At 35.9% G+C, this 57,671-nt stretch carries 53 protein-coding genes, 1 riboswitch and 2 other annotated features (2 of these 56 only partly in view); of the genes, 5 read left to right on the top strand and 48 right to left on the bottom strand.

Features of this window, described 5'->3' with window-relative positions; genetic code table 11:
- Together sdhA and WCV66_RS10940 are read right to left on the bottom strand one after the other, a co-directional pair.
- Positions 1-773: the 5' portion of a succinate dehydrogenase flavoprotein subunit gene (gene sdhA / locus WCV66_RS10945; RefSeq protein WP_066334174.1), read on the bottom strand. It extends 994 nt beyond the left edge of the window; 773 of the gene's 1,767 nt are visible here — the first part of the coding sequence; it begins with the start codon at positions 771-773; the stop codon falls past the left edge of the window.
- Between the two features lie 32 nt (positions 774-805).
- Positions 806-1,414, bottom strand: coding sequence for a succinate dehydrogenase cytochrome b558 subunit (locus WCV66_RS10940; protein WP_066334172.1), 609 nt, complete (start codon positions 1,412-1,414; stop codon positions 806-808).
- Positions 1,415-1,885: 471 nt separating this feature from the next.
- On the opposite strand from WCV66_RS10940, the gene WCV66_RS10935 reads away from it, so the two are divergent.
- Entirely contained in the window at positions 1,886-2,377 is a 492-nt protein-coding gene (locus WCV66_RS10935) for a YslB family protein (RefSeq protein WP_338788969.1), read from the top strand.
- Between the two features lie 61 nt (positions 2,378-2,438).
- Here the strand turns inward: WCV66_RS10935 and WCV66_RS10930 are convergent, their stop codons facing one another.
- The 13 genes from WCV66_RS10930 to zapA form a co-directional block, all read right to left on the bottom strand.
- Positions 2,439-3,668, bottom strand: a complete 1,230-nt coding sequence (locus tag WCV66_RS10930) for an aspartate kinase (RefSeq protein WP_066334166.1) — start codon at positions 3,666-3,668, stop codon at positions 2,439-2,441.
- Between the two features lie 194 nt (positions 3,669-3,862).
- A riboswitch (Lysine riboswitch) is annotated at positions 3,863-4,042 on the bottom strand.
- A 175-nt stretch (positions 4,043-4,217) separates the two neighbouring features.
- Positions 4,218-5,990, bottom strand: a complete 1,773-nt coding sequence (gene uvrC / locus WCV66_RS10925; RefSeq protein WP_066334163.1) for an excinuclease ABC subunit UvrC — start codon at positions 5,988-5,990, stop codon at positions 4,218-4,220.
- A gap of 313 nt (positions 5,991-6,303) precedes the next feature.
- A complete protein-coding gene (trxA, locus tag WCV66_RS10920; protein ID WP_066334160.1) occupies positions 6,304-6,618 on the bottom strand; it encodes a thioredoxin in 315 nt (104 codons plus the stop codon).
- Positions 6,619-6,811: 193 nt separating this feature from the next.
- On the bottom strand, positions 6,812-7,789 hold the full coding sequence (locus WCV66_RS10915) for an electron transfer flavoprotein subunit alpha/FixB family protein (RefSeq protein ID WP_338788967.1): 978 nt from the start codon (positions 7,787-7,789) through the stop codon (positions 6,812-6,814).
- 43 nt (positions 7,790-7,832) lie between these two features.
- Positions 7,833-8,606 carry an electron transfer flavoprotein subunit beta/FixA family protein gene (locus WCV66_RS10910; RefSeq protein ID WP_338788966.1) on the bottom strand — a complete coding sequence of 258 codons (774 nt, stop codon included), beginning with the start codon at positions 8,604-8,606 and terminating at the stop codon, positions 7,833-7,835.
- 367 nt (positions 8,607-8,973) lie between these two features.
- Positions 8,974-9,747, bottom strand: coding sequence for an enoyl-CoA hydratase (locus tag WCV66_RS10905; protein ID WP_338788964.1), 774 nt, complete (start codon positions 9,745-9,747; stop codon positions 8,974-8,976).
- A 235-nt stretch (positions 9,748-9,982) separates the two neighbouring features.
- Entirely contained in the window at positions 9,983-10,567 is a 585-nt protein-coding gene (locus WCV66_RS10900; RefSeq protein WP_338788963.1) for a TetR/AcrR family transcriptional regulator, read from the bottom strand.
- 182 nt (positions 10,568-10,749) lie between these two features.
- Positions 10,750-12,432, bottom strand: coding sequence for an AMP-binding protein (locus tag WCV66_RS10895; protein ID WP_413789664.1), 1,683 nt, complete (start codon positions 12,430-12,432; stop codon positions 10,750-10,752).
- Between the two features lie 421 nt (positions 12,433-12,853).
- Complete coding sequence (locus WCV66_RS10890; protein ID WP_066326916.1) at positions 12,854-13,258, bottom strand: DUF350 domain-containing protein; 405 nt, start codon at positions 13,256-13,258, stop codon at positions 12,854-12,856.
- A 15-nt stretch (positions 13,259-13,273) separates the two neighbouring features.
- Positions 13,274-15,634, bottom strand: coding sequence for an endonuclease MutS2 (locus tag WCV66_RS10885; RefSeq protein ID WP_066326914.1), 2,361 nt, complete (start codon positions 15,632-15,634; stop codon positions 13,274-13,276).
- A 65-nt stretch (positions 15,635-15,699) separates the two neighbouring features.
- Entirely contained in the window at positions 15,700-17,424 is a 1,725-nt protein-coding gene (gene polX, locus WCV66_RS10880) for a DNA polymerase/3'-5' exonuclease PolX (RefSeq protein ID WP_338788960.1), read from the bottom strand.
- Positions 17,425-17,547: 123 nt separating this feature from the next.
- On the bottom strand, positions 17,548-18,087 hold the full coding sequence (locus WCV66_RS10875; protein WP_066326911.1) for a CvpA family protein: 540 nt from the start codon (positions 18,085-18,087) through the stop codon (positions 17,548-17,550).
- A 9-nt stretch (positions 18,088-18,096) separates the two neighbouring features.
- A complete protein-coding gene (gene zapA, locus WCV66_RS10870; protein ID WP_396652579.1) occupies positions 18,097-18,369 on the bottom strand; it encodes a cell division protein ZapA in 273 nt (90 codons plus the stop codon).
- A 109-nt stretch (positions 18,370-18,478) separates the two neighbouring features.
- Here zapA and rnhC point away from each other — a divergent pair, with 109 nt between their 5' ends.
- Positions 18,479-19,417 (top strand): ribonuclease HIII, encoded by a 939-nt coding sequence (gene rnhC / locus WCV66_RS10865; RefSeq protein WP_066326907.1) that lies wholly within the window; start codon positions 18,479-18,481, stop codon positions 19,415-19,417.
- Between the two features lie 50 nt (positions 19,418-19,467).
- Here the strand turns inward: rnhC and pheT are convergent, their stop codons facing one another.
- The 3 genes from pheT to WCV66_RS10850 form a co-directional block, all read right to left on the bottom strand.
- Complete coding sequence (pheT, locus tag WCV66_RS10860) at positions 19,468-21,882, bottom strand: phenylalanine--tRNA ligase subunit beta (protein WP_338788959.1); 2,415 nt, start codon at positions 21,880-21,882, stop codon at positions 19,468-19,470.
- A gap of 119 nt (positions 21,883-22,001) precedes the next feature.
- Complete coding sequence (gene pheS, locus WCV66_RS10855; RefSeq protein ID WP_066326904.1) at positions 22,002-23,036, bottom strand: phenylalanine--tRNA ligase subunit alpha; 1,035 nt, start codon at positions 23,034-23,036, stop codon at positions 22,002-22,004.
- Positions 23,037-23,100: 64 nt separating this feature from the next.
- Positions 23,101-23,392, bottom strand: a binding site (T-box leader).
- 49 nt (positions 23,393-23,441) lie between these two features.
- Positions 23,442-24,194, bottom strand: a complete 753-nt coding sequence (locus WCV66_RS10850) for a TrmH family RNA methyltransferase (protein ID WP_066326900.1) — start codon at positions 24,192-24,194, stop codon at positions 23,442-23,444.
- A 112-nt stretch (positions 24,195-24,306) separates the two neighbouring features.
- On the opposite strand from WCV66_RS10850, the gene sspI reads away from it, so the two are divergent.
- Positions 24,307-24,516, top strand: coding sequence for a small acid-soluble spore protein SspI (sspI, locus tag WCV66_RS10845; RefSeq protein WP_066326898.1), 210 nt, complete (start codon positions 24,307-24,309; stop codon positions 24,514-24,516).
- Positions 24,517-24,555: 39 nt separating this feature from the next.
- Here sspI and WCV66_RS10840 read toward each other — a convergent pair whose 3' ends face one another.
- Together WCV66_RS10840 and WCV66_RS10835 are read right to left on the bottom strand one after the other, a co-directional pair.
- Entirely contained in the window at positions 24,556-25,641 is a 1,086-nt protein-coding gene (locus WCV66_RS10840) for a M42 family metallopeptidase (RefSeq protein ID WP_338788958.1), read from the bottom strand.
- 83 nt (positions 25,642-25,724) lie between these two features.
- Positions 25,725-26,213: a dUTP diphosphatase gene (locus tag WCV66_RS10835; protein WP_066326894.1), complete on the bottom strand. Its 489-nt coding sequence runs from the start codon at positions 26,211-26,213 to the stop codon at positions 25,725-25,727.
- Positions 26,214-26,334: 121 nt separating this feature from the next.
- On the opposite strand from WCV66_RS10835, the gene WCV66_RS10830 reads away from it, so the two are divergent.
- Positions 26,335-26,730, top strand: a complete 396-nt coding sequence (locus WCV66_RS10830; RefSeq protein ID WP_066326892.1) for a sigma-w pathway protein ysdB — start codon at positions 26,335-26,337, stop codon at positions 26,728-26,730.
- A gap of 58 nt (positions 26,731-26,788) precedes the next feature.
- Here the strand turns inward: WCV66_RS10830 and WCV66_RS10825 are convergent, their stop codons facing one another.
- From WCV66_RS10825 to WCV66_RS10700, 26 genes are all read right to left on the bottom strand, one after another.
- Positions 26,789-27,370, bottom strand: a complete 582-nt coding sequence (locus tag WCV66_RS10825; RefSeq protein ID WP_066326942.1) for a TVP38/TMEM64 family protein — start codon at positions 27,368-27,370, stop codon at positions 26,789-26,791.
- A gap of 69 nt (positions 27,371-27,439) precedes the next feature.
- Positions 27,440-27,709 carry a DUF1294 domain-containing protein gene (locus WCV66_RS10820; RefSeq protein ID WP_338788957.1) on the bottom strand — a complete coding sequence of 90 codons (270 nt, stop codon included), beginning with the start codon at positions 27,707-27,709 and terminating at the stop codon, positions 27,440-27,442.
- A gap of 103 nt (positions 27,710-27,812) precedes the next feature.
- The gene (gene rplT / locus WCV66_RS10815; RefSeq protein ID WP_066326890.1) at positions 27,813-28,172 is read right to left on the bottom strand and encodes a 50S ribosomal protein L20; all 360 of its coding nucleotides are present in this window, start codon (positions 28,170-28,172) and stop codon (positions 27,813-27,815) included.
- 32 nt (positions 28,173-28,204) lie between these two features.
- Entirely contained in the window at positions 28,205-28,405 is a 201-nt protein-coding gene (gene rpmI, locus WCV66_RS10810) for a 50S ribosomal protein L35 (RefSeq protein WP_066326889.1), read from the bottom strand.
- A 20-nt stretch (positions 28,406-28,425) separates the two neighbouring features.
- Positions 28,426-28,947 carry a translation initiation factor IF-3 gene (infC, locus tag WCV66_RS10805; RefSeq protein ID WP_338789437.1) on the bottom strand — a complete coding sequence of 174 codons (522 nt, stop codon included), beginning with the start codon at positions 28,945-28,947 and terminating at the stop codon, positions 28,426-28,428.
- Positions 28,948-29,028: 81 nt separating this feature from the next.
- Positions 29,029-29,155 (bottom strand) — a sequence feature (ribosomal protein L20 leader region).
- Positions 29,156-29,570: 415 nt separating this feature from the next.
- Positions 29,571-31,508 (bottom strand): threonine--tRNA ligase, encoded by a 1,938-nt coding sequence (gene thrS / locus WCV66_RS10800; RefSeq protein WP_066326883.1) that lies wholly within the window; start codon positions 31,506-31,508, stop codon positions 29,571-29,573.
- 504 nt (positions 31,509-32,012) lie between these two features.
- Positions 32,013-32,849, bottom strand: coding sequence for a putative sporulation protein YtxC (gene ytxC / locus WCV66_RS10795; protein ID WP_338788956.1), 837 nt, complete (start codon positions 32,847-32,849; stop codon positions 32,013-32,015).
- Positions 32,850-33,079: 230 nt separating this feature from the next.
- Complete coding sequence (gene dnaI / locus WCV66_RS10790; protein WP_185653652.1) at positions 33,080-34,018, bottom strand: primosomal protein DnaI; 939 nt, start codon at positions 34,016-34,018, stop codon at positions 33,080-33,082.
- Between the two features lie 27 nt (positions 34,019-34,045).
- Entirely contained in the window at positions 34,046-35,494 is a 1,449-nt protein-coding gene (locus tag WCV66_RS10785) for a replication initiation and membrane attachment family protein (protein WP_338788955.1), read from the bottom strand.
- 327 nt (positions 35,495-35,821) lie between these two features.
- Positions 35,822-36,280: a transcriptional regulator NrdR gene (nrdR, locus tag WCV66_RS10780; RefSeq protein ID WP_066326877.1), complete on the bottom strand. Its 459-nt coding sequence runs from the start codon at positions 36,278-36,280 to the stop codon at positions 35,822-35,824.
- Positions 36,281-36,382: 102 nt separating this feature from the next.
- Positions 36,383-36,781, bottom strand: a complete 399-nt coding sequence (locus WCV66_RS10775; RefSeq protein WP_338788954.1) for a cytosolic protein — start codon at positions 36,779-36,781, stop codon at positions 36,383-36,385.
- Between the two features lie 134 nt (positions 36,782-36,915).
- Positions 36,916-37,296: an adenosylmethionine decarboxylase gene (speD, locus tag WCV66_RS10770; protein WP_066326873.1), complete on the bottom strand. Its 381-nt coding sequence runs from the start codon at positions 37,294-37,296 to the stop codon at positions 36,916-36,918.
- Positions 37,297-37,586: 290 nt separating this feature from the next.
- Positions 37,587-38,606, bottom strand: coding sequence for a glyceraldehyde-3-phosphate dehydrogenase (locus WCV66_RS10765; protein ID WP_066326871.1), 1,020 nt, complete (start codon positions 38,604-38,606; stop codon positions 37,587-37,589).
- Positions 38,607-38,821: 215 nt separating this feature from the next.
- Positions 38,822-39,433 (bottom strand): dephospho-CoA kinase, encoded by a 612-nt coding sequence (gene coaE / locus WCV66_RS10760; RefSeq protein ID WP_338788953.1) that lies wholly within the window; start codon positions 39,431-39,433, stop codon positions 38,822-38,824.
- Positions 39,434-39,487: 54 nt separating this feature from the next.
- Positions 39,488-40,129 (bottom strand): sporulation membrane protein YtaF, encoded by a 642-nt coding sequence (gene ytaF / locus WCV66_RS10755; RefSeq protein ID WP_066326856.1) that lies wholly within the window; start codon positions 40,127-40,129, stop codon positions 39,488-39,490.
- 253 nt (positions 40,130-40,382) lie between these two features.
- On the bottom strand, positions 40,383-41,207 hold the full coding sequence (gene mutM / locus WCV66_RS10750; protein ID WP_338788952.1) for a DNA-formamidopyrimidine glycosylase: 825 nt from the start codon (positions 41,205-41,207) through the stop codon (positions 40,383-40,385).
- Positions 41,208-41,279: 72 nt separating this feature from the next.
- On the bottom strand, positions 41,280-43,910 hold the full coding sequence (gene polA, locus WCV66_RS10745) for a DNA polymerase I (RefSeq protein ID WP_338788950.1): 2,631 nt from the start codon (positions 43,908-43,910) through the stop codon (positions 41,280-41,282).
- Between the two features lie 312 nt (positions 43,911-44,222).
- Positions 44,223-45,152, bottom strand: a complete 930-nt coding sequence (gene hflC, locus WCV66_RS10740) for a protease modulator HflC (RefSeq protein WP_185653655.1) — start codon at positions 45,150-45,152, stop codon at positions 44,223-44,225.
- Positions 45,142-46,131, bottom strand: coding sequence for an FtsH protease activity modulator HflK (gene hflK / locus WCV66_RS10735; RefSeq protein WP_066326838.1), 990 nt, complete (start codon positions 46,129-46,131; stop codon positions 45,142-45,144). The genes hflC and hflK overlap by 11 nt, the downstream gene beginning before the upstream one ends.
- Positions 46,132-46,426: 295 nt before the next feature.
- Positions 46,427-48,202 carry a two-component system histidine kinase PnpS gene (gene pnpS, locus WCV66_RS10730; protein ID WP_338788948.1) on the bottom strand — a complete coding sequence of 592 codons (1,776 nt, stop codon included), beginning with the start codon at positions 48,200-48,202 and terminating at the stop codon, positions 46,427-46,429.
- Positions 48,195-48,914 (bottom strand): response regulator transcription factor, encoded by a 720-nt coding sequence (locus tag WCV66_RS10725; protein WP_066326835.1) that lies wholly within the window; start codon positions 48,912-48,914, stop codon positions 48,195-48,197. Before WCV66_RS10725 ends, pnpS begins: the two co-directional genes overlap by 8 nt.
- 271 nt (positions 48,915-49,185) lie before the next feature.
- Entirely contained in the window at positions 49,186-49,662 is a 477-nt protein-coding gene (locus WCV66_RS10720; RefSeq protein WP_066326833.1) for a MaoC/PaaZ C-terminal domain-containing protein, read from the bottom strand.
- 272 nt (positions 49,663-49,934) lie between these two features.
- Positions 49,935-50,873, bottom strand: a complete 939-nt coding sequence (mdh, locus tag WCV66_RS10715) for a malate dehydrogenase (protein ID WP_338788946.1) — start codon at positions 50,871-50,873, stop codon at positions 49,935-49,937.
- Between the two features lie 110 nt (positions 50,874-50,983).
- Positions 50,984-52,255 (bottom strand): NADP-dependent isocitrate dehydrogenase, encoded by a 1,272-nt coding sequence (gene icd / locus WCV66_RS10710; protein ID WP_066326822.1) that lies wholly within the window; start codon positions 52,253-52,255, stop codon positions 50,984-50,986.
- A gap of 221 nt (positions 52,256-52,476) precedes the next feature.
- Positions 52,477-53,595: a citrate synthase gene (citZ, locus tag WCV66_RS10705; protein ID WP_066326815.1), complete on the bottom strand. Its 1,119-nt coding sequence runs from the start codon at positions 53,593-53,595 to the stop codon at positions 52,477-52,479.
- A gap of 634 nt (positions 53,596-54,229) precedes the next feature.
- Positions 54,230-54,694, bottom strand: coding sequence for a DUF441 domain-containing protein (locus tag WCV66_RS10700; RefSeq protein WP_066326813.1), 465 nt, complete (start codon positions 54,692-54,694; stop codon positions 54,230-54,232).
- A 126-nt stretch (positions 54,695-54,820) separates the two neighbouring features.
- Here WCV66_RS10700 and ytvI point away from each other — a divergent pair, with 126 nt between their 5' ends.
- On the top strand, positions 54,821-55,936 hold the full coding sequence (gene ytvI / locus WCV66_RS10695) for a sporulation integral membrane protein YtvI (RefSeq protein WP_066326812.1): 1,116 nt from the start codon (positions 54,821-54,823) through the stop codon (positions 55,934-55,936).
- Positions 55,937-56,047: 111 nt separating this feature from the next.
- Here the strand turns inward: ytvI and WCV66_RS10690 are convergent, their stop codons facing one another.
- Both WCV66_RS10690 and pyk read right to left on the bottom strand, forming a co-directional pair.
- Positions 56,048-56,434, bottom strand: coding sequence for an FxsA family protein (locus tag WCV66_RS10690; RefSeq protein WP_066326810.1), 387 nt, complete (start codon positions 56,432-56,434; stop codon positions 56,048-56,050).
- Positions 56,435-56,673: 239 nt separating this feature from the next.
- Positions 56,674-57,671: the 3' portion of a pyruvate kinase gene (gene pyk / locus WCV66_RS10685; RefSeq protein ID WP_066326807.1), read on the bottom strand. 763 nt of this gene lie beyond the right edge of the window; only the last 998 of its 1,761 coding nucleotides appear in the window; the start codon falls outside the window, past its right edge; its stop codon occupies positions 56,674-56,676.

Raw genomic sequence — 57,671 nt, 5'->3', positions numbered from 1 at the left:
CCACCTTCTCCACGCGCTGATTCACTCATAAGACGGAGCTTATCATCACCGGGGATTGCTGTTGGATGAATTTGAATAAATTCACCATTTGCATAGGTAACTCCTTGTTGATAGACAATGGAAGCAGCAGAACCAGTGTTAATGATTGAATTTGTTGATTTACCAAAAATAATACCAGGTCCACCTGTTGCCATAATAACAGCATCAGCACGGAATGATTCAATTTGCATAGAAGTAAGGTTTTGACCTGTGATTCCACGGCAAACACCGTCGTCATCAATTACTGCACCCAAAAACTCCCAGCCTTCATATTTTGTAACAAGACCAGCAACTTCATAGCGTCTAACTTGTTCGTCTAGTGCATAAAGTAATTGCTGCCCTGTTGTTGCACCAGCAAATGCTGTCCGATGATACTGAGTGCCACCAAAACGTCTGAAATCTAGTAATCCTTCTGGAGTACGATTAAACATAACACCCAATCGGTCAAATAGGTGAATGATTGATGGAGCTGCATCTGCCAATGCTTTAACTGGCGGTTGATTAGCTAAAAAGTCTCCACCGTATACTGTGTCATCAAAATGCTCCCAAGGTGAATCTCCTTCACCTTTCGTATTTACAGCACCGTTTATTCCACCCTGTGCACATACAGAATGTGAACGTTTTACAGGTACTAATGAAAATAAATCTACTTGAACGCCAGCTTCAGCGGCTTTCATAGTAGCCATCAAACCGGCTAATCCGCCTCCGACAACGATAATTTTACTTTTACTCATTAAGCCCACTCCTTTTAATAGCTATTACTGGATTAGACGAATGCAAATATTGCTCGAACTCCCACAATTGATAACGCTATAAAGATTGCAAGCGTTACATAGGTAGATATCAATTGAGAGCGTGGAGTAACGGTAATTCCCCAACTAACAGCAAATGACCATAATCCGTTAGCAAAATGGAATACGGTTGAAATAACTCCAATTAAATAGAATGCTAGCATAAAAGGACTGCTTAAAATTGAAGCCATCATGTCATAGTTTACCTGTGCCCCAAGTGCAGCTGCTATTCTAGTTTCCCAAACGTGCCAAGCGATAAAAATGAATGTAATTATACCTGATACACGCTGTAGCATAAATAGCCAGTTGCGAAGAAACCCATAATTACTTACATTGTTTTTAGCTGTAAAAGCAATGTAAACTCCGTAAATTGCATGGTATAAAATTGGTAGAAAGATAATTACCACTTCTAATACATAGCGAAAAGGAAGCATCTCCATAAAATGAGCTGCCTTGTTAAATGCCTCTGCACCTCTTGTTGCAAAGTGATTGACAACAAGATGCTGAATTAAAAAGAGGCCTACAGGAATTACCCCTAATAATGAGTGCAGTCTACGATTCACAAACTCTCTGTTTCCAGCCATTAAACTTACCCCCTAGTTTCAATATTGCGCCCAGTTTTTAACTCAACTTTTTCATTTTTCACCTAATTATCTTTTCCTGATAAAGTTAAACTTTAATCAATAGTGGTCACCATTGATTGTATGTAAAACATAATGGGCTTTAAAAGGTAGACAAAAATCAAATTCTGCCACCTTACAAAAGATAAAATGTAACAAATACATTTTACTCCCATAACGTATGAGCGTCAAGAAAACGTGTTCATAAATTTTAATTTTTCGACAAATCCTACTTTCCTTTAATTTTATTTTATCAATATAGTCTAAATTCAACAACGTTACCTTTTTTATTTAACTATCATTATTAATAAATATTAAATTTAATAACATAAGTTCCCCTACTATTAATAAAATTTCAACCTTCTTTTACTTAATATTACATGTTTTTCACTACACTTCTTGTTATATAATAAACCATAGAAAGAGGGGAATTCCGTGAACAAACAATTAGTACTCGTTAATATCGAAGAATTAAAGGATATCCAAGCACCAGCATTCGGACTAGAAATACTTAGAGAGGTCTTGCTCCCAGATATACTCGGGTCTGATCATCCTCAAATGCTGTATTGGGCTGGAAAAGGATTAGCTCGTAGATATCCTGTTCAATCAATCGAAGAAATATCCGCATTTTTTGAAGCTGCTGGATGGGGAAATCTCACTTTACTACAGAACAAAAAGAATGAGATGGAATTCGAGCTAGGTGGAGAGCTCATTGCTATCAGATTAAAAAAGACAAATGAATGTACATTTCAGTTAGAAGCTGGTTTTATTGCAGAACAGCTACAATCGATGAACAAGTACATTACCGAAACATACGAACAAGTAAAAAAACGTTCTAATAAAGTGATTTTTACAGCACAATGGGACCAAAAAGACCAAATATTAGAAGAACCTTCTATAGGGAAACGCCGCGCTCGGAAAGGTTAAAACTACAGAGGGTGACTCAATGTCTCAAAAAACATTTAGTCACCCTCTTTCTTTTTTATTTTTATACCTTAGCAACTTCTTTAGAAAGTTCAAATGCACTGTGAAGAATATCAACCGCTGTCACCATATCCTCGGCTGACAAGACTGTTGAAACTTTTATTTCAGATGTGCTAACCATCTTAATTTCGATTCCTTCGTTAGCTAATACTTCGAACATTTCTGCAGCAACACCTGGGTTTGACACCATACCAGAACCAACAATTGATACTTTTGCTAGACCAGATTCAAATTCAATTTTTTCATAATTCAATACAGACTTATGTTGCTCAAGGATTGAAATTGTATCCTCAAGATCACCTGTTTTAACAGAAAATGAGATCGACGTTTTATTGTCACTTGTTGTACTTTGAATGATAATATCGACATTTAAGCCCTGCTTAGCTAAAGTTGAGAAAATAGTAGAAAGTGTCGTCAATTCATTTCTTAGCCCTAAAACTGAGACTCTTGTTACCTGATCTTCAAATGCAATCCCTCTCACAACTAAGTTTTGCTCCATGTTTGTTTCCTCCTCAATGATCGTACCACGTTCATTTTCCATACTCGAACGAACTTCTAATGGAATGCTGTAATTCTTCGCAAATTCGACTGCTCTTGGATGTAGAACACCCGCTCCTAAATTAGCTAGCTCTAACATTTCATCATATGAAATTGCTTCTAGCTTACGAGCACCTTTTACATATCTTGGATCTGTTGTATATACACCTGTTACATCTGTATAAATATCACATTTATCAGCATTTAAGGCGGCTGCAAGAGCAACTGCTGTCGTATCTGAGCCACCTCTGCCAAGAGTTGTTATTTGTTGGACGTCTGAAAAGCCCTGAAAGCCTGCAACAATGACAATTTTCCCGGCACATAATTCTTTCTTTATCGCGTCAGGGTTTATATTTGTAATTCTGGCATTGCCATGTCTTGCTTCTGTTTGAATTCCTGCTTGCCAACCAGTAAATGAAATAGCATCGTGTCCCTTTTCCTGTAATGCCATTGCTAACAAGGATATTGTCACTTGTTCACCGGTTGTAAGAAGCATATCCATTTCCCGCTTACTAGGTCTCTCAGTAATTTGCCCTGCAAGACCAACAAGCTGATCGGTTGACTTCCCCATTGCTGACACAACGACAACTAATTGATTCCCGTTTTCTTTTTCTTGAATGACACGGTTTGCTACATTTAAGATTCTTTCAACAGTACCAACTGATGTACCACCAAATTTTTGAACGATAATACCCAAATTAATCTCACCCTTCTGTTAATTTTCATGATCGAACCCTGTTTGCTAGAAGGTTAGAGCAACTATTCAATTAGTAACATTTGTGCTATGCAAGAATGTTTAGTACTGATTGGATAGCTTCGACTGCAAATAAAAAAGCAATGAGACGAAAAACATCCCATTGCTTACTAAACGAAAAAAAACTTCGTTTCTTACAATGAGATAGCTCTCCAAGAAATAGATTTCTTGACAATTTTACATCTCTTAAATGTAAAACCAGCAACTAAAGCAAATGGTGCTTTACTCACTTCGGCGAACATTCCTTTCACCAGTTATCATTGGAGACCATACTCCTCAAACAGGCTACTCTTAAAATTCGCACCTCTACCATCATTTAACAAACTAACGATCAAATATGAAATTATTTAAAAGTTTACCAAACTTTTAAGAAAAGCGCAAGCGGCTTATTTAATACTATCAAATAAGCACAATATAGGGTGATTTATTGCCTCACGGTTACTCGATCAGTAAACACCAAAATGAGAATATGCGCTTTAAAATTAACAGTGTCTAATCTTTTAAATGATCAAAGATTAGCTTGGCAATATTTTCAGGCATACCAGCTTCTTTAAATTGTTCTACACTAGCTTCCTTCATCTTCTTTAACGATCCGAAGTGCTTAAGAAGTGATTTCTTTCTTTGAGCACCAACACCAGGAATATCATCTAAGATCGATTGGAGTGCATTTTTACCTCTCAATTGACGATGGAAGGTAATTGCAAAACGATGGACCTCATCCTGAATTCTTTGTAAAAGATAAAATTCCTGACTATTTCTCTCAAGTTGGATAAATGCAGGAGGGGAACCGATTATTAGTTCAGAGGTCCGATGTTTATCATCCTTTACAAGACCTGCAACAGGAATATCTAATGCTAATTCATTTTCCAATACATCTTGTGCAGCAGCTAAATGTCCTTTCCCTCCATCAATGATTACTAAATCCGGTAAAGGAAGATCATCCTTCAGAACACGACTATAACGTCTTCTCACAACTTCTCTCATCGATTCATAGTCATCGGGACCTTGAACACTTTTAATTTTATATTTACGATAATGTTTTTTTGCAGGTTTTCCATCTTCGAACACAACCATTGCAGATACAGGGTCTGTCCCCTGGATATTTGAGTTATCAAAGGCTTCTATACGAAGTGGAGTTTGAATCCCAAGCTTATCTCCAAGATTTTCAACAGCTTTAATTGTTCTTTCTTCATCCCTTTCGATTAAAGAAAATTTTTCATTTAAAGCGATTTTTGCGTTTTTATGAGCTAATAAAATTAAATCCTTCTTTTTGCCGCGTTTAGGTTGAAGAGTAGTCACGTCTAATAGCTTTTCAACTAAATCAAATTCAATGCTATCAGGTAATAAAATTTCCTTTGGTACAAAATGATTTGCTTTTGAATAAAATTGCCCTAAAAACGTTAAGAATTCCTGTTCAGGGCTATCGTATATTGGGAACATTGATACATCTCTTTCGATAAGCTTTCCTTGGCGAATAAAAAAGACTTGTACACACATCCACCCTTTATCATATGCATAGCCAAATACGTCACGATCTACATGATCATTTAATGTCATTTTTTGCTTTTCCATCGTAGCTTCAATATGGAGAATCTGATCTCGAAATTCTTTTGCACGCTCAAATTCTAATTCCTCTGAGGCTTTCATCATTCTATCAGATAGTTCTTCTTTTATCTTTTTATATCCACCATTTAAAAACTTTGAAATCTCCTCTACTATATGACGATTCGTTTCGACTGATACATCATTTACACATGGAGCTAAGCATTGTCCCATGTGATAATAAAGACATACCCGATCAGGTAATGTGGAGCATTTTCTAAGCGGATATAATCGATCTAAAAGCTTAATTGTTTCACGAGCAGATAGAACGTTAGGGTATGGTCCAAAGTATTTACCTTTGTCCTTTTTAACCTGTCTTGTAACGAGTAATCGTGGATGACGCTCGCTCGTAATTTTAATAAATGGATAAGTTTTATCATCCTTTAACATCACATTATATTTCGGATCATACTTTTTAATAAGATTTAATTCTAGTATTAATGCTTCTAAGTTGGACGATGTCACGATATATTCAAAATTAACAATTTCATTTACCAATCGTAATGTTTTCCCGTCATGTGATCCTGTAAAATAGGATCGAACTCTTGTTTTTAATACTTTTGCTTTACCTACATAAATGACTATCCCCTGGCGATCCTTCATAATATAGCAACCAGGCTGATCAGGAAGAAGTGCAAGCTTTTCCTTTATTTGATCCTTCATAGCAAACACTCCTTACTAAATGTTAAAAGTTAACCCTCTTAAATAGGCAGTAATCCCCTACATTAATGAGTAGCATTAAAATAGCGGATTATTGTCCATTATTAACTAAACTAATTTTACCATGTCTCGATACTTTCGTACTATGTTAAATAGTCGTAGTACATACAATCATTTCCTGAGCAATTATTGGTTGCTAAAGAAAAGTGAATACATTATTAAAACTTAGCTCATAGCTTTAGGAGAAATAATATATTCCACTAAATGGATACTTTCGAGGTATAAAAAAAGGACTGACAAAAGTCAATCCAAAATTTTATACATGTTTGTTTATTACTTCAGCAAGTGCTTCTTTTGGTTGATATCCTACAGCTTTATCAACAACTTCACCATCTTTAAGTACTAGTAATGTTGGGATACTCATAACGCCGAATTTACCAGCTGTTTCTTGGTTTTCGTCAACGTCAACCTTAACAATTTTCACTTTGTCGCCCATATCTGAATCAAGTTCTTCTAGAACTGGAGCTATCATTTTACAAGGTCCGCACCATGGTGCCCAAAAATCTACTAATACGACACCTTCGTTTGTTTCATTTGAAAATGTTTGATCTGTTACATTTGTTATTGCCATTGTAATTCCTCCTAATTTGTAGGGTAAAATATGTTTAAAGTATAGCACTCACTTTTAAAGTAAGCTAACAATATGCTTCACTAATACTTTTCCCAATGTTTCTATAACAAAACATGGTTTGTTTTCTCATGAAAATCTTAGCTATGTAATGGATACTAAAAAGAAAAGCACGCTGGCCTGCGTGCTTTAGAAATTATGCATGTATTTTTAGCTTTTTAAACTCTTCTGTTAAAAGTGGTACTACCTCAAATAGGTCACCTACGATTCCGTAGTCAGCAACTTTAAATATATTTGCTTCAGGATCTTTATTAATTGCAACAATAACTTTAGAGTTTGACATTCCAGCTAAGTGTTGGATTGCTCCTGAGATACCACATGCAATGTATAGATCTGGTGTTACAACCTTACCTGTTTGGCCGATTTGTAACGAATAATCACAGTAGTCCGCATCACATGCGCCACGAGATGCTCCAACCGCACCACCTAAAACATTTGCTAATTCTTTTAGAGGTTCAAAGCCATTTTCACTTTTCACCCCTCGGCCACCAGCTATAACGACCTTAGCTTCTGATAAATCAACTCCTTCAGAAGCTTTCCGTACAACTTCCTTTACGATTGTCCGTAAATCTTTAATTGTTACTGCTAATGAGGTTATATCTCCACTTCGTGCTTCATCTTTGGCTAGTGGAGTAATATTATTAGGTCGAATTGTGGCAAAAATAATTCCTCCAGTAACAATTTTTTTCTCAAATGCTTTTCCTGAATAGATTGGACGAGTGAATACAACATTTCCACCTGTCACTTCAATTGCCGTAGTATCAGAAATTAATCCTGAGTTTAATCTTGCGGCAATTTTAGGAGATAAATCTTTTCCTAGTGCGGTGTGACCGAACACGATTCCTTCTGGTCTTTCTTCTTGAATAATAGCTAATACTGCTTGTGAGTATCCATCTGGTGTATATGTGTTAAGCTTTGCATCCTCTACCGTCACTACTCGATCTGCACCATAATGAATCAATTCTGATGATAATGAACCGATGTTCTCACCCACTAATACCGCAACAACTTCTCCCCCTTCAGAAATTGTTTTTCCTGCTGCAATTGCTTCAAATGAAACATTACGTAAAGCTTGATCACGAACCTCACCTAATACAAGTACTTTTCTAGCCATGATTATTTCCCCCTGTTCAAATAATTGTCCGCTTTCTCCCTGTTTAAACAACCTTTGCTTCGTTCCGAAGAAGTGAAACTAATTCTTTAACCTGATCATCAAGATCTCCTTGCAATACTTTTCCAGCCTCTTTTTTCGGAGGTAAGTAGATTTCAATTGTTTTCGTTTTTGCCTCTACATCATCTTCATCTATATCAAGATCATCTAATTCAAGCTCATCAAGTGGCTTTTTCTTTGCTTTCATAATCCCTGGTAATGAAGGATAACGAGGTTCATTTAATCCCTGTTGCGCTGTGACTAATAACGGTAAAGTTGCTTCAATAACCTCTGAATCCCCTTCAACATCACGAACAATTGTTACTTTAGCACCATCAATATCCAGTTTTGTAATCGTTGTCACATAAGCGATATCTAATAATTCCGCAAGACGAGGTCCTACCTGCCCTGAACCACCATCAATTGCCACATTTCCACCTATGATGATGTCTATATCTTGCTCCTTAAAATATTCTGCCAGTATTTTAGAAGTAGTATATTGATCTCCATCTTCCAAATCATCTTCCGTATTAATTAACACAGCTTTGTCACAACCCATTGCTAAAGCGGTACGTAATTCTTTTTCAGAATCTTCCCCACCGATCGTGACCACTATAACCTCTCCGCCATTTTTATCACGTAATTGAATTGCTTCTTCAATTGCATATTCATCATAAGGATTAATGATAAATTCTGCACCGTCTTCATTAATTTGACCATTTTGAACAGAGATTTTTTCTTCCGTATCAAATGTTCTTTTCATCATTACGAAGATATTCATTTCCCATTCCCCCATGTTTCGTTAAGTATTTTTATTAGGCTCTTTTCTAAAAGATTGTTGTTTTTGAACAAAAATGATTAGGTTGATTGGAACGGATATGCGAGACTCCTGTGGGAGTAGCGGGACAGATGAGACCCCGCAGGCGCTTCGCGCTGAGGAGGCTCATCGCCCGCCCCACGGAAAGCGAGTATCCTGAAGTGCCAATCAACCAACCCAATACTATTTTAAAAGCAACAAAGTTTGCGAAAACAGCCTTTTATTATGAAGGTACGCTGTTAAACAAACTTAACTCAGTTAATTGTATAAAAAAATTGAGTACAAACAATTTCCCCTTCATTTTTGATAATGATGTAAGTACCTCAAAGACTTATTTTCCTGTAAAAGTCGGCTTTCTCTTTTCGATAAAAGCTGAAATCCCCTCTTTTGCATCAGCACTTTCAAAAATTTCACCAAACCATCCTGCCTCCTGCTGAATACCAGCCGCATATGCCGGTGTCTTTGCAGCATTTAGAAGTGAAATAACAGCTTTTACAGTAAGTGGACTTTTTTGTGCAAACTTAGCTGCTAGCTTTTTCGCTTCCTCTATTAACGATTCTTCTGGATAGGAGTGGTTTGCTAGCCCGAGCTGCACTGCTTCTGCCCCTGAGATCGGTTCACTTGTTAGCATCATTTCTAATGCACGCCCTGTACCAACATACTTTGGTAATCTTTGTGTCCCACCAAAGCCCGGAATAATACCAAGCTGTAATTCAGGTAAACCCAATTTTGCGTCCTCTGTAACAAGCCTAAGATGGCAAGACATCGCAAGTTCTAAGCCGCCCCCTAATGCAGCACCATGAATAGCGGCAATAATCGGCTTATTAAATGTTTCAATTCGCTCAAACAATTGCTGACCGCGCTCAGCTAATGAAGAAAATTCTTTGCTTGAAGGAACACCAACAAATTCCTTAATATCTGCCCCTGCAGAGAAAAATCTTCCTTCACCATGTAAAACAATCACTCTCACACCCTCATCTGTTTCCAGTTGATCAAGTAAGGTTGCAAGCTCCCTCAAGACATTTGAAGATAATGCGTTTGCTGGTGCATGATTAATTGATATATCAGCGATGAAATTTTCCTTCTTAAGCGTTAAAAAATCCATTTAGTTACCCCCTCGTAACATTTTTTCCTCTATGAAGGAAACGGGAAGACCCGCTTTGCCACATTTTACTAATAAGATAAGTATTAAAAATGACTAAGGAAGCAAAACTGTAAAGTGAGCTTGCTTCACCCCTCGCCTTCATACACCTAAGGGTTTGGTATAATGTATGTTTTAATATCGGTGAAAAAGTACTTCCATTAGTATAGGTTTTTCTCTTTTTACCGATAGTCTTTCATTATGATTTAGTAAATCCATAAACAAATAAATCATGAACCTGTTTTGCTTGTTTTGTTAAATCGTATTTTTGATCATTCATTACCCATGTTGTGACGGTTTCATCAATAGTACCAAAAATCATTTGCCTTGCTAGACGGTGATCTAAGCCTTCTCTAAATTCACCGGTTTCCTTGCCTGCTGTGATAATTTTATCAACAACATTGAAATAACCTTTTAACACTTCATTAATTCTTAGACGTAATTCTTTATTCGATTGTCTCAGCTCTAGCTGTGTAACAATAGCTAAATGATGATCTTCAGCAAGCAATGAAAAATGTGTCTCAATTAATGTAAATAACTTCTCTGCTGCAGTTTCCACAGAGCGGATTTCAGCTTCTATTTTTTCGATGAAAACTCCCATTTTTTCTTGAAAAAGCGAAACAAGTATATCTTCTTTGTTTTTGAAGTATAAATAGATTGTCCCATCGGCAACACCCGCTTGTTTTGCTATCTTTGAAACCTGTGCTTGATGATAGCCATTTTCAGCTATTACAATAACTGCTGCATCTATAATTTGTTTATATTTTGGTTTTTTCTGTTTCAATGTCGACTCCCCTTCTGATAATGAATGAATAGTCATTCATAATTTAATCTTAATTTTTCCTTTTCATTATGTCAAGCCTCATTTTATCATTTTTCTTCTTTTTCATTGTAAGACTTGAGGTGGACTCAATAGGAGTCCACCTGCCAACTCTTTGCATAAAGTTTATAAGGATAAAAATCGGTTCATTTCGCATCTTTTAATTTTTCTTTTTCCTCTTCTATTAATGCACGTCTCAAAATTTTTCCTACTGCCGTTTTTGGTAACTCGTCTCTAAACTCATAAATACGAGGTACTTTGTACGCTGCAAGATGCTGCCGTGCATATTCATTAAATTCCTCTGTTGTTGCATTTTGATGCTCCTTTAACACAATATAGGCCTTTACCGTTTCACCTCGATAAGGATCTGGAACACCTGCAACAACTACCTCTTGGACTTTTTCATGCTCATATAGGACTTCTTCTATTTCACGTGGATAAATATTATACCCACCAGCAATGATCATATCCTTTTTACGATCAACAACGTAGAAAAATCCTTCTTCATCCATATAGCCGATATCACCTGTAAGCAACCAACCATTTTTAAGGATAGCTTCGGTTTCCTCTTTATTATTCCAGTATCCCTTCATTACTTGAGGTCCACGAATGATTATTTCCCCTAACTCATTTGTATCAGCGACTCCACCATTTTCATACGAAAATATCGCTGCATCCGTACTTGGCCATGGAACACCTACACTCCCGGTTTTTCTTTTATCCCATAAAAAGTTTGCATGAGTTACTGGGGACGCCTCTGATAAACCGTATCCTTCTACAAGACGTCCACCTGTCACCTTCTCAAATTGTTCCTGGACTTCAACTGGAAGTGGTGCTGAACCACTAATACAACAATCAATGGATGAAAGATCATATTTTTGAATGTCAGGATGATTTAATAATGCTATATAAATGGTTGGAGCACCTGGAAAAAGAGTCGGTTTTAATTTTCCAATTGTTTTTAATGTATCTGTTGCATCAAATTTCGGTAAGAGAATCATTTTAAATGCCTGCATTACAGATAAATTCATTACTATTGTCATTCCATAAACATGAAAAAATGGAACGATTCCTAATAATGATTCTTCTCCTCTTCTACATTTATACAACCAGGATGCACACATTTGTGTATTCGCAACAATATTTTTATGTGAGAGCATGACTCCCTTCGGAAAACCCGTTGTCCCTCCCGTATACTGAAGTAAGGCAATATCCTCTGAAGGGTTTATATCCGGTAAATCTACTTTTGGCTCAGCTAAAGACATTATCTGCTTAAATAAATGTGTATCACCTTGATGCTCAACTTTTACAACTATTTGATTTTGCTTCTTTTGCACAAAAGGGTATAAAAGATTTTTAGGAAATGGTAAAAAATCTTTTATACTTGTAACGATTATATGCTTTAGACTTGTTAACGCTTTCATTTTAGAAGCTTTCGGATATAATAAATCAAGGGTTACCATAAATGTAGACTCGCTATCTTTTAACTGATATTCAAGTTCTCTCTCCATATAAAGTGGATTTGTTTGAACAACGACGCCACCCGCAAATAGTACACCATAGTATGAAATAACAGCTTGAGGACAGTTTGGTAACATTATAGACACACGATCGCCTTTTTGTAAGCCAAGCGATTGTAAATAGTTCGCTAGCTTGAGAGACTGATTATAAAGTTCAGAATAAGAAAGTTCTTTCCCCAGGAAATGAATGGCTGTTTTTGTTGGGAATTCATCTGCGGCATGCTGTAAATATTCGTATAGCGGTTTTTCATCAATGGTTATTTCGTGAGGGACTTCTGCTGGATAATGATGTAGCCAAGGTTTTTGAATTTCCATCTTCTTCTCCTCCTACTTAGACTATACTTTTAGAATGAACCAACTAAATTGATGAACAACACTCTGTTTTTTTAGAGGAGGGTAGACTATAAATCTATAAATGGGATTGTCTTTATTTGGAGTTTTTGTTCGGAGCCACTCTTCCCCTATACCTTCATATTAGAAAGTATAGCAGATTTTCTTATTTTCAGAAATATAAAATATTTTCAAATAATTTTGGACAAGCCTTTATATATAAAAAAGTCTGACAAAGTACATGCCAGACTACATAAGTTTTTTATAGTTACAATTTAGCTTTTGGATGCTGTTTTTGAATGGTATATTAAAAAAACACTAAATAAATAATTCCGATCAAAATAAATAACCCACATAACCCAAATAAAACTTTAGCTAAAGTCTCCAACTCACACTCTCCTTATATCCCTGCTCCAATGACAAACGATAAACCCACTGATATAACAAGTGAGATAAAGCCAACCGCTCGATTGTCCTTTTGTATTTCTTCATCTATTCTGAACTTTGGCGTCATAAACTCATAAATAAAGTAGCCTAATAGCAAGAGAATAAAACCAAATAGTCCAGATCCCATCATTTCCAATAAGCTATCATGTTGGTTAATTGAAAATCTAAAAATATTTGCAATGCCGAAGATTTTTCCCCCTGTTGCCATTGCAACAGCCATATTTCCATTTTGAATTTCTTCCCAATTTTTATATTTTGTCACAAGCTCAAATATTGTTAAAAACACAATAATACAAAGAACAACAACACTGTAGTAAGCAGCAATTTGGACTAATTCATTTTCCCAGAATCCTTTCATCACATCTTCTCCCCGCTATTTGAGTTCGACAATGGTTACTCCAGACCCACCTTCACCTGCTTCTCCAAATCGGGTGTTTTTAACACTTCGATGGCTTTTGAGTAATTCTTTTACACCTGTCCTAAGAGCTCCTGTACCTTTACCATGAATAATAGATACTCTTGGGTAACCAGCTAATACAGCATCGTCTAGGTATTTTTCTACTTTAAGTAGTGCATTTTCAAAGCGTTCACCACGTAAATCTAATTCAAGAGAAACATGATAATCCTTACCTTTTACTGTTGCTAAAGGTCTTTCATGTACCTCTTGTTTTGGTCTCTTTATATATTGAAGATCTTTTTCTTTTACTTTCATTTTCATGATGCCCATTTGAACCTGCCACTCATTTTCACTAACCTTTTCAATTAAATGACCTTTCTGGTCAAAGCTAATCACTTTTACTTCATCCCCAGGTAAAAAGGATTGCTTTGCTGGTTCTTTCTTTTCAACTTTTTTGCTCTTCTCAAATGCTGGAATTGCATCTTCTAAGCGTTTTCTTGCATCAATGAGCTCATGCTCTTTTACTTGTGCATTGTGATCTTTTCTTAACTTTCTTAATTCATGAATAATCTTTTCTGCTTCTTGGCGTGCTTCCTCAACCTTTTCTTCAGCTTTGCGTTCAGCTTTTTCATACAAAGCGTCACGCTCCTGATTAAACTCAATAATTTGTTGTTGGAGCTCATAATGAAGCTGTTCGGCTTCCTTGCGAATTTTTTCCGCTTCAATCATCTCATGCTCAGCTGATTTTTTACTGGTTTCTAATGAAGCAATCATCGTATCTACCTCATTACGTTCATCACTCATTTGCGCCCTTGCCATATTTATGACATGTTCTTGCAAGCCCAGTCTCTTTGAAATTTCAAATGCATTACTCCGGCCAGGTACACCAATTAATAGCTTATAAGTTGGACTTAATGTTGTAATATCAAACTCAACGCTTGCATTGATGACACCAGTACGATTATATCCATATGCCTTAAGCTCAGGATAATGAGTGGTCGCAACAACCCGTGCTCCTCTGTTATATACTTCATCAAGGATTGAAATGGCGAGTGCTGCACCCTCCTGAGGATCAGTACCTGCTCCAAGTTCATCAAAAAGCACTAAGCTTTTTTCATCAACCTTATCAAGAATATCAACTATATTAACCATATGCGAAGAAAACGTACTCAAGCTCTGCTCGATTGATTGTTCATCACCAATATCAGCATAAACCGCATCGAACACAGCGATTTCAGAACCATCAAGAACAGGAATTTGCAAGCCAGCCTGTGCCATTAATGTACATAAACCCAACGTTTTTAACGCAACTGTTTTACCACCTGTATTTGGACCTGTAATCACGATTGTAGTAAAGTCTGTTCCCAGTTCAATATCGTTTGGAACAACCTCATCTTCGGGTAAAAGTGGGTGCCGTGCCTTAAACATTCGAACAACACCTGTGTTATTGACAGCTGGCTTAATTCCTTTAATTTGTTTTGCATATCTTGCCTTCGTAAACATAAAATCCATTTCTGCTAAGCAATAAACATTTTGTAAAATATCTTGACTATTCTCAGCAACCTCTTCAGATAAAAGTCTTAAAATTCGTTCAATTTCAACCTTTTCCTTAACTTTTGCTTGTTGTAAGATGTTATTCAAATCAACGATCACCTGTGGTTCAATAAAAAGTGTAGCACCTGAGCTTGATTGATCATGTACAATTCCCCCATATGAACCACGATATTCCTGTTTAACTGGTAAAACAAAGCGATCATTTCTTATAGTGATAATTGCATCTGAAAGCATTTTTGTTGCAGAAGATGAACGAATCATTGATTCTAGCTTATCTCTAACTCTTGCTTCTGTTGTGCGAAGCTGCTGACGAATGCCCTTTAATGTGTCACTTGCACTATCTAAAACATAACCATTATCATCGATACATTGTGAGATGTTTTTTTCAAGGTCTATTAAAAGCACAATTTTTTCAGCAAGCTCTGGTAAGTGGTGTAATTCAATATCTTCTTCAACCATTTTTTCAATAAAGCGTTTCATATTTCGTCCAGCATAAAGTGTTCCAGCCACTTCGATTAATTCAGACGCACTTAGTAAACCACCGATTTTTGCACGCTTAACAGTTGCTCTAACATCTACTAATCCTCCAAGTGGTGCATTGCCTTTTAAGCGTAACACCTTTGCAGCCTCATCTGTCTCCTCTTGAGCGGTTATCACTTCTTCATAATGACTAGAGGGAATTAACGCTTTTGCTTTTTCTTTCCCTAATGAGGAAGATGCATGCTTAACAAGCTGCTCTTTAACTTTTTCAAATTCTAATACATGAAATACTTTCTGCTGCAAACCTTAAACCTCCTAAATAGAAAAGCGCAAGCTCATTGATCATCCAAGTCGCTATTCTAACTGAATTATTCTTTATGATGTCTATTTAAAAATGCTTGTAGCTTATCAATTTCCCAAGTATTTATCACATTGTCGCTTTCAATCCAACCTTTTTTCGCAGTTGATACCCCTATTTTCATATGTTCAAGCATTTCTTTATTATGGGCATCTGTATTGATAACAAGCTTTACACCTGCTTCTTGTGCTTTTCTGACATGTTCAGCACTTAAGTCTAGTCGATTAGGATTGGCATTTAACTCTAAGGCTGTATCCGTTTCTTTTGCTAATTGTATTAGCATATCTACATCTACATCATAGCCTTTTCGCTTTCCAATTAGACGACCTGTTGGATGAGCAATAATGTCAACATGCTGATTATCCAAAGCGGTTTTTAAACGGTTCATAATCACTTCTTGTGACCCAGAAAAGCTTGAATGAATCGATGCAATAACAAGATCCATCTCACTTAATAGCTCATCATCATAATCTAAAGTTGCATCTGGTAAAATATCCATTTCTACTCCTGCAAGGATCGTAATATCATCATATTCATCATTTAACGCATGAATTTCTGCTCGCTGTGCTCGTAACCGCTCAGGTGTCAATCCATTTGCGACCTTTAAATATTGAGAGTGATCTGTGATCGCAATATAGCTATAACCTTTTTTGCGACACTCCTCTACCATTTCCCGAATTGTAAAAGCACCATCACTCCAGGTTGAGTGCATATGTAAATCACCTTTTATATCGTCTAATCGGATGAGCTTCATTTTATTATTGAAAACATCTACCTCTGAACCATCCTCGCGTATCTCTGGATCATAATGTGGGAGATTAAAATACTCATAAAATTCAGCTTCAGTTGCAAATGTTTTGATTTCGTTCGTTTCAGTATTTTCCACACCGTATTCACTTATTTTTTCCCCACGCTCTTTCGCAAGCTGTCTCATTCTTACATTATGATCCTTAGAGCCGGTAAAATGATGTAGGGTAGTTGCAAATTCAGTAGGCTTAACTAAACGAAAGTCCACGCTCACTTCATAGTCATAGCCTAATTGGACCGAAACCTTTGTATCACCACTTGCGATAACATCAGTTAAAAAAGGCATTGCTAAAAGCTGATCCCTAACCATTTCCGGCTCATTTGTCGAAATGATGAAATCTAAGTCCTTTATGGTTTCTTTCATTCTGCGAAGACTACCAGCTTTTGAAAACTTTTCTATGCAATTACACTGCTCTAAATATGCTTCTATTTCTTCTGCTATTGGAAGCATGAACGCTAATGAAAGACGCTCAGGACGACTCCCCATTTCTGCAATCGCTGCTAAAATCTTTTCTTCAGATTTTTTTCCAAAGCCAGCTAATGCTTGAATTTTATTTTCCTCACAAGCCTGCTTCAATGCTTCAACACTATCTATATGTAATTCCTTATATAACTTAGCAATTTTTTTGCCACCTAAACCTGGTAGTTTTAACAGTGGTAAAAGCCCAGCTGGAACCTCTTCATTTAGTTCATCTAAAATTTCTGACTTTCCGGTTTCTACATATTCCTCTATAACTGCTGATGTCCCTTTTCCAATACCAGGAATTTTTGTAAAATCATCGATTAAAGCTAAACTTCTGTCATCAGTCTCTAATGCATTCGCTGCTTTTCGAAACGCTGATATTTTAAAAGGATTTTCACCCTTAAGTTCCATTAGTATTGCTATATTCTCCAATAAACGAATTACGTCCTTTTTATGAATATCCATTTTTTCACCTCTATTATTAATTGCATGTTAATAAAAATGATACAAATAATTAAACGAAAAGTACAATTTTTTAAAAGCATCCATAAAGTAAAAGAAAAAAACTTCTCTATGTAAGCAGAGAAGTTATGACATGTACTGAATCCATAGTTCATTTACTTTATTAGAAAAATACGGAGTATGATTTACAATTAAATCAGCTAGCATTGATTGGTCTAACACTACCTGAAGTTGTTGAATTGGAATAAGCGCTCCTATAAATAGGAAAATAAATAACAAGAGGTATGATTCTAGAAAACCTAAAATTGACCCTGCCCATCTATTTAATTGTTTTAAAATTGGTAATAAAGCAACAAAATCTAACATAGAACCAATTATTTGCATAACAATCTTTGTACCTATAAATAATATAACGAACGCAACTGCACGATAATATGCACCTTCTAAATTATCACCGTTTATCAAAGAAAGGATTGCCGGTCCCTCATTTGTCACAGGATACGGAACCCATAGCTTTAATTTCGGTGCAAGATCATCGAAATACTGGTATGCTACAATATATGCGACGATAAATCCTGTCAAATGAACAAATTGCAGGATAAAACCGCGTTTTAGGCCAACTAGTATTCCGAATAATAGAATAATAAATAATACTAAATCTAGCATTTGTATGCTTCAATCCTTTTCTATGATTTGTTTCTCTAGTTTTTCATAATCTTCTTTTAACTTTAAATAGTCATGAACTATATTTACTGCTGTTAATACAGCAAGTTTATTTATATCAAGAGAAGGGTTCTTACTATTAATCTCTCTCATTTTATCATCAACAATTGAAGCAACTGCACGAATATGACTTGTGCTTTCTGTACCTATAATTGAAAATCGTTGACCATATATATCTACTATCGTTTTCGATTTAGGGCGATTTGACAACGATGAATCCTCCATTTCTTGCAAATCCTACTCACTATCATAACATGAGAATAAAGGATATGGGAAGAAGTTCAATTTTTCAAACACTTTGTATCCAATTTTGTAATGCGAAAGGATGTCTCCATTGGCAAATTCAGTAATTAAGGTAAATTTAGCTACTATAAAAAAAATGGAAGTTCATTATGCAGCTAATAAAACGGACAAAATACCACCAGGTGCTTATTTTTCTGCAAAAGCAAATGGCTGTACCATTACTGCATATAAATCCGGAAAGGTTTTATTTCAAGGTGGGACTGCAGATGCCGAGGCTTCAAGGTGGGGGACTCAAACTCCAACTATGAAGAAACCTGCACAATCTTCTTCTAGCAAAACTCCAACCGAATTTAAAACACCCTCCAATATTTCAAGTTTATCGATTATTGGTTCTGATGAGGTTGGGACCGGCGACTTTTTTGGTCCAATTACAGTTGTTGCGGCTTTTGTTAAAAAGGAACAAATTCCTTTACTACAAGAGCTCGGAGTTAGGGATTCTAAAAATTTAAAAGATCCGCAAATAATTGCGATTGCTAAAGATCTAATTAATACAATTCCATACAGCCTACTCGTGCTTCATAACGAAAAATACAATGAGCTTCAACAGCAAGGCATGTCACAGGGAAAAATGAAAGCCTTATTACATAATCAAGCGATCAATAAACTCCTTGAGAAAATAGCTCCTGAAAAACCTGATGGATTATTAATTGATCAATTTGTTGATCCACTCATTTATTTTAAGCACCTACAGGGGAAAAAAGTTGTGAAAGAGAACGTTTATTTCTCAACAAAAGCGGAAGGCGTTCACTTGGCAGTTGCCGCTGCATCGATTATTGCAAGATATTCTTTTGTAAAAGAATTTGAGCGTTTATCTGAAAAAGTCGGAGTTACGATTCCAAAAGGAGCGGGAGCACAGGTTGATGTAGCAGCTGCTAAGATTATTAAAAAAAGCGGAAGTCAGTTTTTAGCTACTATCACTAAAAAGCATTTTGCTAATACTGACAAAGCAATGAAGTTAGCGAAAAAATAAAAACAAAAGGGTAAGCACTAGTTTATGTGCTTACCCTTTTATCAATACTATTACCCGCGTAATGTTGCTCCAACTTTCTCTTCTACTGCTTTTAACACTTTATCATGTGCTTTAGTTACATCTTCATCTGTTAGCGTGCGCTCAGGGTCGAAATAACGAAGGGAGAATGCAACAGATTTCTTACCTTCTTCAAGACGATCTCCTTCATAAAGATCAAAAACAGATACATTTTTTAGCATTTTACCACCTGCTTCAGTAATAATCTGTTCAATCTCTCCCGCAACAACATCCTTATTAACAACAAGAGCGATGTCTCTTGTGATTGAAGGGAAACGAGGAATGACTTCAAAACGAGTTTCAGCTACTTCAACTGTTAAAAGATCTACTAGAGATAGCTCAAAAACATATGTTTCGGTTAAATCTAATTGTTTTTGAACAGTTGGATGTATCTGACCAATGAACCCAACAAGCTTTTCGCCTAGGAATAGCTCAGCAGTTCTTCCTGGATGCATTCCTTCACGATTTGCTTGTTTATATTGGATATGCTTTGTTAAACCAAGAAGATCAACAAGTCCATCAACTATTCCTTTTACAACATAGAAATCAACAGGTTTCTTTTCTGCTTGCCATGAATGTGAATGCCATAATCCTGTAACAGCAGCAGATAAACGTTCTTTCTCAAGCGGTTGAAGATCTTTACCTTGCGTAAGGAAGATTGATCCAATTTCATAAAGTGATACTTGATCGATTTGTCTTGCTAAGTTGTATTTTAACGCATCTAATAAATGTGGAAGTAGGCTTAAACGTAATACACTGCGTTCTTCACTCATTGGTAGCGCAAGCTTTGTTAATTCAGATGCTTCTAGTGCATACTTTGCTGCTTTTTCTTCACTTGTTAATGAATAGGTGATTGCTTGATTTAAACCAGCACCTTCTAAGTAACGACGTACTTTACGACGCTTTTCCTGATAATCGGTTAATTTACCTGGGAATGCTTGCCCGATAGGTAAAGTTGTTGGAATATTGTCATAACCATAAAGTCTTGCAACTTCTTCTACTAAGTCCTCTTCAATTGTAATATCACCACGTCGAGTAGGAACAGTTACAGTGATTGTTGAATTATCAAGCTTTACACCGAATTGCAGACGCTCAAATATCGTCTTCATTTCTTCTGCTGAAATATTCATTCCAAGTACACGATTCACTTTCTCAACAGTTGTTTGAACTATAACTGGTTCGAAGGTTGTAGATTGTACCTCAACAGTTCCTTCTAACACCTCGCCACCTGCATATAAGGAGATTAGCTCAGCTGCACGCTCAGCTGCTGGAAGAACACGGTTTGGATCAACACCCTTTTCATAGCGAGCACTTGCTTCACTTCTTAGTCCGTGATCTTTTGATGCATTACGGATTGTTTGCCCGTCGAATAATGCAGATTCTAGTAAAACAGTTTTTGTATCAGATTGTACTTCAGAATTCGCTCCACCCATAACACCTGCAAGAGCAACTGGCTCAGTTCCATTTGTTATCACTAAATGATCTACAGTTAATGTGCGCTCTTGATCGTCCAATGTCACAATCTTCTCACCATCTTTTGCACGACGGACAAGAATTTCCTTCGAGCCTAAGCGGTCATAATCAAATGCATGCAATGGCTGACCATATTCTAACAATACAAAGTTTGTAATGTCGACTACGTTATTATGAGGACGAATACCTGCAGCCATTAATCGAGTTTGCATCCATAATGGTGATGGTGAGATTGTTACATTTTTAATAACCTTTGCTGTGTATAATGGGTTGTCTTCTGTTGCTTCAACCTTTACTGTCACTGCATTCGATGCTTTATCCGCAGTGCTTTCATAAGAAATCTCAGGATATTTCACTTCAAGGTTTAATATGGCAGCAACCTCATGTGCAACGCCAAGCAAACTTAATGCATCTGCACGATTTGGTGTTAAGCCTAACTCAAGGACAGCATCATCAAGGTTTAGTTGCTCAAGTGCATCAGCACCAACTTCTACATCACTTGGGAAGACAAAAATACCTTCAGAGTATTCTTTCGCAACTAGCTTTGATTCAATGCCAAGCTCCTGTAATGAGCAAATCATCCCATTTGATACTTCCCCTCGAAGCTTTGCTTTCTTAATTTTAAAATTCCCCGGTAAAACAGCACCTACAGTTGCAACAGCAACCTTCTGTCCTTTATCCACATTCTTTGCACCACAAATAATTTGAACAATTTCACCGTTTCCAAGATCCACTTGACATTTATTCAGTTTATCAGCATCTGGATGCTGCTCTTTTTCAACGACATGACCGATAACAACACCCTTCATGCCCTCGTTTAATACGTCAACACCCTCTACTTCAATTCCACTCCGTGTAATCTTTTCAGCTAATTCATCAGGTGTGATTCCTGTTAAATCAACATATTCTGCTAACCATTTATATGAAACAAACATGTTAAAAGCCTCCTTATATTGTTAAGAACTATATTAATTTTGCACAATGGATAAGTGCTCGACATCCAGCTCCAGCTTATGCTTGCCTGAGTCTGGTCAAGGCGCTTGCGCTTTTGTTCTTAAGCTCGTTTAAATTGTTTTAAGAATCGTACATCATCTGTATAGAAATGACGGATATCATCAATGCCGTATTTTAACATCGCAATTCGTTCAGGTCCCATTCCGAATGCAAAGCCACTGTATTTCTTTGAATCAAATCCAGCCATTTCCAATACATTTGGATGTACCATCCCAGCTCCTAATATTTCGATCCAACCAGTACCCTTACAAACATTGCAGCCTTTTCCACCACAAGAGAAACAAGAAACATCAACCTCAACAGATGGCTCTGTGAATGGGAAGAAGCTTGGACGTAATCGTATTTCACGCTCATCACCGAACATTTTTTTCGCAAAAACTTCTAGTGTACCTTTCAGGTCGCTCATGCTAATGTTTTCATCTATAACAAGACCTTCAATTTGGGTAAATTGATGGGAGTGTGTAGCGTCATCATTATCACGACGATACACCTTACCAGGACAAATAATTTTCACAGGTCCTTTCCCTTCATGCTTTTGCATCGTTCTTGCCTGTACAGGAGAAGTATGTGTACGTAACAGCAATTCTTCAGTTATATAGAAAGAATCCTGCATATCACGTGCTGGATGTCCTTTAGGAAGGTTCAATGCCTCAAAGTTAAAATAATCTGTTTCTACTTCAGGACCTTCAGCTATTTGATACCCCATACCAAGGAATAGATCTTCGATTTCCTCGACTACTGCTGTTAAAGGATGATGATTTCCAACCCTTACTGGACTACCTGGTAATGTAACATCAATTGTCTCTTTTGCTAGCTTTTGTTCAACAGCTAGTTGCTCTAAATAGTCCTGTTTTCCTGATATCGAAGTAGCAATTGTTTCACGCACTTCATTTGCAAGTGCCCCCATTACAGGGCGTTCTTCAGCTGTAAGCTTACCCATCCCTCTTAAAACCTCAGTAATCGGGCCTTTTTTCCCTAAATATGCTACACGAATGTCATTTAATGCTTTTAAATCCTGCGCTTGTTCAACCTTTTCAAGCGCTTCTTGTTGAAGCTGTTTTAATTGCTCCTGCATTTGTAATTCCTCCTTTATTCATTATGCTTTAATAGTTTTTTTGCAAAATAAAAAACCCGCCCCTAAAAGGGACGAGTTTGAATTCGCGTTACCACCCTTGTTAACTGTATATACATAGTCCTCATACAGCTCACTTCATTTCCATAACGGTAAAAACCGGAGCACCTTTACGTTCTAGAGGTCGGAGTGGGAGGTTAGAAGTTGGTAAAACCTTTCTTCTCTGTACTCTATTGCGGTCCAAGTGTCAACTCAAGAGGTGAATTCATTTACTTCAATCCTAAAAATGCTTGCAGTCTAAGGCATTTTTTCCCTGGATGGACGAACTGTAAATTACTAGTCTCTGTCATCGTTTCATTCATATGTAATTTCTATCTTATTATAATCAAAACGATATGTTCCCGCAACCTATCCTTTTAAATGATAAAGAAGGATTCCTGTTGCAATCGCAACGTTTAATGATTCTGCTTCTCCATATATCGGAATATACAAATTCTTACTAGTACTATTCAGTAATTTATTGTTAACACCACTACCCTCGTTGCCAATAATAAGACAAAATTGCTCAGATGGTGAAGCCTCGCGATAGCTTACTCCATTTTGTAAGGAAGTCCCATAGGTAGGAATTTGCTTTTCGTTGTAAATTTCTAGCCACTCAAGTAAATTTCCTTTTACAATTGGTAAATGAAAAATAGATCCTTGGCTAGATCGAATACACTTTGAATTGTAGTGATCAACAGTACCTTCACCTAAAATAATACCGTCAATGCCAGCAGCATCTGCTGTGCGAATAATAGTTCCTAAATTACCTGGGTCTTGAACACTATCCACTAGAAGAATTCTTTTCCATGCCTCTGCTGAATGCTGTAATTGAAATTCACAAATTGCCGCGACCCCTTGTGGAGTTTCCGTATCACTTATAGCTTTCATTATTTCCTTTGTGATAAGCGTTATATTCAGTTGATCGACATTCCAATGTGTAGGAAGTGTTACATCTTCTGAAACAATTAGATCTTTTATAATTTCTTTTGTTTTTAATGCTTCCTCGACTAAATGTAGACCTTCTATGATATACGTTCCTGTTGCTTCACGTTCTTTTTTTGTATGTAGTTTTCGCCATTGCTTTACTTTTTGATTTTTAACTGATTCTATTCGATCCACAGTAAATCTCCTTTTGCCTATTTCCAATATCTCTTACCAATCATACATAATTCTTCGCCGAATAACAAACGCTAATCATAAGCAGTTAAAAATAACAAAGGAGTGTGTATAGATGAATTTAAATTTACGTCATGCAGTTATTTCAAACGTAACAGGCAATAGCCAAGATCAACTACAGGATACAATTGTTGATGCGATTCAAAGCGGTGAAGAAAAAATGCTTCCAGGTCTTGGAGTTCTTTTTGAGGTTATTTGGCAAAATGCCAATGAACAAGATAAGCAAGAGATGTTAACAACGTTAGAGCAAGGATTAAAAAAATAATGAAAAATGCTGGGTTAAATCTCCCAGCATTTTTCATTTTTATTCAAATGTAATTTTATCTACTGTTTCACGATCCAAGCGTTTTATTACTTCTGTGATCAATTTAACCGCATTTTCATAATCATCACGATGAAGCATAGCAGCATGTGAATGAATGTAACGAGTAGCAATTGTAATCGAAAGTGCTGGTACACCATTTGAAGAAATGTGAATAGCCCCTGAATCTGTTCCCCCTCCTGCAATTGCATCAAATTGATAGGGAATATTTAGTTCGTCTGCTGTATCTGTTACTAAATCGCGTAAACCTTTATGTGATACCATCGATGCATCATAAAGGATTATCTGTGGACCATCACCCATTTTGCTAGCCGCTTCTTTTTCCGAAATACCAGGAGTATCTCCAGCGATACCAACGTCCACCCCAAATGCAATATCAGGCTGAATAAGGTTAGCAGATGTACGGGCTCCACGTAAACCAACTTCCTCTTGAACTGTACCTACTCCATACACAACGTTTGGATGATCTGTTCCACGTAATTGTTTAAGGACGTCAATCGCTATCGCACAGCCAATTCGATTATCCCAGGCTTTTGCAAGTAGCATTTTTTCATTTTTCATAACGGTAAATTCAAAATAAGGAACAATTTGATCACCTGGCATTACACCAAATTCCTTTGCCTCTTCTCGGCTTGATGCACCAATGTCAATAAACATATCCTTAATATCAACCGGTTTTTTACGAGCTTCTGCTGGAAGAATATGTGGCGGCTTGGAACCAATGATTCCTGTCACATCACCTTTTTTCGTTACAATTGTTACGCGCTGTGCCAGCATGACCTGTGACCACCAGCCACCTACTGTTTGAAAGCGAAGAAACCCTTTGTCATCAATTTGCGTAACCATAAAACCGACTTCATCTAAATGGCCAGCAATCATAACTTTAGGACCGCTTTCATTACCAACCTTTTTTGCAACCAAGCTACCTAAATTATCTGTAAATACTTCATCAGAATAGTCTTTTATGTATTTTTTCATGACGTCACGAACTTCACGCTCATTACCAGGAATACCTCTTGCATCTGTTAAATCCTTAAGCATTGTTAATGTTTCATCTAGCTTTGTCATTATATAGCCTCCTTCAATTAACAATATCTTTATTATTATACAATAAAGGCTAAACGAAACGAAATAATGTCCTATAAAGGAAATTAATACCCTTGTTGCTGTCTTTCATGATTAACTTCATTTTTTGAAACATACGCTTTTTCTACCTGCTCATTAGAAAAGCCTAGAAGTTTACCTAAATACAAATATTCCTCAAACATTTTTTTATACTGACTAATGGATTGATTATTTTTAAATGCAGTTATTGTCTCATATACGATTAAAAATTGTTCTGTCATACTACGATCATCTTGCTTGTCCTCTATAGATAATGCTGGGTTAACCTTGATTTCTAAACCTAGTGATAGGATAAAGTGGACACCGTCTACATATTCTTCTAATATGACGTCAATCGCTGCAGGTGGCTTCAAACTCCAGAACTTAAAGCATCTTGTCTCATTAGCAAGCTCTCCTACTTCTACTAATAGAGCAAGAATTTTCCTTTCTGTTAGAGCTTCATTTTGTAGCTGGTGCTGTGTTTCAATTTTAGTATCTAATTGTTGCTGCATATTAAATAAATTTGTTAGATTCATACAATTATGCCTCCGTTCCTAAGATTTGTTCTAAAAAAGTATAACAAATTTTAAAAAACTTGAAACCTTTTTCTATTCTGAGTCGTATATAAGGAAAATTGCCCTCAGGAGGGGTTTTACCATGATTGTATTATTATTGCGAATACTATTAATTGCGCTCATTCTTTTTCTCGTTTACACAGGATTTAAATATTTATTTAATCCAAAACGAAAGCTTGAGTTAGCAAATGAACAAAAACAATTTTACCTCTTAGATGATAAAGTAAATGTACGTAAAAACTTTTTATTAACCTATAAGGGTGTTTTATTTGAGGGTGAAAAATATTTAGGCACTACCACAAATGCATTTGAAGTTGTTTCTATTTTCATATGGGCAAAATCCACAAGCAAATTACAAGGATTAACCTTAGCAGATTTTTCTCATATCGAAGATCAAATTAAGAAGCATTACCCATATGCTAAGATTGATTGGAAGAGTCCGATCAAAGAACTATTAATTAAAAAACGCGAACATTAAGGTTGAAAGCAAAAGGTACAGCGAGATGCTGTACCTTTACTTTTGTACGCATTATCATTCATGCCTTTTCTCTTGCAAAGAAATCATTCCATTTAATCAAAACCTGCTTTTCTCTGAAAAAATAAACAAGTACAACTAACAAGACCAAAATGATTGCCAAAATTATAGGTGATAATGATTGAATGGCTGCACCTAAAAATGTAAAACAAATTGCAGAAGGAATATGAGTCAAAAATGAAAGCTTCGTGTAACCTCGAAATGTTTTTGTTTTGTCTAAAATACATAACGAAATAAGTGAAAAATTAACAAATGGAATCATGCGCAATATAATGATCTGACCAATTGATAAATTGGTATATGTCCCTAACCATTTGACCTTCATTTTCTCAAATCGGTGCAATAATGTCGGAAATCCTTTTGAGATCAAATAAAAAAGGATACTTGAACCTGTAAGACCTAGCACTGAAAACATGGACCCTAATTCAGCTCCAAATAATACTCCACCAGCAATACAAACAACAGCTACAGGAATCAATAGAAATTGCCTAAAAAGGTGGAACAAAATAAAGAAAAGAGGGGCAAAATATCCAGTTGTTTGTATAGCTGTCATCACAGATGATGTTGCGAGTTCAATTGTCATCACCACTTTCTTGTTGTCATCTCCTGAGGATAGTAGTGTTCGATTACATTTTACGAGAATTTATTTACTTTATGCTAATTGATTTATTAAATAGATAAAAAGAATCAGCTGCAAAATAGAAATGACTGGAAATCCGATTTTAAACGACGTATGCTTTGTTTTATGACGATATACTCTCATTCCAGCAAAACCACCTACTGCACCACCGACAATTGCTAGCCACCACAATGTTGCTTCTTTAATTCTCCATTCTCCTCGCTTAGCTCGAATTTTATCAACTCTCATAAAAATAAAACTAATTATATTTATTAAAAGACAATAGATGATTATGTATTTCACAATTTCGATCTCCTATTCATGAATAATCTATAAATACTATATCATGTATCTAACAAAAAAAGAGCCGACCCATTAATGAGTCAACCCTTTTTTGAACGTTCAATTATTTGTTAAGTTTTGCTTTAGCAGCGTCTGCTAATTGAGCAAATGCTTTTTCGTCAGCGATAGCTAAATCAGCAAGCATTTTACGGTTTACTTCGATACCAGCAAGCTTTAAGCCATGCATTAAACGGCTGTAAGAAAGACCATTTATGCGTGCAGCTGCATTGATACGAGTAATCCAAAGCTTACGGAAGTCGCGTTTTTTCTGACGACGGTCACGGTAAGCATACATTAATGATTTCATTACTTGTTGGTTAGCAACTTTGTATAATGTATGTTTAGATCCGAAATAACCTTTAGCTAATTTTAATACCTTTTTACGACGTTTACGTGAAACGATACCGCCTTTTACTCTTGGCATGTAAATTCCCTCCTATATTACGGTGTTTCCGATTATTTGATGTTGTCTAATAAATGACGAATACGTTTGAAATCGCCTTTGCTTACTACAGTAGATTTACGTAATTTACGTTTTGCTTTTGTAGATTTGTTAGCGAATAAGTGACTAGTGTAAGCATGTGAGCGTTTAAGTTTACCAGATCCGGTCTTTTTGAAACGCTTTGCAGCTCCACGGTGAGTTTTCATTTTTGGCATAAGGTATTCCTCCTTAAGTATTATTGCTTTTCATTTTTCGGTGCTAAAACTAAGAACATGCTACGTCCATCCATTTTTGGATGTGATTCAATCGTACTTAAGTCCGCACATTCTGTTGAGAATCGATCAAGCACCTTTTGACCAATACCTTTATGTGTAATTGCACGTCCTTTGAAGCGAATAGAAGCTTTTACTTTATCGCCTTTTTCTAGGAACTTGCGTGCATTTCGAAGCTTAGTGTTAAAGTCATGCTCATCAATTGTTGGGCTCAAACGAACCTCTTTTAAATTGATGATCTTTTGATTTTTACGCGCCTCTTTGTCTTTCTTTTGCTGTTCAAAACGGAATTTTCCGTAATCCATGATGCGGCATACAGGAGGCTTTGCAGTTGGTGCTACTAAAACTAAATCAAGATTAGCTCTTGTAGCAATTTCTAAAGCCTCTTGACGAGATTTAATTCCAAGCTGATCTCCATTGGCACCGATCAGTCGAACCTCACGTGCGCGGATTCCGTCATTTACCATCATATCTTTGCTAATAATTAGCCACCTCCAAGGTTTTTTAAAAACTGAATAGTAGTTTTTCAAATCCGAATTTTTGTAGAACTGGTTTTTTTATTTTCTGAAAATAAAAAAGTGTGGATGCCTTAGACACCCACACTACGATTGTATACTTAAAAGATCATCGTAACCTGCCAACTACAAACGGATGTGTCAATCAGGTGAGAAGCGGGTGCCTCTACTTGTTTAAATAAAAGACTATTCAATTACCTTGTATATTATAACATCATAACAAAGATATTGCAAGTAAGTTATATATGTTTTAACAACATATGTTATTCTATCAAATGCTTTACTTTGTTGCAACAGTTTTTTTTGCATAGGCTGTTTTCGTAAACTTTGTTGCTTTTAAAATAGTATGGGGTTGGTTGATTGGCACTCCAGGATGCTCGCTTTCCGCGGGGCGGGCGATGAGCCTCCTCAGCGCGAAGCGCCTGCGGGGTCTCATCTGTCCCGCTACTCCCACAGGAGTCTCGCATATCCGTTCCAATCAACCTAATCAGTTCTGTTCAAAAACAACAATCTTTTAGAAAAGAGCCTTTGCATAAAAGCGAAATGAACCTACTCTGCTACGACAAGCTCAAGTCGTTCATGGCAACAAGGATCTATCTGATTACTTCTTGCTTGATATCCTGTAAAAACTGATCAAACGAAACAGTTTCTGATTTTTGTTCACCGTATTTACGGACATTTACTGCTTTTTCTGCTATCTCATTATCACCTACTACAAGCATATAAGGAATTTTTTGCATTTGTGACTCACGGATTTTATATCCGATTTTTTCATCACGCGCATCTAGTTCAACTCGTAAACCGGCATCTTGCAACTGTTCTTGTACCTGCTTTGCATAATCAAGGTGAATGGCAGGTGAAACTGGAATCACTTGAACCTGTACTGGTGCTAACCAAGTTGGAAATGCTCCTTTATACTCTTCAATTAAAAAGGCAACAAAACGTTCCATCGTTGAAACGACACCACGATGGATAACAACCGGTCGATGTTGTTTACCATCTTCACCAACATAGGATAAGTCAAAACGTTCAGGAAGTAAGAAATCCAATTGAACAGTTGAAAGTGTTTCATCTTTTCCAAGTGCTGTTCTAACCTGAACATCAAGCTTTGGACCATAAAACGCAGCTTCACCTTCTGCTTCAAAATAGTCATGACCTAGTTCATCCATTGCATCTTTTAGCATGCTCTGAGCTTTTTCCCACATGCTATCATCATCAAAATACTTTTCTTTGTCCTCTGGATCTCGATAAGACAATCTAAACGAGTACTTATCAATTCCGAAATCTTTATAAACAGCTTCAATTAATCGGACAACTCGAATGAATTCTTCTTTGATTTGATCAGGGCGAACGAAAATATGTGCATCATTTAAAGTCATACCACGTACACGCTGTAGGCCAGTTAATGCTCCTGACATTTCATATCGGTGCATTAGACCAAGCTCTGCAATTCGTATTGGTAACTCACGATAGCTGTGAATATCATTTTTGTACACCATCATATGATGCGGGCAGTTCATTGGACGAAGAACTAAATCTTCATTATCCATTTCCATTTTAGGGAACATATCCTCTTGGTAGTGCTCCCAGTGACCAGATGTTTTATATAGTTCTACACTACCCAAAACAGGAGTGTATACGTGTTGATAGCCCAAACGCTCTTCTTTATCAACAATGTAACGCTCAACGATACGACGTATTGTTGCACCTTTTGGCAACCAAAGCGGTAAACCTTGTCCTACCTTTTGAGAGGAAGTAAACAAACCTAATTCCTTCCCTAATTTACGATGATCACGTTCTTTCGCTTCTTCAAGAATTCGAAGATGCTCATCTAAATCACTCTTCTTGAAGAAAGCTGTTCCATAAATACGTTGAAGCATCTTATTGTTGCTATCCCCACGCCAGTATGCACCTGCAACACTTAGTAACTTAAATTCTTTAATTTTACCTGTTGATGGCAAATGCACCCCACGGCATAAATCAAAAAATTCGCCTTGTTCATAAATTGAAACAACTTCACCCTCAGGAATTACGTCAAGAAGTTCTAACTTTAACGGATCTTGTAACTGCTCAAAACGGCGTTTTGCTTCTTCTCGACTAACTTCTGTACGAACGATTTCGATGTTTTCATTCACAATTTTTTTCATTTCTTTTTCGATAGCTGGTAAATCTTCAGGTGTGATTGCAAGTTCCATATCGATATCATAATAAAAACCATTTTCAATAACTGGTCCAATTCCAAGCTTAATTGATTGATCTTTATATAGGCGCTTTATTGCTTGTGCCATTAAATGCGCTGTTGAATGGCGCATAATTTCTAAAGCTTCATTACTATCCTGAGTCACAATTTCAATCGTACCATTCTCAAGTATAGGTGTACGTAAATCAATTAATTGTCCATCTAGCTTCCCAGCAAGAGATTTCTTTTTTAAACCAGGGCTAATGGATGCCGCAATATCCTCAGTAGTAGTTCCTTTTGCAAATTCCTTCACAGCTCCGTCGGGAAACGCAATTTTTATAACGTCTGACATCCTTGTTCTCTCCTTATATAAAAGCGGAAACACCTTGTTAAGGCGTTGGAGCTAGACACGGCACTAAGAGGTCCGTCGCTTATTGTCAATAAATTTGCCCCAAAATAAATAAACTCGTCCCCTAAAAAAGGGACGAGTTAAACTCTAGTCAATGGATCGTGGTTCCACCCTTATTCCCAATACCTACAATTCCGTTAATTACATATAAATAATTACACGAAAACTACCCCATCACATATTCAATATACACCTTTGTGAAAGACTGTAGGATTGGCTTAACATCGATAACGGGAAGTCCGTCAGTTATTACTAAGAGTACTTTTCACAACTGAAGTTTAAAGGTGGTAAGATTGTTTTCCGTGTTAGGAAGATTTCAGCACTCCTTCCCTCTCTGGAAACCGTAAAAACAAGCTCATATCCTTATCATTACTGATACTTTTGCAATTAATCGTATTATAATGTGTTTTTTTGTGAAAATCAAGATCGGTTTTCGTACAAGTTCACTTATTGATATGTTGCAAATTGAAAATCACTAAGATTATGTAATCTCACTCTTTCTTGAAAAACATTTTGAACCGTTTGAACCATTCCATCAAATGGATCATTTGTATAGAGGCAGATCCATTTAGGAGCGATTGATACAAGCGGTGCTAATAGTTTAGAATCAATATACATTGGATGTTTATTGACAAAGGTATGATCTATATAGGATTTTAACTCCTGTTCAGAAACCTCTTGTTTGTCTGGATTATAAACAAAAAATCCATTATCATGGACAATTGAAATACCATCCATCCGACTTTCTCTCTTTAAGAGAAAGTCACGTAAACTCTGAATAAAATTTTGGTAGTCTTGTTCAAGCTTATATTCCTCAATCGCTATCTCGACATACTCTCTTAATCTTGCAGTATATTCATGCAAGCGAAACTTCTGAAAGGAAGTAAACGAAAAATACAAATCAGGACGTAAAAATTCTTCAAGAGCATCTTTTAAAATATCATGACGTGGTAATAATTGTTGAACTCTAGGTATTTCTGTTCGTTCTCCCTCAATAATCGATTGCGCGATATGTATGATTTGTTGCTGTTCCTCTTCCTCTAGAAAAAAATAATTCTCCTCTAGCAAAGTTAACATAATTTGGTGTTCTTTATGGTCAATAACAAATTGAACAAGCCCAGGGATGACTAACTTTTCTAAGGAAATATCCCATGATTTTGGGATGATTTTTATACATTGTTGATTTACTAAATATAGTTCTGTTTCATATTCTTTACATAAAGTACGAAAAATCGAATAGATCCATTTTGCCTCTTTCGGAGACCCAAATAAAATCTCAAGCATGTTTGTCCCCCCTATTTACCAATACCTGATTCTATGTATATGGGGGAACACAACTAAATAGAAGTAAAGTAAACAAGAATATGGGATTGTAACCCAATTGAAAAACTTTAAAGACAAACTATTTATACACACATAGATTTTATCTAAAGGTAGTTCAAAAAATTCCTTGCCCCTTTTTTAATATAAAAAAGTACCTCACCTATTTGTAGGCAAAGGTACTCAAAAAGAAACTATCCTCGTCTATTTCGTCCAATTAACTCAATAGGTATGGCCATATGTTTAATCCGCTCCATAATTCTCGCTGCTTTAACTGGCTCTTCTTCACCACGTTGCGAAAAGGCTAAATGGTGTTGAAGCTGTTTCAGATTAAAATTTGACGAAAAAAACGTTGGTAAGTTTTCAAGCATTCGAAATTGTAAAATCGTCCCTAGTATATCGTCTCTCATCCAGCTTGACATCGATTCCGCCCCAATATCATCTAGCATTAAGACTGGTATCTTTTTAACAACATCTAATTTTTCATCTAAAGATGAATTTTGAAATGAACCTTTCAGCTCTCTCATAAATTCTGGTACATACACAAGCATGGACGATATTTTATGTGCTGCAAGTTCATTTGCAATCGCACCTAAAATATATGTTTTACCGACACCGAAAGATCCATATAAATATATACCTTTTGGACGTTTACCATTATTGTATTGTTCAACAAAATCCTGAGCTAGACTTATTGCCTTAAAGCGGCTCGCTTCATCCATTTCAACATCAATTTGATCAAACTGAGCTGCTAAAATATCCTTTGGTATATACATGCTTTTAATAAGTGACTCATGTTTTTTTCGTTCATCATGCGCTTCCTTCGTTGGACATTTGTCATATTGAAGATCAATGATTCGTCCTTGAATCACTAAGCGTGGATGGTAACCCTCCAGAAGATTTTTGCATTCTGATAAGGTTGGACATTGCTCACAGTTTTTACTTTGATTCATAAACTCAAAAAGCTTCCCAAGACTTCTTTCAACCATACCATCTTCAATTTCTGAAGCGTGATTTGTAATAAAGGCTTTTATTTCCGGGTGATTTAACACCTGATTTTTTAAGTCGTTAAATCTATCGTTAAAGTCAGGTCTGCTTGTAAGATTCTTAAAAGAATTCTTCATATGTTCCATTTGTTTTCACCCCCTATTTAGATTGAACTAGTCATTTGTTTTATTATCCTTGTATTTTTTTATTCGATCAAATAATTTCTTTTTTTCCAACTCAAATTGTTCACGATCAAGTGTTGATTGACCATCTGTTTGCTCTTGTTCATCATTGTTTAGCTTATTGTTCTCATCTTCATTTAACCAAGAAGGCAGCATTTCTTTACGAATAGGGGCTTTTTTATAGGTTGAGGATTTTTTCGTTGTTTTTTCCTCGGCCCATTGTTGGTATTGTCTGTGTTCGTGTTTTGCTAGATCCATTGCAGCCTTCACTGTTGAGATTTGTTTTCTTATCCAATGACTTGCAATCTTTTGTACATAGGCTTTCGTCAGCTTCATATCGGTTTTTAACATAACATAATAAATAAGTACATTCACAACTCCTGGCTCAAGCTTTTGCTGAAGCATTACTTCTTCGATGATTTGTAAATCACCAGCACTTGGTGGAACCCCTCCGGAAACATCAGTTAAAAATTGTCTTGGTGAGATGGTTTCTAATTGATAAATAAGTTCTTCTTCTTGTGTAAGTTGTTTTTTCTCAGTGACTGAACGCAATGAAAGTGGTTGAATCTTATCTAGCAAACCAGGTAATTCATCACCATGTTGAAATTGATACCAATCTCTTGCAGATTTCCTGAGTAGCTCGATGTCAATATTATCATCCTGATCAATACTGTTCATTAAGACATTTTTCATATCTATCGCACTTATTCCGTACAAATAAGAAAGCTTTTTAATTACTTCGCGTACAGTTGGCGTAATTGCCTTTGTTGGAATAATGGCATCAGAAAGTCCTGTAATAAACAAGTCGAAGTCAAATACATTATCCGATATTTCCATCGTTGCACGATTATTCGTTTGCATATACTCCCGATTAGATACTAAAGATAAATCTTCTAATGTTTCATGATTTACTCTGGCAATCATATCAGCGGATTGTCCAGAATCAAAGATATCATTAAAAGATCTCGTAATATCCTTCATCCCTTCATCCATTTGCTTGTCTGAGAAAAATCGTTTTAATTGTAAAAATTTATTTTTACCTACTCGATTGTAGAGATAAATATTCAACACACCATCTTGAAAAAACTCATCTGGTCGGAGTGGCGCTTGTAGTTCATATACATATCGTTTAAACTCTTCTGTTTCAATAACAAAGGTTTTTAATAGTCCAAGCCCTTCAAGTTTTAAACGTTCTCGGTAAATATCACGTAAATTACTTTGCATGATCGTCAGTAAACTATGATGTGTCGTTTCCTCACCCCATAACCGACTTTGCTCTAGCTCCCCCCACAATGTCATATAAAGGCTAAAGCATTTAGTACCAATTAACGGCTGATAAAGTAAAGTTAGGATTTTTCTATCTAAGTCCTGTAGAACAGAGCTGCTTTTTACTGTATAACGATCAATTGCTAGTAATTCCTTCCAATGCTGCTGATCCATCCCTTTCAAACCTTCCATTTAAAAATGCGGAAGCGCCTTGCTCAGGAGACGCTGTAACTGGACACTAAATCTAATGCACATTTTTCATAGCATTTGAGATACTGCCATTTCAAAAACAAAAGCGCAAGCGCCTTGAACAGCCTCAGGCAAATAAGATGATATAGAATAGAAAGCGTTCTTTGCCTTCAATTCTAAATTTGCTAGACCCTAGAGGGGCTAGGCGCTGGAGCTGGATGTCGTGCGCTTATCCACAGTTTAAGAATTTTATCCTAAACGATGAAAAAAGAGCTTGAAGAAATGTTTCTTCATTAGCTCTCTTTTCCATACTTATCGTACTTTTTTTATTAAATCAGTTAGTTCTTCAATAAAAACATTAATATCTTTGAATTGGCGATAAACGGACGCAAATCGAACATAAGCAACCTCATCAATTCTGGCAAGCCTGTCCATCACCATTTCTCCTACAAGCTCGCTATTTACTTCTGAGACTCCTTGATTTCTTAGTTCTTTTTCGATTTCATGAACAATATCCTCTAATTTTTGCAAGGGTACGGGACGCTTTTCACAGGCCTTGATTAGTCCTCTTAATATTTTATCCCGACTAAACTCTTCCCTTGTTCCTTCTTTTTTCACAACAATTAAAGGGAATTCCTCCACCTTTTCAAACGTTGTAAAACGGTATTGACATTCCTCACATTCACGACGTCTTCTTATCGATCTGAGGTCATCTACAGGTCTTGAGTCAAGAACTCTTGTACCATTATGCTGACACGAAGGACATTTCATATAACCAACTCCAATCAAAACGTCAAATTCATATGAATAAGGCTATTAATCACGTTTATAACGGGCTGTAATAGCCTTCCGCACAATTAATGAAGACCGACCTTATCTTCCACTCTTCCCTGTACCAACTAACGTTTCTTTCTCATCAAGCTTTTTATAAAGCTGAAGGATAATTTTTTTACTAAACCCAAAGTCTGTTGGTAAAAAAGTATTTGTTGTTGCTGTAAAATCAACGGCTGTTTCATATGGACGAACAGAAATTACGGTTACGATTAAAAAACCTTTTCTCGGTTTGTCAATCGTTACACTCATTTCACCACGTTCTTCTGAAATCGAAGTTACCGTCATACCAGGTATTTGTTCAATCAATGAATTTACTGATTGTAAAGCATTCTTATATGCAGTTTTATAATAATGACTTTTCAAATCTGGATTATAATGATTTTCACGTGTTTCTTGGTGTGTACTAAAGAAATCTTTTAACTTATTTATAAAACTCATGCGCTCTTTTCCCCTTTTGTTATATTTTATCGGAAAGTGTCCAATGTTATTCTATCTCTATCATACTGAAAATTCCCGATAATAAAAAGAGGTGCGGATTAAATAATCAGCACCTCGGGATATTTGTTTTAATATTAAAGAGCTTTTGCTTGAGCTTGCTTTACTTGTACTGGTCCCATTCCTCTTGGAATTTCAATATTTTCACGAGTTTGAGCACCTAAAGATTCTGCAATGTGATCTGCAGCAATATTAGGATCTAAATCACCGCACGTGTAAACATCAATACTTGCATAGCCATGCTCTGGAAAGCTGTGGATCGTTAAATGTGATTCAGAAATGATGACTACACCACTTACTCCTTGAGGAGCAAATTTGTGAAAAGCAACCTCTCTAATTTCAGCACCAGATTTTAACGCAGCATTTACGAATGTTTTTTCAATGTAATCCATATCATTTAACTTATCAAAATCGCAACCCCATAATTCTTGGATTACGTGTCTACCCATTGTTTCCATATTCATGGATCCCCCTTTAACTATTTTTTCACATGAATTCTTCGCTCAGGTGATATATAACAACTACCACGGGGGAAAGTTAGTCCAGAGAGGTCCTAACCCTTTAAGTAGCCTTAACACCATGGCTTTTATAAGAAGTTCACGAAAAATAGTATACTTTGTTTATTTATGTTTTGCAACAAACTTTTTCAAAAAAGTTTGTTAATAGTTAAAGGGTGGAGTATTAATGTGGTGATACACGGTTTATTATTTCCTTTGCATTATTTAATATCCCGAATTAACGTTACATTTTATACCTCTAATAAATTTGTCATTTTTTCAGCAACAAACTTCGTTAATTCTGTTACTCTACATGAATAACCCCATTCATTATCATACCACGCTAACACCTTTACTTTATGACTACCAATTACCATCGTAGATAATCCATCAATTATTGCAGAATAAGGGTTTGTATTGAAATCGATTGATACTAAAGGTTCAGTTGTATAATCGAGTATGCCACTTAAAGAGCTATTTGCAGCTAGTTTAAACGACATATTGATTTCTTCAACAGTTACCTTCTCCTCAACATCGACTACTAAATCTACTAACGATACATTCGGAGTTGGAACTCGTAATGCCATGCCGTGTAGTTTACCTTTTAGATGAGGCAATACCAATGATAGCGCCTTTGCAGCTCCTGTAGTTGTCGGAATAATCGATTGGCCACAAGCTCTAGCTCTACGTAAATCCTTATGTGGATTATCTATGTTTTTTTGATCATTTGTATAGGCGTGAACTGTTGTCATTAAGCCATTTTTAATTCGAAATGATTCGTCAAGAACTTTGATAACAGGTGCAAGACAATTTGTTGTACATGAGGCATTTGAAATAATCGTATGTTTTTCAGGATCGTATTGCTCCTCATTAACCCCCATAACAATTGTAACATCTTCATTTTTACCAGGTGCTGTTAGTATCACTTTTTTTGCTCCAGCTTCAATGTGCAACATCGCTTTTTCTCTTTGATTAAACTTCCCTGTTGCTTCAATTACAATATCCACCCCTAGAGATTTCCAGGGTAATTCTTTAGGGTCACGTTCATTTATAAGTAAAACTTTGTTTCCGTTTACAATTAAATGATCATCATGTGCTATCACTTCACCATCAAATTTACCGTGATTTGTATCATATTTAATCAAATGTGCTAGTGTTTCGGCAGGATAACTTGCATTTATGGCCTTTATATTCAAGTCCTCATTAATCGCTTTCCGAAATACCATTCTCCCAATACGACCAAAACCATTTATCGCAATATTGGCTCTCATCATATTTCCCCTCTCGTTTTATATATGTCATACTAATTAATTATTTATTTTAATTTAGTATAACACATTTATTTTTAAAAGCGATATATATTATTACATTTTTTTAATTTAGGCATATTTCATTTATTTTTATGCTTTGTTTAACTTGGCTTGTTCCATATATACCGCTTAGAGCACAGAATATTTTTTTCGATCACAAAAAAAAAGAGACCAATTTAATTAGTCTCCTCATTTCCTATCAACTTACTGATCAACTCGTGTACCTGTGCTCTTGTTTCTTCTATTGAACCCTGATTATGAATGATTTCATCTGCGAGCTCAGCTTTTTCCTTCAAAGGAAACTGTGAGCCAATTCTTATCTTCGCTTCCTCTTCACTATAACTATTTCTTTTCATTAACCGCTTCAATTGTGTTTCTTCATCAACATACACTACTATTATTTCATCCACCATATACGTTAATTTACTTTCAAATAATAAAGGAATATCTAACACAACTATTTTAGCTTGATGTGCTTTTTCTTCCTCAGTTTGTTTTAACATTTCCTTTCGAACAGCAGGATGGACAATTTTATTTAATTGCTGACGTTTATTTTCCTCAGAAAAAATTAGCGTTCCTAGCTTTTCGCGATTAATTGTTTTATCTTCATGTAAAATATCCTGGCCAAACGTTTTAACAATTTGCTCATATGCTGGTTTTCCGATCTCAACTACCTCTCTTGCAATTTGATCAGCGTCAATCACTCGGATTCCTTGTTTGCGTAACATATCAGAAACTGTACTTTTTCCACTTGCAATACCACCTGTTAAACCAATTACCACTGTCACAATGACTTGCCCCCATTATTTCTTAAGAATTTGACCACTGAATGAAGTCTCAGTTTATAGTTTCCATATACCTATCATAATTAGAATGATCCCCGGTAGGCAAGAAAATTTATCCATCCAAGCAAATTTCGAAAAAATATTCCCTGATTTAATCCCAACAAATACAAATAATGAGCTCATACACGCTACTAAAATACTCATAATAACTGGCGAATACCCTAATAATGCAGCACCAATCCCAGCACCGAAGGCATCTAATGACAATGCAACACCAAGTAAAAATGCCTCCACTCCTGTGATCGTTCCTGACTTATCAATATCTGCTGACATTGGTTTTCTAAGGATATTGATAACAATTCCAAGTGTTTTTATCTCAAAATTAATTAATGTTTTTTCTGACTCCATCTCATCCTCAGACGTTTCCTTTTCAGGTCTAAAAAATTGATATAACACCCATGCACCAATTAGGACCAAAATGAATCCTCCAAGCTTTTCTGTTACATACACCGGGAAAATTCTTGTCAGCAAATCGCCAACTAGCATTGCCACTAACAATGTTGCGGCAGAACAGCAAGCAATAATAAATATTGACTTAAAAGGGATTCTCATTTTTCTCATACCATACGTAAAACCTACAGAAAAGCTATCTAAGCTTACTGCGAGCGCTAATAATAATAGTGATGCAAATTGAAACATAAAAGCCTAGCCCCTTCCTTCTGATTGCTAACATAGTGTATGATAGTCGCCTAGTTAGTGTTAAAGATCGATGAAAAATTTTATAAAAGTTTTGCTGACTTCTTGTATTCTTGAAACCTTGGGAAAGTAAATCACTCAATTTTAAATAATTGGCATAGAGTGGCTTAAAGAAATTCGAATAGTACTAAAAATTAAGGATTTAATGCAAATAAAAAAAGGTAAAAAGCACATAAAGTGCTCTTTACCTTTTGGATTACTTTTGACATTTATCACAAAAGTGTGTTCCTCTTCCACCAACGACTGATTTTGTTAAAGTTGTTCCACATTTTTTACAAGGCTCATTTGTTCTTCCGTATACAAATAATTGAAGTTGGAACATCCCGATTTCACCTTGAGTATTTACATAGGATCGAATAGTGCTACCGCCTTTTTCGACAGCTTCCCCAAGAGTTGCAATGATTTCCTTATGTAAAACCCTGCATTCTGCTAATGTTATTTGATTTGCAATGCGCTCTGGGTTTATCCCAGCCCGGAACAATGCTTCATCAACATATATATTTCCAAGACCAACCACAACGGTTTGATCTAATAAAGCGGCTTTAATTTTTCGTGACGTTTTTTTTAAACGTTCACGTAAATAATCTACTGTAAAGCTTTTAGAGAAAGGTTCAGGTCCTAGCTGAGAAAGTGGCAGCTCATTATCTTCTTCACCCTTTGAAAATAAGTGCATAGTACCAAACTTTCTTACATCTCGGTAGCGCAATTCAGTGCCATCTACAAAGGAAAAAATAACATGTGTATGCTTATCATACTCCTCTTCTGGATTATACAATCCATATCGACCTTCCATTCGTAAATGTGAAACTAGAACATAATCGTCAAGGATAAATTTCAAAAATTTCCCTCTACGGTTTACATCTTGTATTGTTTGCCCAACTAAGGCATCCTGAAATTGTTCACTTTCTTCAGGTTTTTTTATTATTTTTGGCCAATGAATTGTTACCTTTTGTATCTTTTTTCCTTGTACTAGCTGAAGCAATGTACGGCGTACTGTTTCAACCTCTGGTAGCTCTGGCATTCCATCACTTCCTTTTTATTCGGTTTAACGGTAACTCTTAAGTGGTCTTCAAAACAGGCCACTTGATGGGGTTTATTTCGCATCATACCAAGAAGCACCATAAGAGTAATCCACCTTTAATGGAACGTTTAACTCTACAGCATTTTCCATTACTTCAGGAACAATTTTTTCAAGAATTGAAATTTCTTCTTTTGGTGCCTCAAAAATTAGTTCATCGTGTACTTGTAATAATAATTTCGCTTGAACATTTTCCTGTTTTAATCGATCAGCCATATCGATCATTGCCTTCTTAATAATATCTGCAGCACTTCCCTGAATTGGAGTATTCATTGCTGTTCGTTCTGCAAAGCTTCGTAAATTAAAGTTACGGCTTGTGATTTCTGGAATATATCTTCTTCTATGTAGAAGTGTTTTCACATACCCTTTTTCCCGCGCATCAGCGACAATGTCATCCATATATTCTTGAACACCGACAAAAGTCTCCAAATAACGTTTAATAAATTCTCCTGCTTCCTTACGAGTGATTCCTAGGTTTTGTGAAAGTCCGTAATCACTAATTCCGTAGACAATACCAAAATTAACCGCCTTTGCTTGTCTTCTCATATTCGATGTAACATCTTCTTTTGCAACATGAAAAACATCCATTGCCGTTTTCGTGTGAATATCTAAATCATTACGGAATGCTTCTACTAAGTTTTTATCATTTGCAATATGAGCTAAAACCCTTAATTCAATTTGCGAGTAGTCAGCTGCAAACATGACCCAATCATTTTTTGATGGAACAAATGCTTGGCGAATTTTCCGACCTTCCTCAAGTCTAATCGGGATGTTTTGTAGATTTGGATCAATTGAACTAAGTCGTCCGGTTGTTGTTAAAACTTGATTAAAACGGGTATGGATTTTATGTGTGTCTTCATGTACAACCTTTAATAATCCTTCAATATAGGTTGATTGTAATTTTCCGAGCTGACGATAATGAAGAATTCCTCTTACAATTTCATGCTTTTCTTCAAGCTTTTCCAATACGTCTGCAGAGGTTGAAAAACCTGTCTTCGTTTTTTTTATCACTGGTAAACCTAATTTTTCGAATAATATTACTCCTAGTTGTTTCGGTGAATTAATATTGAACTCTTCTCCAGCATGCTCATATATATTCTCCTCAAGCGATTTTAATTGTTCTGCTAAATTCTTACCCATATCTTTTAAGCGATCAACATCAACTTTCACACCTGTTGCTTCCATTTCAGCAAGAATGACCGAAAGTGGTAGCTCTAAATCATAAAATAATGATGTTTGATCATTTTTCTCCAGTTGATTCACTAGCTTTTCTTTTAAAGCGAATATTGCTTGTCCTTTTCGAACAATATGATCACTAAGCTTTTCTTCATCAGGGATTGCTCGCTTCGCTCCCTTACCGTACACTAACTCATCTGATTGAACAATTGATAAACCATTTGTTCTCGCAACACTTGCAACATCATCGAAGTCTTGTGAAGGATTTAATAAATAAGCGGCGATAAGTACATCAAAGTCGACCCCTTTTAAAGTGATCCCTTTCCAGCTAAGCGCAACACTTGTTTTCTTTCCATCATAAACAATCTTTTGTTTCGTTTCATCAGCAGCCCATTTTTTAAATTGCTCAGATGCTAACGCAACTTCAACAGGGATGTAATATTGACCATTCTCATTAGTTATAGAGAATCCGATAATATCTGCGTTATGATAGCTTTCTTCAAGAACCTCTACATATAACGCTGCTTCGTCAGTCAATAGTTCACTTGTAAGTTCAGAGACTTTTTCAAAGCTAATGTCTTCAACAACCACTTCTTCTTGAACGACTTCTTCACCAAGCTTTTCTAATAATGTGCTAAATCCTAGCTCTTTAAAGATATCTGTAACCTTTTTTATATCAAAGCCTTCATAATGAACATCATCAACTGAAATTGTTATTGGTGCACTGCAATCAATTGTGGCAAGCTTTTTACTCATTAGCGCCTGATCACGGTTTTCCTCTAATTTTTCTTTTAGTTTTTTACCACTCACTTGATCAATAGAATCTAACACATTCTCTAACGTTTGAAATTCTTTCAAAAGCTTAATGGCAGTTTTCTCGCCTACCCCTGGTACTCCTGGGATATTATCTGACGCATCCCCCATTAAACCCTTCATATCAATAATTTGTTCTGGTGTTAAGCCGTATTTTTCATTAACAAAATCAGGTGTGTAGGAATCTACATCTGTTATTCCTTTTCGAGTGATATCAACAGTAATTTTATCTGTCACTAGCTGTGTTAAATCTTTATCACCTGAGATGACCTTGACTTCATAGCCGTCCTTTTCAGCCTGTTTAGAAAGCGTACCAATAATATCATCTGCTTCATAATTTTCAAGCTCATAGCGTGATACCTGATAAGCATCAAGAAGCTCTCTTATAAAAGGAAATTGCTCTGATAATTCAGGTGGAGTTTTTTGGCGTCCCCCTTTATACTCCTGGAACGTTTCATGTCTAAATGTTGTCTTTCCTGCATCAAATGCAACAATCATATGTGATGGATTTTCATCTTCTAAAATTTTCATTAAAATCATTGTAAAACCATAAATCGCATTCGTATGTACACCTTTATCATTATTCAATAATGGAAGCGCAAAAAATGCTCGATAGGCAATACTATTTCCATCAATTAAAACGATCTTTTTAGTCACTATTTCTTCCTCCTACATCTATTAATAGCACCTATCTTTAGCTCATATCCAAACGAACAAGCTTATGTTTTAGCCTTTTGGTAATCTAGACCTTATAGGTGCATACGATCTTAACGTTTATCGCTGTAACAGCCCATGCAAACTAAGTTGGCTTAGACTAATGGATCTCGGAACTAGACACTAAACGAAGTCAAAATTCAAAAAAAAGAACCATAAGTTCCTTCTCTATTCTATCACGACTACAAATAGAAAGGAAAACTCTGGTTCTTTGATTTTATAGGTTATATCTTCAAAAGCCGCGATTGTAAACTCCTAGCGTTCCCCTTTAAGTAGACTTGCATATGGAGAATCAAATGGAATAATTATGACCGTTTCTTCATCAATCGTTTGCTTATATGATTGTAATGTTCGATACAGTTCATAAAATTCAGGATCCTTTGAATAAGCTGTATTATACATTTTAGCTGCTTCCTTCTCACCTTCACTTCGAATAACCTCTGCATCTCCTTTAGCCTTTGCTAGCATCTCTTTTACTTCTCTATCTGTCTCTGCAATAATTCTATTTTTTTCGGCATCACCTTTAGATAAATAACCTTGTGCAGTTGATTCCCGTTCAGAAATCATTCGCGTAAAAACAGATTGTTCATTTTCTGCTGGTAAATCTGTCCGTTTCATGCGGACATCAGTTACGACGATACCGTAATCGTCTTTTTCTAATAAATCATTTACGATATTTGTAACCTTGTCGTTTAAGCTTCCTCGAGAGGATTTCTCATCATTGATAATTTCATCATAATTTAATTGACCGAGTTCAGAGCGCACAGTTGAAAAAACAAACTCCGCCATTCTTGTCTCAGCACTTACCATGGTTCGTGCATTTGTGATCATTTTTTTTGGATCTTCAATTCTCCAAACTGTGTAGTTATCAATAATTAGCCTTTTTTTATCTTTTGTATTAATTTCTGCCTCTTGAACATTGTATGTCATTTGATAATTTGGCAGAGTTGTTACAGATTGAATAAAAGGGATTTTATAATTTAGTCCAGGTTCTTCAATTATTCTAACGACTTCGCCAAATTGGCGGACAACTTTGTATTCGTTTTCTTTTACAATAAACAAGTTTGTTAAGACAAGTACTAGTAATAGGATCGTAATAAGTAAAATGATACCTCCACGAAGGTAGCCTTTGAATGAAAATGCAGGCTTTTTCTCCTCCATATTCACTACATTATCATTGTCCATTTGTTTCACTCCCTTCCCCTTCATTGCCTTCTTGTTCTACTGGTGCTACAGGCTTGGTTGTAGCATCCTTAATCGGTAAATACTTCATTGTATTACCGTTATCCTCCATAATATAAATCTCTGCATTTGGTAGCACTTGATCGATCGTTTCTAATACTAAACGCTTTTGTGTAATGTCTTTTGCATTTTTATACTCATTATAAATGGCATTAAACTGGGCTACATCGCCACGTGCTACTTCCATACGCGCAGCTTTGTCTCCTTGGGCAGCAGACATAATCGCATCCTTCTCCCCTTGTGCTTCCTCCGTACGTTTGTTTCTGTATTTATTTGCTTCATTTTTTCTTGTGTTCATCGTTTCACGGGCATCTGTAACATTTGTGAATGCTTTTCTAACCTCTTCATTTGGAAGATCCACATCCTGTAATTTAACCGCTAAAATGGAGATTCCAATATCATATTCTCCAATTAGAGTTGATAATAATTCTTGTACTTGCTTTTCAATTTCAACTTTACCTGAAGTTAATGCATCATCAATTGTCGAACTTCCTATAATACTTCTTAAACTTGCGGAAGTTGCATCTTCTAACATTTCCGTTGGATTTTCTGCATTAAATAAGTATTTACCAGGATCTATAATCTTCCACTGGACTACCATATCCGCTAAAACAATATTCTCATCACCTGTAATCATTTTTGTTTCTTTAGGAAAATCCTTAACATCTCCATCTTCTGATTCCTCGTATCCAAACTGTAAGCTAAATGTTTCCTTGGAAAGAACCTCTACGGATTGAATTGGCCACGGGTATTTAAAATGTAGTCCTGGTTCACTAACACCTTCCTCAACCTCTCCAAGAGTAATCATGACAGCTTGTTCTGACTCATCAACAGTGTACCAAGATGTAAAAGCAACAATCGCCAAAATTGCAATTAAAAAGGAAAAACCGATAATGGTAAAAACTCTTTTCATGCTTAACATCTAATCCCCTACCTCCTTTTGAACTCAACAAGATCATTTGTAAATGTAAAATTTTTGATCTACCTTTAATACGGTTTTGTTACGAAAAGGTTTCATAGTTATTTCTCTTTTATTCGCAACCGTATTCAGGAAAACAAAAAAAGGGACGAGAGCGTTATGCTCTCGTCCAAAAGATTGGCTCCTTGGATGAAGGGGTTTTCACTTAGTATCATATCAACTTTTTATTAAGATAGAATAAATTAGATGTAAATTAATTGTAAAGTATGTCGAAATTACTAAAATTTCTTTATCTTTTTTATGTAATTTGGCCATCTTGATACTTTTTATTTAACTTTACAGTAAAAGATGTCCCTTCTCCTAGTTTACTCGAAACACTTATTTGCCCCTTGTGCGCTTCAACTAAATGTTTTACAATTGCCAATCCAAGTCCAGTTCCTCCAGAATTTCTACTTCTTGCTCGATCAACTCGATAAAAGCGTTCAAAAATCCTTGGAATTTCTTCAGTCTTAATACCAATTCCAGTATCAGACACAACGATAAGTAGATACTGTTCATGCTTTTCTACGGTTACTTGAACAGATCCACCCTTAGGCGTATAGGTTAACGCATTGTTAATTAAATTTATGAAAATCTGTTTTAAGCGATATAAGTCACCTTCTATTAATAACAACCCGTCTGGGATAGCTAGTGATAACCCTACTTCTTTTTCAATTGATTTACCTTGAAGGATGATACCAATATCCTCTAAAAGCTCTTTTACATCACATGGCTGTATAGACAATTGAAATCCTTGCTGTTCAATTTTAGATAGATCAAGCAGATCTTGAATTAATGACTGTAGACGATCACTTTCCTTAAGAATGATAGATAGAAAATACTCTGCTGTCTGTTTGTCATTTAGGGCTCCATCTAAAAGAGTTTCACTAAACCCTTTTATTGAAGTTATCGGTGTTTTTAATTCATGGGATACATTTGCTACAAAATCTTTTCTCATTTGCTCTAGCATTTTTAGTTCAGTAATATCATGAAATACAAGGACAATACCCTTCCATTCATCATTTGTGCCGATAATCGGTGCACCATAAACCTCAAAATGTCTTCGTTCTATTTTCAGCGGTAAGTGCAGCTGCTTCCTTACCTTTACCTCTGTCATAAAAATTTCTTCAACAAGTTCAATAATCTCTTTATGTGTAAAAGCATCATAATATAACTGGTATAGAAATTCAGCAGAGTCTACCTCAAAAAGCTCCTTATAAGCTCGATTCACTAAATTAATATAGCCCCGTCCATCAATAAGGATTAAACCACTTCCCATATTTTCAATTAATGTTTGGAGGCGGTCCTGCTGCATTTCCTGTGCTCTAGTCATATCTTGGAGATTTCTCGCTAGTATATTAATAGATTGACTAAGCATTCCACTTTCATCTATATGCTCTTCATATGTTCGAGCCTTATAATTTCCTTTCGCAAGCTCCATCGCTACTTTGGTGGCTGATTCAATAGGACGTGTATATCGAGATGTTATCCTAATTCCTATAAAAACCATAATAATTAAAGCCAAACTTAAACTAACAATTAGTACCATCCAAGTTTGTTGGTTTACCTTTTTTACTTGTTCAATTGATGAGTTGACAAGAACAATACCTTTATATGAATCACCTTCACTAATAGGGAGCCCGTAATATGCTAATTGTTCCTTTTGATCAATAAAAAAGTAACCATCTGACTTATTTTTCATAATTGGAAGTACGTCTTCTACCATATGGTCATGATTATGCTTTTTTGATATTTCACCTTCATCATAAATAATCTGATCTTCTGCATTTAAAACAGTAATATGTGTTTTAAAGGAGCTACTTAGTTCAAAAACAAGATCTGACGACTCCTCAGCAGTTAACCCTCTCTCAAATAATAATGTTTTCATTAATTTTGTTTCTCTTTGCATAATATCCTTATAAGAATTGATATAATAACTATTAAAAATTTGTCCAAGTAATAACCCTAATCCAACAAGGACTGTTATTACTAAAGTAATTAACGCAAAAAGTAATCGTGAACGAAACCTATTCATTCACTTTCGGCTCCTCGAGCTTATATCCTAATCCCCTAATTGTTTTAATATATAAAGGTTTTTTTGTGTTTCTTTCGATTTTTTCACGCAAATGACTTATATGAACATCTACTATTCTTGTATCACCTGCAAAATCATAATTCCAAACTGCACTAAGTAGCTGATCACGTGTAAGGACACGCCCTTTATGTTTAGCCAAATAAACAAGCAACTCAAATTCCTTAGGTGTTAAGTCTAAACGTTCCTTTCCATAATACGCTTCATAATGTTCAGGTAATACTTTCAAATCACCGATCATTACCTGCTCTGATTCATCAGATTCCTTAATTTCAACTTCTGTATGTGATTGTGTTCTTCTGAGAATTGCCTTTACCCTTGCTACTACCTCTCTTGGACTAAATGGCTTTGTCATATAATCATCAGCCCCTAGTTCAAGTCCTAGTACTTTATCAAATTCATCATCTTTTGCAGTTAACATCAAAATAGGTACCATGATCTTTCTTTGACGAAGCTGCTTACACACTTCGATACCATCCATTTTAGGTAGCATCAGGTCAAGAACAAGTAAATCTGGCTCTTCATTTAAACAACTGTGCAATCCCTCTTCCCCATCCATTGCCGTTATCACACTATAACCTGCTTGTTCTAGATTATACTTTAACAAAGTTGAAATCGATTGCTCGTCATCTACTACTAATATCTTCTTACTCATATAAGCCTCCAAGGATTGTATTTCCCTTCAATTGAACCAATTTTTTATTTTATTCATTATAAATGAATTTTCTCTATTGTTTCTATTCTAGCGAATAGTAGTGAAAAAGGGCAACTATTGCTTTATTAAATGTTCAAACTGCTCCTGAAAATGTATTTATTACCCTTAGACTTCCTTCTATTATACCTCATTAGAATATAAATTCTGATAATCAAAAAAAAACTGACTCAAATTGAGTCAGTTTTTTTGACTATCGTTAAAATGGTGATGATTAAAAGTTATCTAAAGCTTTCCCTTCAATAGGTGTCAGTTTACTAGGTGGACAAACAGTAATCCTTCCTTCTAAGACAACCTCTTCTTCGGCATTAACTGCATGGACTTCAACGACAATTTTATTTTCTGAAACAAATATCTCACTAACTTCAAATAGGAATTGTACGATACTATAATGATAAAGTGGCTTAAGGAAGGTTATATCTTGCTTAACAATGTGACTACCTGGACCTGGTAAATATTTAGAAACTGCAGAAGTTATAATCCCTGTTAGCATTAAACTAGGAACGAGCGGTTTTTCATATGGAGTTTGTGATGCATAATCATGCTGTATATAGAGCGGATTGGCGTCATTTGTTAATCCAAGATAAAGCAATAGATCTTTATCTTCAATTTTTTCAGTTAATGATAATTTTTCTCCAACTGTAATCTCATTAATAAGCCTACCTAGCTTTCTCTTTTTACCAAGGAGCATCTTTGCACCACCTTCATTTATTTGAGAAGAAGAATATAGGAAAAGCTCAGGGCGCCTTGAATAGACCCGACAGGCATAAGACGCTCAGGAATAGAAGTCGTTCTTTGTCTTCAATTCCTGAGTGGCTGTAGACCTAAGAGGGGCTAGGCGCTGGAGCTAGACACCAAAACTGAGTAAGAAAACTTATAATTTTGATAGTATAAAAAAGAAAATTGAGGATATCCCCAACTTTCTTTTTGTTTATATCGTTATTTATTATAAAATTGTTACTCTTATGATAAGACCTTCATTACATTTCTAACAGAGTCTGCAGACTTTTGTAATGCTGCTTTTTCTTTCTCAGTTAGTTCTAGTTCGATGATTTGCTCTAAACCATTGCCACCGAGAACAGTTGGAACACCTAGGTAAATACCGTTGAATCCATATTCACCTTCTAAGTATACAATTGTTGGAAGCACACGACGTTGGTCCTTTAAGATTGCCTCAACCATCTCTACTAAAGAAGCAGCTGGTGCATAGTATGCACTTCCGTTTCCTAATAGGTTAACGATTTCTCCGCCGCCTTTACGCGTTCTTTCAACAATTGCATCTAAACGATCCTTAGGGATTAACGTCTCTAATGGGATACCTCCAGCATACGAATAACGTACTAGAGGTACCATGTCATCGCCATGTCCACCTAATACAAATCCTGTTATATCCTTAACTGAAAGATTAAGTTCTTGAGCAACAAATGTACGGAAACGAGCTGTATCTAGTACACCTGATTGTCCAATTACACGATGTTTTGGGAAACCAGATTCTTTAAATACTGTATATGACATTGCATCAACAGGGTTTGTTAACACAATAATTGTGCACTCAGGAGAATACTTAACAACTTCCCTTGTAACACTTTTCATAATTCCAGCATTTGTAGAAACAAGATCATCACGGCTCATCCCGGGCTTTCTAGCTATACCTGCAGTAATAACAACGATATCTGAATTTGCTGTATCCTCGTAGTTTGATGTACCAATAATATTTGCATCAAATCCTTGAACAGGACTTGCTTCTAGCATATCTAAAGCTTTTCCTTTAGTAGGGTTTTCCATTTGCGGAATATCTACTAATACGACATCTGAAAGTTCCTTTTGACCTAATAGAAAAGCTGTAGTAGCACCAGTAAATCCACTACCAATGACAGAAACCTTTTTACGCTTAATTGCCATATTAACATCCCCTTAATATGTATAGGATTGGTAGAAGGAGAAGTTCCTTCTACCAACTAGTTAAATTTAATAGCATGTAAGGTCAGTAAAATTCAGTTTATGACTAGTAATTAACCCAGGTTTTTAATAAGCTCATCAGCAAATTCAGAACATTTCACTTCTGTAGCTCCATCCATTAAACGAGCAAAGTCGTATGTTACAACTTTAGAAGCAATTGTTTTTTCAACTGAATTCGTAATCAAATTAGCCGCTTCAGTCCATCCTAAATGTTCAAGCATAAGTACACCTGAAAGAAGCACTGAAGAAGGATTTACTTTGTCAAGACCAGCATATTTAGGAGCTGTACCATGAGTTGCTTCAAAAATTGCATGTCCTGTCTCATAATTGATGTTTGCTCCAGGTGCAATTCCAATTCCTCCAACTTGTGCAGCTAACGCGTCAGAAATGTAATCACCATTTAAGTTCATCGTTGCAACAACGTCAAATTCACGAGGACGTGTTAAAATTTGTTGTAAGAAGATATCAGCAATTGAATCTTTTACAATAATTTTTCCAGCAGCTTCTGCATCAGCTTGTGCTTTGTTTGCAGCATCTTTTCCTTCTGTTTCTACTAGGCGATCGTACTCTGCCCAAGTAAATACTTTATCACCGAATTCTTTTTCAGCAAGCTCATAACCCCAGTTTTTGAAGGCACCTTCAGTGAATTTCATAATGTTACCTTTATGAACAAGTGTTACAGATTTACGACCATGCTCAATTGCATAATTGATTGCAGCTCTTACAAGACGGCTTGTACCTTCTTCAGAAACTGGTTTGATACCGATACCTGATGTTTCTGGGAAACGGATTTTATTAACACCTAATTCATTTTTCAAGAAGTTGATTAGCTTTTCTACTTCTTCAGAACCTTTTGCATATTCAATACCAGCGTAAATATCTTCAGTATTTTCACGGAAGATAACCATGTCTGTGTCTTCTGGACGCTTAACTGGTGAAGGTACACCTTGGAAATAACGTACAGGACGTAAGCAAGTAAATAAATCTAACTCTTGACGAAGCGCAACGTTAAGGGAACGAATACCTCCACCGATTGGTGTTGTCAAAGGTCCTTTAATTGCAATTAAGTACTCACGGATAACATCTAATGTTTCATTTGGTAACCATTCGCCAGTTTGGTTAAATGCTTTCTCACCAGCTAATACTTCTTTCCAAACGATACCTTTTTCACCATTGTATGCTTTTTCGACAGCTGCTTCTAATACACGTGAAGCTGCAGCCCAAATATCTGGACCAATTCCGTCTCCTTCAATAAATGGGATAACTGGATTGCTTGGTACGTTTAATACTCCATTTGTTACTGAAATTTTTTCACCTTGTGTCAAAAAAATAACCTCCCAGATTATGTATTATCTATATTTATCCAAAGGATAGATATGCTCACTATTTAGTATAGTAGTTTTCTAACTTTTTTGCAGAGAATTACATAAAATTTTTAAGATTTTTATGAATATAAAAAATTCGCACAGCAATCCTCCCGATTTAACAGGGAGGATCACATGATAAGAATAGAGTTCTATTTATACCATTTCCAAATTATAAATAATTAACCACGTTGTTCTAATGGGATATAAGCTTGCTTATCAGGACCAATATAATCAGCTCGTGGACGAATTAAACGATTATTTTCATATTGCTCTAGAATATGAGCTAACCATCCTGATACACGACTAACCGCAAAAATCGGTGTAAACAGGTCATGGTCGATTCCTAAACTGTGGTACATTGACGCAGAATAGAAATCAACATTTGGTGGTAATGGCTTTTGTGATCTCACTAACTCTTCAACTTTTAGAGACATTTCATACCATTTTGGTTCACCAGTTAATTTCGAAAGCTTTTCAGACATCTTCTTTAAGTGTTTAGCTCTTGGATCACCTTGTCGATATACACGGTGACCAAAGCCCATAATCTTTTCTTTGTTTGCTAATTTTTCATTGATATAGCTTTCCGCATTATCTACTTCACCAATTTCAGAAAGCATCTTCATAACAGCTTCATTTGCTCCACCATGTAATGGACCTTTTAAAGCTCCAATTGCTGCTGTTACACCAGAATAAACGTCAGATAATGTTGCAACGCAAACACGTGCAGTAAAAGTTGACGCATTTAATTCATGATCGGCATGTAAAACTAACGCTTTATTAATTGCCTCAACTGCTACTTCATTTGGCTCTTCACCAGATAATGTATATAGGAAGTTTGCAGCCATTGATAAGTCTGTTCTTGGTTCTACTGGCTCTAAACCTTTACGAATTCGCGCAAAAGAAGTTACGACGATTGGAAGCTGTGCTTGTAGACGGATTGCTTTTCTATAGTTAGCTTCAGTATCCATCACATCAGCTTCTGCGTCAAATAAGCCAAGTAATGATACAGCTGTACGAAGAGCTGCCATTGGGTGCACACTATTGATAGGATATGTTTTGAAGTGGTCAATTACTTGCTGTGGAATTTTTGCATTTTCCGCAAGTTGTTTCTTAATTTCATTGAGTTGTTCTGCATTTGGTAACTTTCGGTGCCATAGTAAATATACCACTTCTTCAAAGCTAGCGTTTTCTGCTAAATCATCGATGTTAAAGCCCGCATATGTTAATGTATCATCAATAATCGAACTTACAGATGAAGTAGTCGCTACGATTCCTTCAAGACCGCGTGTTGCTGTCATAAAAAACCTCTCCTTTACCTTTTATTCCCCATTCATCTTAAAAGTTTAAAAGTTTAAACCTCAAAAAAGTCTAAAAAAGCATCACCATTTTTCTCATCGTTTGAAATATGTAAGAAAAATATCTGAGGAAAGAGATATTTCTTTATAGTATGAGCAAAAAAATGTAGATTCTTCTATCTATGTTAAAATACAAAATGCTCTTTCTTTTAAACTTTTAGACGATTGAGCGCTTGCTCACATTGAAGCACAAAAAAGAAAATGCTTACATTTTTCATGTTTAGAGAAAAGTCAAAATGATCTTTCTTTCATTACTGACTTCCTATTGTAGGCATTATAAAAGTACCTATTCCTATTATAAACAATTATCAGACTTTTGTGAATGAAAACAATTCAATAAGGACAAAAATTTGTTAGAAAAATGTTTTTTTAGGAATTATTCCACTTCATTCTACCACACATATAGAACTATACAATAAAATTGTTATATTAGTGTATATTTCCACTTGTAAATATTACCTGATATCTAGATAAAGAAAAGGGAATTTAGCTCACTTTTACTAGTTATTATGTCTATAAAATAGTTTGAAGATATAATAGTTTTGGTTTAACAATAATTAATATACTTGTTTACAGATTATGAACTAAAAAGCTTAACAATCTGCATTGCGATATAAGCAATACCTGCACCTATTAGTGGACCAACAGCAACTCCATTAAATAATGCCACAGCTAAAATCGTTCCAAAAACAAGTGCAGTAGTAATATGAGGATCTTCAGCTAATAGAGTTAAACCATTTTTAGCGATTAAGGCCACAGCAATGCCCGCTCCTAAAGCAATCCATGCATAAGCAGATTTTACTGCTTCTAAAAGCTGTTTAAACCCGATATCCCCTGTGGCAATTGGAACAAGTACAGCTATTGTAATTATCGTAACTCCCCAATTTATCCCTTTTGATCCGACTGTTGGAAGTATTTTTGAATCCAAACCAATTACCTTAATGATAATTAAGCATGAAACAGCGATAATTAATGATTGATTTTTTGCTAACACTCCGATACCTAGCAATATAAGTAAAAATAACATTGGTTGACTGAACATGTTGTTAACCTCCAAACTGACCATTTCTAGATCCTACATCCTTATAATATAAATTCAGATAGTATAAACAAGCCTGTGGTGTAATAAACATCTATAAGACGCGATACTATTACGGGAGGAGACAAGTTGAATTTGTATTATGTTTATAGCATGTTAAGACTTTTATTAATTGTTAGCTTATCAATCCTCGGTATCTTTTTCACATATTATTTATCTACTTTGACATATCCTTTTATTATTGCCATTTTCATCTCACTGCTAATTAACCCATTTGTTAATTTTATGGAGAAAAAGGGCAGAGTCCCTAGAGGTTTATCCGTGATCATCGCCATTTTATTATTAATCTGTATCATTGCCGGGATACTTATCCTATTAGTTGCCGAAATAGTCACAGGTACAACATACTTAGCTAAGGTTTTACCAGGGCATTTAACATTGCTAGCTATGTATATTGAAACATTTTTTGTCGAGAAGATCATGCCTTTATATAACCAATTAACCTATCTTTTTAATAATCTTGAATCAAATCAACAACAATCCATTATTATAAATATCCAAAACATAGGTGAGCAGGTATCTTCAAGCGTGGGAAATTTCATAAAAAGCTTTTTAGAAAATATACCAATGATGATTAGTTGGCTCCCAAATGCAGCTACTGTTATTATCTTTTCCTTATTATCTACATTCTTCATCAGTAAAGATTGGTATAAATTTAAGACCACACTTAAAAAAATCCTTCCTCCTAAAGCAAGGAAAAGTGGGAAAACAATTTTTGAAGAACTAAAAAAAGCGCTTATTGGGTTTATTCGGGCGCAAGCGACACTTATATCCATTACAACGACGATTGTATTAATCGGCCTTCTGATTCTACGTGTTGATTATGCGATAACAATTGCTTTGCTAATTGGATTAGTTGATATCCTACCATATCTAGGTACAGGGTTAGTATTTGTTCCTTGGATTGTTTACTTAGCGTTTAGCGGCAGTCTCCCACTCGCAATTGGGATTGGCGTTCTGTATCTCATCGTATTATTGCAAAGACAAATAATGGAGCCTAAAGTACTTTCTTCAAGTATTGGATTAGATCCTCTCGCCACCCTAGTGTCTCTTTTTATCGGCTATAAGTTAATTGGATTTTTAGGACTTATTGCAGGGCCCGTTGTTCTGGTAATTTTAAAAACCTTACACAGCGCAGGTGTATATATGGGTTTGTGGAAGTTTATTGTTGGGAAAGAAAAGTAAATCGGCTGACTCCATTTCGAAGAATCAGCCTTTGTACTTTTTTGAAAATAAAAAATTATTGAACTGTGGATACCACTTTAACATCTAGCTCCTTCGTCTTTCCAAGAAAAATTAACGAATAATTGTAAATTGATTCTTGTCTATCATTTTTCGAATAATGGATAAAAGAATCGGTTTAATTTTATTCCTACTTATCGGAAATAACAATAAAAATCCCGTTACATCCGTTATAAAACCCGGTGTAAGTAGCAATAGGCCACCAACTAAAATACATAATCCATCTAATATAGCCTCATTAGGAATTTGTCCGTATTGCATTTGTTGCTGTGCTTTTCTTAATGCTTCAGTTCCTTGTTTTTTTGCAAGCCACGCCCCAACCACACCAGTTAAAACAATCAGTAAAATAGTTGGAAGTACACCTATCGTTTTTCCAGAAAGAAGTAGAAACCCAATTTCTAATGCTGGTATGACAATAATCAAAAATACTAATAACCTCATTATCTCACCTCTTTAAAATATAGGCATGAAAAGCTTTGTTCTCACTGTGTACTTTCTTCTATTTTATTCGATTGATTAAAAAAAGAGAAGGAATTCCCTTCTTCCCCCTTTTTAGTGGATAAACAAAAAGGAATCGGTGGTTCCCGATTCCCTCACATCTCACCTCAAACTTCAAATTGATACAGTCTGAGACAAGAAAAATTAATTTTAAACAAGAATAATTAACCCTAGCCTATTTATTACAGTACACTCGCGTGGCCTTCATAAATGACGCCACGAACAGAATCCACAGTAATATCTTGACCATCCTTTAATAGAGTTGTTACACCTTCTACTCCGACAATAACAGGGATTCCAAGGCTTAATCCAACGACTGCAGCATGACTAGTTAATCCACCCTCTTCAGTTATAAGAGCCGAAGCTAATTCAAGTGCCCCCATCATATCGCGATCTGTGCTTTGAGCAACTAGAATAGCGCCTTTTGTCATCTTTTCTTTAGCGTCTCTAGCTGTGCTTGCTACAACAACTTTACCGAAGGCAGATTTACGTCCAATCCCTTGTCCTTTTGCAAGTACATCACCAATTACATGTACTTTCATTAAGTTTGTTGTTCCTGCTTCACCAACAGGTACTCCTGCAGTAATGACAATTAAGTCACCATGTGAAACAAAACCACTGTTTATTGCTTCTTCAACAGAGTTATCTAGCATTTCATCTGTCGACGTTGAGTGGTTTCCACTTCTTGGATAAACACCCCATACTAGAGCTAATTTACGAGAAATTGAATCAGAAACCGTTACAGCTACAATCGGAGCTTTTGGACGATATTTTGATATCATTCTTGCAGTATGTCCACTCTCTGTTGGCGTAACAATTGCTGATACACCTAAATTCAATGCCGTATATGATGTTGATTGACCAATTGCATCAGTAATTGTAGTACCTACTTGTGCACTACGCTTTGAAAGAATTGATTTATAATCAAGTGCTTCTTCAGCTCTTGAAGCAATGTTATGCATTGTTTTAACCGCTTCCACTGGATATGATCCCGCAGCAGTTTCACCTGAAAGCATGATTGCATCTGTACCATCAAAAATGGCATTGGCTACGTCACTTGCTTCTGCACGTGTTGGTCTAGGATTACGTTGCATACTATCGAGCATTTGTGTTGCTGTAATAACAGGTTTTCCTAATGCATTACATTTTCTGATTAATTCCTTTTGAACTAAAGGTACTT

The organism is Metabacillus rhizosphaerae (assembly GCF_037201795.1).
Taxonomy (GTDB): Bacteria; Bacillota; Bacilli; order Bacillales; family Bacillaceae; genus Metabacillus; species Metabacillus rhizosphaerae.
The sequence above is the reverse complement of the archived record's forward strand: the minus strand, read 5'-3'. Positions and strand labels throughout refer to the sequence as shown.

Bases quoted from the DNA above. Each gene is read 5' to 3' on its own strand.
- thrS (WP_066326883.1), bottom strand. From the start codon at position 31,508: ATGTCAGACGTTATAAAAATTGCGTTTCCCGACGGAGCTGTGAAGGAA.
- nrdR (WP_066326877.1), bottom strand. From the start codon at position 36,280: ATGAAATGTCCTTCGTGTCAGCATAATGGTACAAGAGTTCTTGACTCA.
- polX (WP_338788960.1), bottom strand. From the start codon at position 17,424: ATGGATATTCATAAAAAGGACGTAATTCGTTTATTGGAGAATATAGCA.
- zapA (WP_396652579.1), bottom strand. From the start codon at position 18,369: ATGGAGGATTCATCGTTGTCAAATCGCCCTAAATCGAAAACGATAGTA.
- dnaI (WP_185653652.1), bottom strand. From the start codon at position 34,018: ATGGAACATATGAAGAATTCTTTTAAGAATCTTACAAGCAGACCTGAC.
- speD (WP_066326873.1), bottom strand. From the start codon at position 37,296: ATGGAAACAATGGGTAGACACGTAATCCAAGAATTATGGGGTTGCGAT.
- pheS (WP_066326904.1), bottom strand. From the start codon at position 23,036: ATGCAGGAGCAATTAAAACAGCTTCAACAAGAAGCGCTTGAAAAGGTT.
- WCV66_RS10915 (WP_338788967.1), bottom strand. From the start codon at position 7,789: ATGGCTAGAAAAGTACTTGTATTAGGTGAGGTTCGTGATCAAGCTTTA.
- WCV66_RS10720 (WP_066326833.1), bottom strand. From the start codon at position 49,662: ATGCTCCTTGGTAAAAAGAGAAAGCTAGGTAGGCTTATTAATGAGATT.
- ytaF (WP_066326856.1), bottom strand. From the start codon at position 40,129: ATGTTTCAATTTGCATCACTATTATTATTAGCGCTCGCAGTAAGCTTA.
- WCV66_RS10905 (WP_338788964.1), bottom strand. From the start codon at position 9,747: ATGGATTTTTTAACGCTTAAGAAGGAAAATTTCATCGCTGATATATCA.
- rpmI (WP_066326889.1), bottom strand. From the start codon at position 28,405: ATGCCAAAAATGAAAACTCACCGTGGAGCTGCAAAGCGTTTCAAAAAG.
- WCV66_RS10700 (WP_066326813.1), bottom strand. From the start codon at position 54,694: ATGTTCAGTCAACCAATGTTATTTTTACTTATATTGCTAGGTATCGGA.
- WCV66_RS10775 (WP_338788954.1), bottom strand. From the start codon at position 36,781: ATGAGTTTTATAAATAAGTTAAAAGATTTCTTTAGTACACACCAAGAA.
- WCV66_RS10940 (WP_066334172.1), bottom strand. From the start codon at position 1,414: ATGGCTGGAAACAGAGAGTTTGTGAATCGTAGACTGCACTCATTATTA.
- WCV66_RS10690 (WP_066326810.1), bottom strand. From the start codon at position 56,434: ATGAGGTTATTAGTATTTTTGATTATTGTCATACCAGCATTAGAAATT.
- hflC (WP_185653655.1), bottom strand. From the start codon at position 45,152: ATGGACAATGATAATGTAGTGAATATGGAGGAGAAAAAGCCTGCATTT.
- WCV66_RS10785 (WP_338788955.1), bottom strand. From the start codon at position 35,494: ATGGATCAGCAGCATTGGAAGGAATTACTAGCAATTGATCGTTATACA.
- citZ (WP_066326815.1), bottom strand. From the start codon at position 53,595: ATGACAGCAACACGCGGTCTTGAAGGAATCGTAGCGACTACTTCATCT.
- sspI (WP_066326898.1), top strand. From the start codon at position 24,307: ATGAATTTAAATTTACGTCATGCAGTTATTTCAAACGTAACAGGCAAT.
- mdh (WP_338788946.1), bottom strand. From the start codon at position 50,873: ATGGCAATTAAGCGTAAAAAGGTTTCTGTCATTGGTAGTGGATTTACT.
- rplT (WP_066326890.1), bottom strand. From the start codon at position 28,172: ATGCCAAGAGTAAAAGGCGGTATCGTTTCACGTAAACGTCGTAAAAAG.
- WCV66_RS10875 (WP_066326911.1), bottom strand. From the start codon at position 18,087: ATGCTAGATTTAGTATTATTTATTATTCTATTATTCGGAATACTAGTT.
- pheT (WP_338788959.1), bottom strand. From the start codon at position 21,882: ATGTTTGTTTCATATAAATGGTTAGCAGAATATGTTGATTTAACAGGA.
- uvrC (WP_066334163.1), bottom strand. From the start codon at position 5,990: ATGAAGGATCAAATAAAGGAAAAGCTTGCACTTCTTCCTGATCAGCCT.
- ytxC (WP_338788956.1), bottom strand. From the start codon at position 32,849: ATGCTTGAGATTTTATTTGGGTCTCCGAAAGAGGCAAAATGGATCTAT.
- WCV66_RS10725 (WP_066326835.1), bottom strand. From the start codon at position 48,914: ATGAGTAAGAAGATATTAGTAGTAGATGACGAGCAATCGATTTCAACT.
- trxA (WP_066334160.1), bottom strand. From the start codon at position 6,618: ATGGCAATAACAAATGTAACAGATCAAACATTTTCAAATGAAACAAAC.
- WCV66_RS10825 (WP_066326942.1), bottom strand. From the start codon at position 27,370: ATGACAATTGAACTCGCAACATCATCTGTGATGACAGCTATACAAACA.
- WCV66_RS10835 (WP_066326894.1), bottom strand. From the start codon at position 26,213: ATGAATCTAACAAATTTATTTAATATGCAGCAACAATTAGATACTAAA.
- WCV66_RS10830 (WP_066326892.1), top strand. From the start codon at position 26,335: ATGATTGTATTATTATTGCGAATACTATTAATTGCGCTCATTCTTTTT.
- WCV66_RS10765 (WP_066326871.1), bottom strand. From the start codon at position 38,606: ATGAGAGCCAATATTGCGATAAATGGTTTTGGTCGTATTGGGAGAATG.
- WCV66_RS10910 (WP_338788966.1), bottom strand. From the start codon at position 8,606: ATGAATATCTTCGTAATGATGAAAAGAACATTTGATACGGAAGAAAAA.
- WCV66_RS10840 (WP_338788958.1), bottom strand. From the start codon at position 25,641: ATGACAAAGCTAGATGAAACATTAACAATGCTTAAGGATTTAACAGAT.
- WCV66_RS10890 (WP_066326916.1), bottom strand. From the start codon at position 13,258: ATGAAAGGATTCTGGGAAAATGAATTAGTCCAAATTGCTGCTTACTAC.
- hflK (WP_066326838.1), bottom strand. From the start codon at position 46,131: ATGTTAAGCATGAAAAGAGTTTTTACCATTATCGGTTTTTCCTTTTTA.
- mutM (WP_338788952.1), bottom strand. From the start codon at position 41,207: ATGCCAGAGCTACCAGAGGTTGAAACAGTACGCCGTACATTGCTTCAG.
- pnpS (WP_338788948.1), bottom strand. From the start codon at position 48,202: ATGAATAGGTTTCGTTCACGATTACTTTTTGCGTTAATTACTTTAGTA.